At 53.0% G+C, this 57,671-nt stretch carries 60 protein-coding genes and 1 tRNA gene (1 of these 61 running past the window's edge); 58 read left to right on the top strand and 3 right to left on the bottom strand.

The window, feature by feature from the left end; all coding sequences use genetic code 11:
• A protein-coding gene (fabF, locus tag BN3795_RS18040; protein WP_110945236.1) for a beta-ketoacyl-ACP synthase II crosses the window boundary here: on the top strand, positions 1-891 show its 3' portion. It extends 348 nt beyond the left edge of the window; only the last 891 of its 1,239 coding nucleotides appear in the window; the start codon falls outside the window, past its left edge; its stop codon occupies positions 889-891.
• A gap of 13 nt (positions 892-904) precedes the next feature.
• Positions 905-1,603: a ribonuclease III gene (gene rnc, locus BN3795_RS18035; protein WP_068786090.1), complete on the top strand. Its 699-nt coding sequence runs from the start codon at positions 905-907 to the stop codon at positions 1,601-1,603.
• A 127-nt stretch (positions 1,604-1,730) separates the two neighbouring features.
• On the opposite strand, the gene BN3795_RS18030 is transcribed toward rnc, so the two are convergent.
• On the bottom strand, positions 1,731-3,143 hold the full coding sequence (locus tag BN3795_RS18030) for a serine hydrolase (RefSeq protein WP_068786089.1): 1,413 nt from the start codon (positions 3,141-3,143) through the stop codon (positions 1,731-1,733).
• A 177-nt stretch (positions 3,144-3,320) separates the two neighbouring features.
• Between BN3795_RS18030 and smc the strand changes: the two genes are divergently transcribed.
• The 9 genes from smc to trmD all read left to right on the top strand — a co-directional run bounded on the left by smc (position 3,321) and on the right by trmD (position 12,868).
• On the top strand, positions 3,321-6,893 hold the full coding sequence (gene smc, locus BN3795_RS18025) for a chromosome segregation protein SMC (protein ID WP_068786088.1): 3,573 nt from the start codon (positions 3,321-3,323) through the stop codon (positions 6,891-6,893).
• Between the two features lie 166 nt (positions 6,894-7,059).
• Positions 7,060-8,067, top strand: coding sequence for a signal recognition particle-docking protein FtsY (gene ftsY, locus BN3795_RS18020; protein WP_068786087.1), 1,008 nt, complete (start codon positions 7,060-7,062; stop codon positions 8,065-8,067).
• A gap of 102 nt (positions 8,068-8,169) precedes the next feature.
• Entirely contained in the window at positions 8,170-8,817 is a 648-nt protein-coding gene (gene trhA / locus BN3795_RS18015) for a PAQR family membrane homeostasis protein TrhA (RefSeq protein ID WP_068786086.1), read from the top strand.
• Between the two features lie 188 nt (positions 8,818-9,005).
• Positions 9,006-9,359: a putative DNA-binding protein gene (locus tag BN3795_RS18010; RefSeq protein WP_068786085.1), complete on the top strand. Its 354-nt coding sequence runs from the start codon at positions 9,006-9,008 to the stop codon at positions 9,357-9,359.
• Positions 9,360-9,440: 81 nt separating this feature from the next.
• Positions 9,441-10,817: a signal recognition particle protein gene (gene ffh, locus BN3795_RS18005; RefSeq protein WP_068786084.1), complete on the top strand. Its 1,377-nt coding sequence runs from the start codon at positions 9,441-9,443 to the stop codon at positions 10,815-10,817.
• Positions 10,818-10,856: 39 nt separating this feature from the next.
• The gene (gene rpsP, locus BN3795_RS18000; RefSeq protein WP_059045412.1) at positions 10,857-11,129 is read left to right on the top strand and encodes a 30S ribosomal protein S16; all 273 of its coding nucleotides are present in this window, start codon (positions 10,857-10,859) and stop codon (positions 11,127-11,129) included.
• Positions 11,130-11,151: 22 nt separating this feature from the next.
• Positions 11,152-11,382, top strand: coding sequence for a KH domain-containing protein (locus tag BN3795_RS17995; protein ID WP_059045410.1), 231 nt, complete (start codon positions 11,152-11,154; stop codon positions 11,380-11,382).
• 140 nt (positions 11,383-11,522) lie between these two features.
• On the top strand, positions 11,523-12,041 hold the full coding sequence (rimM, locus tag BN3795_RS17990; RefSeq protein ID WP_068786083.1) for a ribosome maturation factor RimM: 519 nt from the start codon (positions 11,523-11,525) through the stop codon (positions 12,039-12,041).
• Positions 12,042-12,043: 2 nt separating this feature from the next.
• Positions 12,044-12,868 carry a tRNA (guanosine(37)-N1)-methyltransferase TrmD gene (gene trmD / locus BN3795_RS17985; RefSeq protein ID WP_068786082.1) on the top strand — a complete coding sequence of 275 codons (825 nt, stop codon included), beginning with the start codon at positions 12,044-12,046 and terminating at the stop codon, positions 12,866-12,868.
• Positions 12,869-12,923: 55 nt separating this feature from the next.
• On the opposite strand, the gene BN3795_RS17980 is transcribed toward trmD, so the two are convergent.
• A complete protein-coding gene (locus tag BN3795_RS17980) occupies positions 12,924-13,439 on the bottom strand; it encodes a stalk domain-containing protein (protein WP_068786081.1) in 516 nt (171 codons plus the stop codon).
• Between the two features lie 325 nt (positions 13,440-13,764).
• Between BN3795_RS17980 and BN3795_RS17975 the strand changes: the two genes are divergently transcribed.
• The 13 genes from BN3795_RS17975 to BN3795_RS17910 all read left to right on the top strand — a co-directional run bounded on the left by BN3795_RS17975 (position 13,765) and on the right by BN3795_RS17910 (position 23,164).
• Positions 13,765-13,838, top strand: a tRNA-Pro gene (locus tag BN3795_RS17975).
• 227 nt (positions 13,839-14,065) lie between these two features.
• Positions 14,066-14,833, top strand: coding sequence for a GNAT family N-acetyltransferase (locus BN3795_RS17970; RefSeq protein WP_068786080.1), 768 nt, complete (start codon positions 14,066-14,068; stop codon positions 14,831-14,833).
• Between the two features lie 69 nt (positions 14,834-14,902).
• Entirely contained in the window at positions 14,903-15,157 is a 255-nt protein-coding gene (locus BN3795_RS17965; RefSeq protein ID WP_068786079.1) for a hypothetical protein, read from the top strand.
• Between the two features lie 242 nt (positions 15,158-15,399).
• A complete protein-coding gene (rplS, locus tag BN3795_RS17960; RefSeq protein WP_059045398.1) occupies positions 15,400-15,744 on the top strand; it encodes a 50S ribosomal protein L19 in 345 nt (114 codons plus the stop codon).
• Positions 15,745-15,834: 90 nt separating this feature from the next.
• Entirely contained in the window at positions 15,835-16,503 is a 669-nt protein-coding gene (gene lepB, locus BN3795_RS17955) for a signal peptidase I (RefSeq protein ID WP_068786078.1), read from the top strand.
• A gap of 67 nt (positions 16,504-16,570) precedes the next feature.
• Positions 16,571-17,434, top strand: a complete 864-nt coding sequence (ylqF, locus tag BN3795_RS17950) for a ribosome biogenesis GTPase YlqF (RefSeq protein WP_068786077.1) — start codon at positions 16,571-16,573, stop codon at positions 17,432-17,434.
• Positions 17,435-17,651: 217 nt separating this feature from the next.
• Complete coding sequence (locus tag BN3795_RS17945) at positions 17,652-18,272, top strand: ribonuclease HII (protein ID WP_068786076.1); 621 nt, start codon at positions 17,652-17,654, stop codon at positions 18,270-18,272.
• 989 nt (positions 18,273-19,261) lie between these two features.
• Complete coding sequence (locus BN3795_RS25925; protein WP_068786074.1) at positions 19,262-19,852, top strand: hypothetical protein; 591 nt, start codon at positions 19,262-19,264, stop codon at positions 19,850-19,852.
• Positions 19,849-20,154, top strand: coding sequence for an EscU/YscU/HrcU family type III secretion system export apparatus switch protein (locus tag BN3795_RS17930; protein ID WP_068786073.1), 306 nt, complete (start codon positions 19,849-19,851; stop codon positions 20,152-20,154). The genes BN3795_RS25925 and BN3795_RS17930 overlap by 4 nt, the downstream gene beginning before the upstream one ends.
• Positions 20,147-20,539, top strand: coding sequence for a YraN family protein (locus BN3795_RS17925; RefSeq protein ID WP_408635047.1), 393 nt, complete (start codon positions 20,147-20,149; stop codon positions 20,537-20,539). The genes BN3795_RS17930 and BN3795_RS17925 overlap by 8 nt, the downstream gene beginning before the upstream one ends.
• A gap of 1,376 nt (positions 20,540-21,915) precedes the next feature.
• Positions 21,916-22,134: a helix-turn-helix transcriptional regulator gene (locus BN3795_RS17920; RefSeq protein WP_068786071.1), complete on the top strand. Its 219-nt coding sequence runs from the start codon at positions 21,916-21,918 to the stop codon at positions 22,132-22,134.
• The gene (locus BN3795_RS17915; protein WP_068786070.1) at positions 22,116-22,535 is read left to right on the top strand and encodes a hypothetical protein; all 420 of its coding nucleotides are present in this window, start codon (positions 22,116-22,118) and stop codon (positions 22,533-22,535) included. The genes BN3795_RS17920 and BN3795_RS17915 overlap by 19 nt, the downstream gene beginning before the upstream one ends.
• A gap of 5 nt (positions 22,536-22,540) precedes the next feature.
• The gene (locus BN3795_RS17910) at positions 22,541-23,164 is read left to right on the top strand and encodes a hypothetical protein (protein ID WP_068786069.1); all 624 of its coding nucleotides are present in this window, start codon (positions 22,541-22,543) and stop codon (positions 23,162-23,164) included.
• 26 nt (positions 23,165-23,190) lie between these two features.
• On the opposite strand, the gene BN3795_RS17905 is transcribed toward BN3795_RS17910, so the two are convergent.
• Positions 23,191-24,810 carry a YifB family Mg chelatase-like AAA ATPase gene (locus tag BN3795_RS17905; RefSeq protein ID WP_068786068.1) on the bottom strand — a complete coding sequence of 540 codons (1,620 nt, stop codon included), beginning with the start codon at positions 24,808-24,810 and terminating at the stop codon, positions 23,191-23,193.
• Between the two features lie 576 nt (positions 24,811-25,386).
• Here BN3795_RS17905 and sucC point away from each other — a divergent pair.
• The 34 genes from sucC to BN3795_RS17735 all read left to right on the top strand — a co-directional run.
• Positions 25,387-26,547 (top strand): ADP-forming succinate--CoA ligase subunit beta, encoded by a 1,161-nt coding sequence (sucC, locus tag BN3795_RS17900; RefSeq protein WP_068786067.1) that lies wholly within the window; start codon positions 25,387-25,389, stop codon positions 26,545-26,547.
• 53 nt (positions 26,548-26,600) lie between these two features.
• Positions 26,601-27,530, top strand: coding sequence for a succinate--CoA ligase subunit alpha (gene sucD / locus BN3795_RS17895; RefSeq protein WP_068786066.1), 930 nt, complete (start codon positions 26,601-26,603; stop codon positions 27,528-27,530).
• A gap of 98 nt (positions 27,531-27,628) precedes the next feature.
• Complete coding sequence (dprA, locus tag BN3795_RS17890; protein WP_068786065.1) at positions 27,629-28,720, top strand: DNA-processing protein DprA; 1,092 nt, start codon at positions 27,629-27,631, stop codon at positions 28,718-28,720.
• 208 nt (positions 28,721-28,928) lie between these two features.
• Complete coding sequence (gene topA, locus BN3795_RS17885) at positions 28,929-31,031, top strand: type I DNA topoisomerase (protein WP_068786064.1); 2,103 nt, start codon at positions 28,929-28,931, stop codon at positions 31,029-31,031.
• Positions 31,032-31,099: 68 nt separating this feature from the next.
• Positions 31,100-32,416 carry a methylenetetrahydrofolate--tRNA-(uracil(54)-C(5))-methyltransferase (FADH(2)-oxidizing) TrmFO gene (gene trmFO, locus BN3795_RS17880; RefSeq protein ID WP_068786063.1) on the top strand — a complete coding sequence of 439 codons (1,317 nt, stop codon included), beginning with the start codon at positions 31,100-31,102 and terminating at the stop codon, positions 32,414-32,416.
• Between the two features lie 276 nt (positions 32,417-32,692).
• Complete coding sequence (hslV, locus tag BN3795_RS17875) at positions 32,693-33,235, top strand: ATP-dependent protease subunit HslV (protein ID WP_068786062.1); 543 nt, start codon at positions 32,693-32,695, stop codon at positions 33,233-33,235.
• A gap of 36 nt (positions 33,236-33,271) precedes the next feature.
• Entirely contained in the window at positions 33,272-34,675 is a 1,404-nt protein-coding gene (gene hslU, locus BN3795_RS17870) for an ATP-dependent protease ATPase subunit HslU (RefSeq protein ID WP_068786061.1), read from the top strand.
• A gap of 426 nt (positions 34,676-35,101) precedes the next feature.
• Positions 35,102-35,509, top strand: a complete 408-nt coding sequence (gene flgB, locus BN3795_RS17865) for a flagellar basal body rod protein FlgB (protein WP_068786060.1) — start codon at positions 35,102-35,104, stop codon at positions 35,507-35,509.
• Positions 35,510-35,515: 6 nt separating this feature from the next.
• On the top strand, positions 35,516-35,965 hold the full coding sequence (gene flgC, locus BN3795_RS17860) for a flagellar basal body rod protein FlgC (RefSeq protein ID WP_068786059.1): 450 nt from the start codon (positions 35,516-35,518) through the stop codon (positions 35,963-35,965).
• A 44-nt stretch (positions 35,966-36,009) separates the two neighbouring features.
• The gene (gene fliE, locus BN3795_RS17855; protein ID WP_068786058.1) at positions 36,010-36,318 is read left to right on the top strand and encodes a flagellar hook-basal body complex protein FliE; all 309 of its coding nucleotides are present in this window, start codon (positions 36,010-36,012) and stop codon (positions 36,316-36,318) included.
• A 32-nt stretch (positions 36,319-36,350) separates the two neighbouring features.
• Entirely contained in the window at positions 36,351-37,934 is a 1,584-nt protein-coding gene (gene fliF, locus BN3795_RS17850) for a flagellar basal-body MS-ring/collar protein FliF (protein WP_068786057.1), read from the top strand.
• A gap of 11 nt (positions 37,935-37,945) precedes the next feature.
• Positions 37,946-38,962, top strand: a complete 1,017-nt coding sequence (gene fliG / locus BN3795_RS17845; RefSeq protein ID WP_068786056.1) for a flagellar motor switch protein FliG — start codon at positions 37,946-37,948, stop codon at positions 38,960-38,962.
• Positions 38,955-39,809 (top strand): FliH/SctL family protein, encoded by an 855-nt coding sequence (locus BN3795_RS17840; protein ID WP_068786055.1) that lies wholly within the window; start codon positions 38,955-38,957, stop codon positions 39,807-39,809. Before fliG ends, BN3795_RS17840 begins: the two co-directional genes overlap by 8 nt.
• Positions 39,790-41,109: a flagellar protein export ATPase FliI gene (gene fliI, locus BN3795_RS17835; protein ID WP_068786054.1), complete on the top strand. Its 1,320-nt coding sequence runs from the start codon at positions 39,790-39,792 to the stop codon at positions 41,107-41,109. Before BN3795_RS17840 ends, fliI begins: the two co-directional genes overlap by 20 nt.
• Before the next feature lie 10 nt (positions 41,110-41,119).
• A complete protein-coding gene (gene fliJ / locus BN3795_RS17830; RefSeq protein ID WP_068786053.1) occupies positions 41,120-41,566 on the top strand; it encodes a flagellar export protein FliJ in 447 nt (148 codons plus the stop codon).
• Positions 41,567-41,605: 39 nt separating this feature from the next.
• Entirely contained in the window at positions 41,606-42,541 is a 936-nt protein-coding gene (locus tag BN3795_RS17825) for a MotE family protein (RefSeq protein ID WP_068786052.1), read from the top strand.
• Between the two features lie 40 nt (positions 42,542-42,581).
• Entirely contained in the window at positions 42,582-43,985 is a 1,404-nt protein-coding gene (locus tag BN3795_RS17820; RefSeq protein WP_068786051.1) for a flagellar hook-length control protein FliK, read from the top strand.
• 24 nt (positions 43,986-44,009) lie between these two features.
• Positions 44,010-44,513 (top strand): flagellar hook assembly protein FlgD, encoded by a 504-nt coding sequence (locus BN3795_RS17815; RefSeq protein ID WP_068786050.1) that lies wholly within the window; start codon positions 44,010-44,012, stop codon positions 44,511-44,513.
• A complete protein-coding gene (locus BN3795_RS17810; RefSeq protein ID WP_068786049.1) occupies positions 44,510-44,890 on the top strand; it encodes a TIGR02530 family flagellar biosynthesis protein in 381 nt (126 codons plus the stop codon). The genes BN3795_RS17815 and BN3795_RS17810 overlap by 4 nt, the downstream gene beginning before the upstream one ends.
• 90 nt (positions 44,891-44,980) lie before the next feature.
• The gene (gene flgG, locus BN3795_RS17805; protein WP_068786048.1) at positions 44,981-45,805 is read left to right on the top strand and encodes a flagellar basal body rod protein FlgG; all 825 of its coding nucleotides are present in this window, start codon (positions 44,981-44,983) and stop codon (positions 45,803-45,805) included.
• A gap of 76 nt (positions 45,806-45,881) precedes the next feature.
• On the top strand, positions 45,882-46,106 hold the full coding sequence (locus tag BN3795_RS17800) for a flagellar FlbD family protein (protein ID WP_068786047.1): 225 nt from the start codon (positions 45,882-45,884) through the stop codon (positions 46,104-46,106).
• Positions 46,103-46,576: a flagellar basal body-associated FliL family protein gene (locus BN3795_RS17795; protein WP_068786046.1), complete on the top strand. Its 474-nt coding sequence runs from the start codon at positions 46,103-46,105 to the stop codon at positions 46,574-46,576. The genes BN3795_RS17800 and BN3795_RS17795 overlap by 4 nt, the downstream gene beginning before the upstream one ends.
• A 43-nt stretch (positions 46,577-46,619) precedes the next feature.
• A complete protein-coding gene (gene fliM / locus BN3795_RS17790) occupies positions 46,620-47,618 on the top strand; it encodes a flagellar motor switch protein FliM (protein ID WP_068786045.1) in 999 nt (332 codons plus the stop codon).
• On the top strand, positions 47,608-48,849 hold the full coding sequence (gene fliY, locus BN3795_RS17785) for a flagellar motor switch phosphatase FliY (protein ID WP_068786044.1): 1,242 nt from the start codon (positions 47,608-47,610) through the stop codon (positions 48,847-48,849). Before fliM ends, fliY begins: the two co-directional genes overlap by 11 nt.
• A gap of 27 nt (positions 48,850-48,876) precedes the next feature.
• Positions 48,877-49,242 carry a response regulator gene (locus BN3795_RS17780; protein ID WP_068786043.1) on the top strand — a complete coding sequence of 122 codons (366 nt, stop codon included), beginning with the start codon at positions 48,877-48,879 and terminating at the stop codon, positions 49,240-49,242.
• An 8-nt stretch (positions 49,243-49,250) separates the two neighbouring features.
• The gene (locus BN3795_RS17775) at positions 49,251-49,790 is read left to right on the top strand and encodes a FliO/MopB family protein (RefSeq protein WP_068786042.1); all 540 of its coding nucleotides are present in this window, start codon (positions 49,251-49,253) and stop codon (positions 49,788-49,790) included.
• Positions 49,787-50,554, top strand: a complete 768-nt coding sequence (gene fliP / locus BN3795_RS17770) for a flagellar type III secretion system pore protein FliP (protein WP_068786041.1) — start codon at positions 49,787-49,789, stop codon at positions 50,552-50,554. The genes BN3795_RS17775 and fliP overlap by 4 nt, the downstream gene beginning before the upstream one ends.
• A 42-nt stretch (positions 50,555-50,596) precedes the next feature.
• Entirely contained in the window at positions 50,597-50,866 is a 270-nt protein-coding gene (gene fliQ / locus BN3795_RS17765; RefSeq protein ID WP_068786040.1) for a flagellar biosynthesis protein FliQ, read from the top strand.
• Positions 50,867-50,878: 12 nt separating this feature from the next.
• Positions 50,879-51,667, top strand: coding sequence for a flagellar biosynthetic protein FliR (gene fliR / locus BN3795_RS17760; RefSeq protein WP_068786039.1), 789 nt, complete (start codon positions 50,879-50,881; stop codon positions 51,665-51,667).
• A 14-nt stretch (positions 51,668-51,681) separates the two neighbouring features.
• Complete coding sequence (gene flhB / locus BN3795_RS17755; protein WP_068786038.1) at positions 51,682-52,773, top strand: flagellar biosynthesis protein FlhB; 1,092 nt, start codon at positions 51,682-51,684, stop codon at positions 52,771-52,773.
• Positions 52,774-52,794: 21 nt separating this feature from the next.
• Positions 52,795-54,831: a flagellar biosynthesis protein FlhA gene (flhA, locus tag BN3795_RS17750; protein ID WP_110945235.1), complete on the top strand. Its 2,037-nt coding sequence runs from the start codon at positions 52,795-52,797 to the stop codon at positions 54,829-54,831.
• A complete protein-coding gene (flhF, locus tag BN3795_RS17745; RefSeq protein WP_068786037.1) occupies positions 54,828-56,228 on the top strand; it encodes a flagellar biosynthesis protein FlhF in 1,401 nt (466 codons plus the stop codon). The genes flhA and flhF overlap by 4 nt, the downstream gene beginning before the upstream one ends.
• Positions 56,225-57,112, top strand: coding sequence for a MinD/ParA family protein (locus tag BN3795_RS17740; RefSeq protein WP_068786036.1), 888 nt, complete (start codon positions 56,225-56,227; stop codon positions 57,110-57,112). Before flhF ends, BN3795_RS17740 begins: the two co-directional genes overlap by 4 nt.
• A gap of 31 nt (positions 57,113-57,143) precedes the next feature.
• Positions 57,144-57,671 (top strand): response regulator (locus tag BN3795_RS17735; RefSeq protein WP_408635046.1); only part of this gene is annotated, 528 nt, incomplete at its 3' end.

Raw genomic sequence — 57,671 nt, 5'->3', positions numbered from 1 at the left:
GACCAGCATAACATTTTGCTGGAGAAAGGCCCGAAACGCGTCAGCCCATTTTTTATTCCTATGATGATTGCCAATATGGCCTCAGGCCATGTTTCGATCCTGTTCGGAGCGAAGGGTCCGAATACGACGGCGGTGACTGCGTGCGCGACCGGAACTCATTCCATCGGCGATTCGTACAAGCTCATTCAGCGGGGTGATGCCGATGTGATGATTTGCGGCGGCGCGGAAGCAACGATCCGTCCGACCGGGATGGCGGGATTCTGTTCGATGCGGGCGATGTCGACCCGCAACGACGAACCGGAGAAAGCCAGCCGGCCGTTTGATCTGGAACGCGATGGCTTCGTTATGGGCGAAGGCGCCGGCATTCTGATCTTGGAATCGCTGGAGCATGCGAAGAAGCGCGGCGCCAAAATCTACGGCGAAATTATCGGCTACGGCTTGAGCGGGGATGCGCACCATATGACCGAACCGGATCCGAACGGACCGGAGCGCTGCATGAAGATGGCGATCCGCGACGCCGGCATTGCGCCGGAGGAAGTGGATTACATCAATGCCCACGGCACCTCGACACCGGTCGGTGACCGCTCGGAGACGATTGCGATCAAGGGTGCGTTTGGCGACCATGCTTACAAACTGGCCGTCAGCTCGACCAAATCGATGACCGGTCATTTGCTCGGAGCTGCGGGCGGCGTCGAAGCTGTCATTTGCGGGCTTACGCTGGAGCATGGCGTCATTCCGCCAACGATCAACCTGGAGCATCCGGATCCGGAATGCGATCTGGACTACGTTCCGAACGAAGCCAGACGTGCGAACGTCCGCGTGACGATGTCCAATTCGTTCGGATTCGGCGGACATAACGCCACGATCATGATGAAGAAATACGAAGCATAAGGGGTTAAGTCTGGTGAATGGAGATCTGAAGCAGTTACAGCAAAAACTTGAACTGGCATTCCAAAATCGGCAGCTTCTGAAACAAGCCTTCACCCACGCGTCATATGTGAACGAGCATCGCTTCAGCCAATACGAGGATAACGAGCGCCTGGAGTTTTTGGGTGACGCCGTTCTCGAGTTGACCGTTTCAGAGCATTTATATCGGTTATTTCCGGATCGTCCCGAAGGGGAGTTGACGAAGCTGCGCGCCGCAATCGTCTGTGAGCCGTCGCTCGTCAAATTCGCCGAGAGCCTCGAGTTCGGGCATTATGTCCTTCTCGGCAAAGGCGAGGAGCTGACCGGAGGGCGAACCCGTCCGGCGTTGCTTGCGGACGTGTTCGAATCCTTTATCGGCGCTTTGTACCTGGACCAGGGCCTGGAAGCCGTCACTGCGTTCCTTCATCGCCACGTATTCCCGAAATTGACCCTGGACGGCAAGCTGGCGACCAGCGACTTCAAGACGGAGCTGCAGGAGCTGACGCAGCATCACGGGATGGGCGCTTTGGAGTACCGAATCATTGAGGAGCGGGGACCGGCGCATGAACGTGAATTCGTCGCAGAGGTCTGCATGGAAGGGCGATCGCTCGGCCAGGGCACCGGCAGATCCAAGAAGGAAGCCGAGCAGCAGGCGGCGGCCTTGGCGTTGGAGCTGCTTAGGAGCTCCGATCTTTGAACATTGCATGAGATGTGAATATGGAAGAGAAGAAGGCGTCCCAAGATTGATCAGGGAGGCCTTTTTCTCTTAGATCAGACCGATCATGTTGTTGGAAAGCGGATTGCTCTGGTTCTGTTCTTAAGATTTACGGAAGCCGCTTCCTGAGCTCGGTCATCAGCGTCAGCGTATCCATCCCGGCATGATTGCCAAGCAGAATGATCGTGTACCCGCCGCCAAGCTCCCGGGACATTCCGGTGGCGTAGCCGGTGCCGCTACCGTTGTGAAAGACGCGCGTCACTCCGTTTTCCTCGCGGATCATCCAGCCGTAGCCGTAGTTCTTCTCCGAATACGGGGTGAACATTTGGGTGATCGACGAATTGCGAAGCACACGTTCCGTCTCAAAGGAAGCGATCCACGCCAGCATGTCATCGACCGTGGAATACAACGTACCGGTGCCGGATTGCGAGATGTATGGCCCGGCCGGTATCCAGATCTGGTCTCCGGCGCTGACATAGCCTTGGAGGACCGAGATAGAGGGCTTCGCCTCTCCCGTATCATGCAACCCCAGCGGCTCCCAAAGACTCTGCTTCAGGTAATCCCCGTAACTCATTCCCGATGCCTTCTCGATGATTCCGGCCAACACCACATAACCGCTGTTGCTGTAGATAAATTTGCTGCCCGGTTCGACCAGCAGCGGTTTGGCGCGGATCGCTTCGATCGTCTCCTGCAAGGTTAAACCGGCTTCACGCGGAAAGTTGGGATTAATGCCGGACAGGTGGGACAACAGCAGGTGAACGGTGATCCGGTCCCCGCCAGGGAAGCCGGGAAAATACGATTCCAGCGTATCCTCCAGACGCAGCTTGCCTTCCTCGGCCAGCTTCATCACGGCCGCTGCCGTAAAGGACTTGTTCAGCGATCCAATGCGAGACTTCCAATCGGCCCGGACAAGTTGGTTCTCTCCGTCATATCCGTAGCCTTTGCGCAGCAGGACCTGATCCCCTTTGGCGATTAAGGCGATGCCGGAATACCGCTGGGCGATCAAGTAGCGGTCCGCTGCCTCCGTCTCGGTAGAGCTGATCGAGGCACGGTCCGGAGTCAAGTCGGCTCGCATCGTTCCGGCCACCGCCGCGGCACGGACCTCGGCCTTCATGATCTCAGCCATCGCGCGCAGCGGCACCAGCGTGACGCCGCCGCGATCGATGGAAACGTCGCCCGCCCGAAGCGGGTTCCCGTTGACGCGGTACAGATCCGTCCCCGCGCGGTGCAGGATCGTGTCCCCGAGAACCTGTAGCTCGGAGGCGCGCTTGACGGAATTCCACTTCACCTCCGCCCCCAAATATTCGGCGGTTTCACGCAGCGGCACATAGGTCACGCCGCGGTAGATTAACGGCGGGGTTGTCCAGGCAAGTTCCTGTCCGCCGATCGTCAGGATGGCGGATTTCTCCGCGATCTGCGGCGAAGCGGCAGCTGCAGGCAGAGCCGGGACTGCCAGTGACGCGGCGCCAAGGGTTAAGACGAATAACAAGCCGGCCAGGCGGGAAAGCTTCTTTTTGCTCATCAGGGATGCTCCTTTTACCGATATAAATGATTGGATTTTTCTATCACACTAGCAAAAAGCATTTTGAATTTCAAGCGAGCGGGAGAAGCGGGTTGCCGGACCTCCGCATGAGACGGATTGCCTGTCCTCCGGGGCTTCAGGTATGTTACAATAAACGGTAGAGGTGATAGTGAACGTATGTTTTTGAAACGGATAGAGTTAGCGGGCTTCAAATCGTTCGCCGATAAGACGGAGATGGAATTCGTCCGCGGCATTACCGCTGTGGTCGGACCGAACGGCAGCGGCAAGAGCAATATCTCCGACGGCATCCGTTGGGTGCTGGGAGAGCAAAGTGCCAAGTCCTTGCGCGGCGGGAAAATGGAAGATATCATCTTTGCCGGCAGCGACGCGCGCAAGGCGGTGAACTTCAGCGAGGTGTCGCTAACGCTCGACAACACCGACCAAGCGCTGCCGCTCGATTTCAGCGAGGTGACGGTGACCCGACGGGTCCATCGCAGCGGGGACAGCGAATATTTCATCAACAAGCAATCCTGCCGGCTCAAGGATATCACCGAGCTGTTCATGGATACGGGGATCGGGAAGGAAGCTTACTCTATCATCGGACAAGGCCGGATCGAAGAGATTTTGAGTACGCGATCGGAGGATCGCCGAGGGATCTTCGAAGAGGCTTCGGGGATTGTGAAATACAAGAGCCGCAAGCGCGATGCTCGCCGCAAGCTGGACGAGACGGAGCAGAACCTGCTGCGGATCAACGACCTGGTGGTCGAGCTGGAGGATCAAATCGAGCCGCTGAAGGAGCAGTCGGAGAAAGCCATTAGATACAAGGAATTGCGCGAGCAATTGAAAAATAAAGAGATTTCATTATATGTGCACCAGATTGAGCAAATCCACGAATCGTGGAGCGAGGCGAACGCCAAGCTGGCCAAGCTGCAGGAGGAGCAGCTGGCTTTGTCGACGGTCGTCTCCGCGCATGATGCCAAGCTGGAGAGCGATCGGCTGGCCCTTCGCCAGGTCGAGGATCAAATTGAGCTGCTGCAAGGACAACTGCTGGAATACAGCGAGAGCTACGAGAAAAGCGAAGGTTACGGCGAGGTATTGAAGGAACGCGCCAAGAACCTGACCCAAAATCGCGAGCAGCTTCGCCAATCGCTTGAGGTGAGCGAGGAGCGGTTCGCCCAGCGGCAGCAGGAACTTGAGCAGCTGGCTGCCAAGTTCGCCGCGGCGGAGCAGCAGCTCAGCGAGCTGCGCAATGAGCTGTCGGCGGAGGAAGCGAAGCTGATCGGCGTAACCGGCGGCATCAGTCAGGCGCAAGAGGAAGGCTTGAAAGGACAGCTGCTGGACATTATGAACCGGATGGCGCAATCCCGCAACGAGATCCATTATGCCGAGCAGCAGAAGGACAGCGTGAAGCGCCGGATGGAACGGGCCGAAGAGGAAGGCGTCAAATGGACCGACGAGCTGGAAAGGTTGAAGGGAAGCAAAGCCGAGCTGGAGGAAGTGCTGGACAAGCTGGGCAAAGAGATCGCCGAGCTGCGCGGACAGTACATCCAGGAAAGCGAGCGCGTCAATTCGCTGCAGAAGCTCGTTGAAGAGAGCCAGAGCAATATCCGCAAATGGGAGCAGAAGCGCGAGGCGCTCGTCTCTCGCCGCGACACGATGAAGGAGATGGAGGACGACTACGACGGGTTTGTCCTCGGCGTCAAGGAGGTCCTGAAAGCGTCGAAGAGGTCGACGCTGGCCGGGGTTCACGGCGCGGTCGCTGAGCTGATCCGGGTTCCGGAGAAGTTGGAGCTGGCCGTGGAAACGGCGCTGGGCGCCGCCATGCAGCATATCGTTATGGAGAACGAAGCTGTATCGCGCCAGGCGATCTCCTTTCTGAAGCAGCGCCAGTTGGGACGGGCCACGTTCCTGCCGCTCGATGTCATTCGTCCGAGACAGATTTCCGCGGCGGACAAGCGCTTGCTGGAGGAAGCGGACGGTTTCGTCGGGATCGGCGCAGAGCTGGTCGGCTATGAGCCGCGGTATGCCGATATCGTTGGCAGCCTGCTGGGCAACGTCGTATTTGCCAGCGATCTGGAGCGCGCCAACAAGATGGCCGCGCGGTTGCAATACCGCTTCCGGATCGTGACGCTGGAAGGCGATGTCGTTAATGCCGGCGGTTCGATGACCGGGGGCTCTCAGCACCGCAAGAACAGCAACCTCCTGGGACGCAAACGCCAGCTCGATCAGTTGGCCAGCGACATCCGCGAGAGCGAGGAGATGCTGGACAAGCTGCGCAAAGGCTTAACCGATGTGCGGAGCCAGCTGGCTAAGGCGGAAAGCGAGTTAACGCGCCTGCGTGAAGCCGGCGATGCCAAACGGGTCGAGGAGCAAGCCTGCGCAGGGGACCTGAAGCAGATGGATCACGAGTGGCGTCACGTCTCCGAGCAATTTGAGCTGTACGGCCAAGAGAAGGGCCACTACCAGAAAGAGCTGGAGGAGCTTGATGCGACGAAGAAGGCCGCGGAAGAGCGGCTCGTCGAGCTGGAGAAGGAAGAGCAAACCGTGCAGCAGTCGATCCGGGCTGCCGAGTTCGCGCGGAAAGCGAGCGAATCGGCCAAGGAGGAGCTGCAGGATCTGCTGACCGATTTGAAAGTTCGTGAAGGCAAGCTGGATCAGGAATGCCAGTCGCTTCGCGAACAGCTGCGCCGTGCGGAGAACGAGTTCAAGGTTCAGGAGCGCGAGCTGGGACAGAACCGCACGATTTTGCAGTCGATTGAGGCGGACCTCAAGCAAAACGAGGAGCAGTCCGTCAAGCAACGGGAAGAGCTCAACGACTTCAAGCTGAAAAAAGAACGCACCGGCGAGCAGTTGGAGCTGGAGCGAGCATCGCGGGCCGTGCTCGTGAAGAAGCTGGAGGAAGGCGAAAGCGAGACGAAAGAGCAACGGCTGGGACTCAAGGCTGTTGAGGAACAGCTGCGCCAGACGGAAATCCAGGCGAACCGCCTCGACGTAGAGCTGGACAACATCCTGCGCAAGCTGTCCGAGGATTATGAGATCAGCTACGAGCTGGCCAAGCAGCGTTATGCCGTGCCGGAGGACGTGCCGCAGACCCAGGCCGACGTCAAGGAGCTGAAGCGGCAGATCACGATGCTCGGGGAGGTGAACCTCGGCGCGATTGAGGAATACAACCGTGTGTCCGAACGCTACCAGTTCCTCAGCGAGCAGAAGGATGACCTGGTCGAAGCGAAAACAACGTTGTACCAAGTCATCCGCGAGATGGACGAGGAGATGTCCAAACGCTTCAAAACAACGTTTGACGCCATCCGCCGCGAATTCGTGATCGTCTTCTCGAAGCTGTTCGGCGGCGGCCGGGCCGATCTGATTCTGGTCGATCCGGACAATCTGCTGGATACGGGGATCGACGTAGTTGCCCAGCCGCCGGGCAAGAAGCTGCAAAACTTGCAGCTGCTCTCCGGCGGAGAGCGGGCGTTAACCGCCATGGCGCTGCTGTTTGCGATTCTGCAGGTGAAGCCCGTGCCGTTCTGCGTGCTCGATGAAGTCGAAGCGGCGCTGGACGAGGCCAACGTAGCCCGGTTTGCCCAGTACTTACGCGAATTTTCCGAGCAGACCCAGTTTATCGTCGTCACCCACCGCAAAGGTACGATGGAAGAAGCCGACGTGCTGTACGGCGTGACGATGGAGGAAGGCGGCGTATCCAAGCTGGTCTCCGTGAAGCTGGAGGACGAAGAAACGGTCGAAATCGCCTAGGAATCGCATCGGGTGTAATTTGTATCAAGGTGGCTTGGGAGCCAAGGCGCATCGCTTGGTCTCTCCTGCCACGTTTTTATTTGCACTCCGGCGGCGTCTGGAAATTGCTTGGTCCCTCGCGGTATGCGATAATGAGTTCGAAGTGATGAAGGAGGAAATATTCCCTATGAGTTTCTTTAAGAAACTGAGAGAAAGCATTGCATCCAAAACGGAAGCCGTCACCCAACAATTTCGGGACGGACTCGAGAAGAGCCGGAAGGGCTTTGTGGAGAAAGTTACGGAGCTCGTGACTCGGCGCAAAAAAATCGATGAAGAGTTTTTCGAAGAGCTGGAGGAAATCCTGATCGGCGCGGACGTCGGTGTGAACACCGTACTGAAGCTGATCGACGATCTGCGGACGGAAGTCAAGCAGCGCCGCATCGAGAATGCAGCCGAGCTGCAGCCGCTGTTGTCGGAGAAATTAACCGAGCTGCTGCGCGGAGATGAAGACAGCGAAATGCACTTGAATCCGGACGGGATCAGCGTCATTTTGTTCGTCGGCGTCAACGGCGTCGGCAAAACGACGACGATCGGCAAGCTGGCTCATTACTATAAACAGCAGGGCAAGAAAGTGATCCTGGCTGCCGGGGACACGTTCCGCGCCGGCGCAATCGAGCAGCTCGAGGTATGGGGCAAGCGGGCCCAGGTGGACGTGATCAAGCAGCAGGCCGGAGCCGACCCGGCGGCGGTGATGTACGACGCGGTTCAGGCCGCCAAGCAGCGCGGGGCGGACATTCTGTTGTGCGATACGGCAGGACGACTGCAGAATAAGTCCAACCTGATGGAGGAGCTGAACAAGATTTATCGCGTCATCCAGCGGGAAATCCCGGGCGCACCGCATGAGGTGCTGATGGTGCTCGACGCCACCACCGGACAAAATGCGCTCAGCCAAGCGAAGCTGTTCGGCGAGAAGAGCGGCGTAACCGGTCTGGTGCTCACGAAGCTGGACGGCACCGCCAAGGGCGGGATCGTTATCGCCATCCGTCAGGAACTGAGCCTGCCGGTGAAGTTCGTAGGGTTGGGCGAGAAGGTGGACGACCTGCAGAAATTCGATTCCGAGCAGTTCGTACACGGCTTGTTTGCCGGCTTGATCGCCGAGGAGGAAGAAGCTGAAGGAGCCGAGAAAGAAGTCTAATCCGGCCTTGCCTGTAACACATTGCGCAGCTCATTCGTATGATGATCATAGGCAAACGCCCGGCAAGACATACTAACTGGAACGAAAATAGGAGGTGACAGGATGGCCAATACGCATACTTACGACCGACGCGAGGAAATTGCCAACGCGATCACCCACGGCATCGGCGCCTTGCTCAGTGTAGCGGGATTAGTATTGTTGATCGTATTTTCCAGCATGAAAGGGACGGCTTGGCATGTCGTCAGCTTTACGATTTACGGGGCAAGCATGCTGCTCTTGTACCTGTGCTCGACCCTGGTGCATAGCTTCAAGGAAGGCAAGCTGAAGGATCTGTTCGAGTTCTTCGATCATTCCTCCATCTACATTTATATCGCAGGGACGTACACGCCGTTTCTGCTGGTAGCGGTTCGGGGGCCGCTCGGCTGGAGCCTGTTTGGCACCATTTGGGGGATTGCGCTGCTTGGCGTCGTCTTTAAGGCCTTCTTCGTCAAAAGATTCCTGTTCATGTCGACGTTTTTTTACTTGATCATGGGGTGGCTGATCGTGATCGCCTGGGGGCCGCTGACGGCGGCGATGCCGCATCAGGGCATTGTCCTGCTGGTTGCGGGCGGGCTGTCTTACACGCTTGGGACGATATTTTATGTATGGCGGGGGTTCCCTTACCACCATGCGATTTGGCATCTATTCGTGCTTGGCGGCAGTGTGACGCATTTCTTTGCGATACTGCTATATCTTCTGCCGCATCATTAAACAGCTGGACGAAGGACAGCAAGCCGCTTTCCGAGCGATCGGGAAGCGGCTTTTTTGCCGGAAAGGCAGTGGATTAGGCGTCTGATCGGATGTTAAGGAAAAATGCTTGACATCCACCCCGGCATTCGGTATCATAGGAAAAGTTGATGCGCTGTAAAGTGTTTTTCCTTGACGGAGGGAGTGCCCAGATGAGTCAGGAGAATAGGCTTGAGAAGACGAACCGGATCAACCTTTTGTTTGACTTCTATGAAGCGCTGCTTACGGAGAAACAGCAGACCTTCTTGAAATATTATTTTCTCGATGATTTCTCGTTGGGCGAAATCGCCGCCGAGTTCGAGATTAGCCGCCAGGCGGTATATGAGCATATCAAACGGGCTGAAGGCATGCTGGAAACGTACGAAGAGAAGCTGGGCCTGCTGAAGAAGCACGAGGCGCGGAGCGGTGTATTGTCCCGGTTGGTGCAGCTGGTCGAAGACAGCGCCATGTCCCCGTTACATAAAGAAACGGCAAGAAATTTGCTTCGCGAGGCGGAGCAATTGTAAGATGACGATAGACAGTAAAGTTAAACCAAGTTCAGAAAGTCAGCGATTGAACTACCTTTAAAGAATGGGGGTGTTGAGGATATGGCATTTGAAGGCTTAACCAGTCGCCTGCAGAGCGTGTTCAGCAAGCTTCGCGGCAAAGGCAAGGTATCGGAGGACGATGTAAACGAAGCGATGCGTGAAGTTCGCCTCGCTCTGCTGGAGGCGGACGTTAACTTTAAAGTCGTCAAGGAATTCATCGCCAAGGTGAAGGAGAAGGCCGTCGGCAAAGAGGTCATGGACAGCTTTACGCCGGGCATGGTCATTATCGATATCGTCAACAAAGAGCTGACCGAGCTGATGGGCGGAAGCCAAGCGAAGCTGGCTCGCAGCAACCGGCCGCCGACCGTCGTCATGATGGCGGGTCTGCAAGGGGCCGGTAAGACGACTACCTCAGCGAAGCTGGCCAAGCTCCTGCTGAAGGAGAATCATCGGCCGCTGCTGGTGGCGGGAGATATTTATCGTCCCGCAGCGATCAAGCAGCTGCAGGTGCTCGGCGAACAGATCAAGGTGCCGGTCTTTACGCTGCCGGAGGGCAACAGCCCGGTGGAAATCGCCCGTCAGGCGCTGCAGCATGCCAAGGATAACGGCAACGATTACCTGCTGATCGATACCGCCGGCCGGCTGCATGTGGACGAAGAGCTGATGGAGGAACTGCGGCAAATCCATGAGGTAACGAAGCCGGACGAGGTTCTGCTGGTCGTGGACGCTATGACCGGTCAGGATGCGGTGAACGTGGCGGAGAGCTTCAACCAGCAGCTGACGCTGACCGGCGTCGTGCTGACCAAGCTGGATGGCGATACCCGCGGCGGTGCGGCGTTATCGGTCAAAGCCGTTACCGGCTGCCCGATCAAATTCGCCGCGCTTGGCGAGAAGATCGACGCGCTGGAGCCGTTCCATCCGGAGCGGATGGCCTCGCGGATTCTCGGGATGGGCGATATGCTGTCCTTGATCGAGAAGGCGCAGTCGAATATCGATGCGGAAAAAGCCAAGGAAATGGAACGGAAAATGCGCAATGCGGAGTTTACGTTCGAGGATTTCCTGGAGCAGATGGAGCAGGTCAAGAAGCTCGGTCCGCTGGATCAGCTGATGGACATGATTCCCGGCATGGGTAAGATGAAGCAGATGCAGAACGTCAAGGTTGACGAGAAGCAAATGGGCCGGGTAGAGGCGATCGTGCATTCGATGACCAAAGAGGAGAAGCAAAATCCCGATATGATCAATCACAGCCGGCGCAAGCGAATTGCCGCAGGCAGCGGGACTACGCTCGCAGACGTCAATCGCTTGATCAAGCAGTTTGACGAAATGCGGCGCGTGATGAAGCAGTTCTCCGACATGATGGGGCCAAAAGGCAAAGGCAACAAGATGATGAAGCAACTTGGCAAGGCCGGCAAAGGGATGCGGTTCCCTTTCCGTTAATCCATAATAAACGTTCATTCTTTGAAGGAGGTGAATTTCGTGGCAGTTCGTATTCGTTTGAAACGTATTGGTGCTCATAAAGCTCCTTTCTACCGTATCGTGGTTTCGAATTCTCGTTCCCCGCGTGACGGCCGTTTTATCGAGGAGATTGGTTACTATAACCCGGTTGCACAACCGGCAGTAGTCAACATCGATGAAGAGAAAGCATTGAAATGGCTCCAAGACGGTGCGCAAGCATCCGATACCGTTCGCAATCTGCTGAGCAAAGCAGGCGTTATGAAGAAATTCCATGAGCTTAGACAGCAGAAATAATTGCTGATTCGGAGGGTCGTATATGGAACAATTAGTCGGCGTTATCGCGAAGGCTCTTGTTGATCATCCGGACGACGTGCGCGTGGAGGTCGTGGAGAAGGATCACCTGATCGTCTATGAACTATCCGTACATCCCGACGATGTAGGGAAGGTCATCGGCAAGCAGGGGAGAATCGCCAAGGCACTCCGCACGGTCGTGGCATCGGCAGCGGTCAAGATGGATAAGCGGGTCACCGTGGATATCATGTCTTGAACGGCAACTTCATAATGGTAGACGAAAGCGGGTTAGGATGTTTGTCCTAGCCCTTTTTCGTACATGCTGAAGCAGTAGGATCCCGGGACGGGGAAGCCAGCTGCGAGAACGACGAGCAGATTTTCAATCGGGAGGTATTTATGTCGGATTCATTGTTATCGGTCGGTAAAATCGTAAATACGCACGGAATACGCGGGGAGCTTCGAGTGCTGCTGCAGACGGATTTTCCGGAGGTGCGATTTGCTCCCAAAAGCCGGCTTCTGATCATACATCCAGATAGCGGGGAACGGCTGGAGGTGACCGTGCAAACCGCACGGCCCTACAAACAAATGTATATCGTAAAATTCGCCGAATTTTCCAATATCAACGAAGTGGAGCCTTTTAAAGGCCGGGACCTGAAGGTAAGCAAGGCGGAAACGGTGGAACTTCCGGAAAATGAATATTACTTCCACGAGATTATCGGCTGCAAAGTTGTCAGCGATGAAGGGGAGGACCTCGGGGAAATCGTGGAGATCTTGCGGCCCGGTGCCAATGACGTCTGGGTGGCCAAGCTGCCAAACGGCAAACAGCTGCTGCTTCCGGTGATCGATGATGTCGTGTTGGACGTCAACGTCAAGGAGAAACTCATTAAGGTGCACGTCATGGAAGGGCTGTTGTAAAGATGCGGGTAGATGTATTGACCCTGTTCCCGGAGATGTTCGCCGGGGTATTCGGCAGCAGCATCCTCGGCAAAGCACAGGAGAAAGGCATAGTCTCGTTCAATGCGATCAATTTCCGGGACTATGCGGGCAATAAGCACGGCAGCGTCGACGACACGCCTTATGGCGGCGGCGGCGGAATGGTGCTCAAGCCGGAACCGATCTTTCGGGCGGTCGAGGCTTTGCTTGGCCTGCAAACTGACGGGGAAGCCCGAGGGGGAACGGGAGAAGCGGAGCCATCCATTGAACCTATTGAACCTGGCCTGGCGTTCGGAACGACTGTCCGCCCCCCGCGGATTATCCTGATGTGCCCGCAGGGCGAGACATTTACGCAGAAGAAAGCGGAGGAGCTGGCCCAAGAAGACCATCTCGTCTTTATCTGCGGCCATTATGAAGGTTATGACGAGCGGATTCGCGAGCATTTGGTTACCGATGAGCTCTCGATCGGCGATTACGTGCTGACCGGCGGCGAGCTGCCGGCCATGGTCGTGATCGACAGTGTTACGCGTCTACTACCCGGTGTATTGGGAAATGAATCAAGCGCGGTCACCGACTCGTTCAGCACCGGATTGCTGGAGTACCCTCACTATACACGCCCGGTTGAGTTCCGCGGCTGGAAGGTGCCGGATATTCTGCTCAGCGGACATCATGCCAATGTCGACGAATGGCGACGCAAAGAGGCGCTCCGCCGGACTTGGCAGCGGCGTCCGGACCTGCTGGAAGGCTTGGAGCTGACCGAGAAGGATAAACGCTGGCTGAAGGAATTCCGGGAGGAAAGCGGAGCCTAATCCGAGGTCTAATTTCAACGAAACGCCCCCTGGCAGAATACCAGGGGGCGCTTCGTTATTGAACGAGATAACCTGCGGCGAGGGCGTCTTTCTTGTTTAGAACGACCGCTCCCAACTCCTTCTTCACTCGAATCTGATGAGACTGGTTGGTCACAACGGAAGAGGTCTCGCCGTCCTTCAGGTTGGAGACGTTCAGACTAAACGCGATTTCGCCCCCTGTTCGGACGACGTATACATCAGGCGTCTCCTCAGATTGCGTGGCGTTGAGGCGGGGGGTTGCGGCGATCAGCTCTGCTAAGGTGATCCAGTCTTGCTTTGAACTGAAGGAGATCGACCTTGTTGCTGAATCATAGGTGGTGTCATAATTGAACAAGCTTGCGGCTTCACGAATGGGGACATAGGTCATTCCGTTAAAGGCCAGGGCATCCGCCGTCAGTTTGGTCTGCCCGTTCACCACGAAATTAAAGTATTTAATGGTCGCTTTAACGGTCGTTGCCACGGGCGCAGCTGCGGCAATGGATGCGGTTCCTAAAAAGGCGCAAGCCGCTACCGCAAGAATTAATTTTTTCATAACAATGCCTCCAATCACTTATCGTCTTTTAAAGAATATTACCCGGAAGTTTATCCCATGACACGTTTGCGCCTCCCTCTCTCCGATCCCGGAGAAGGGAGCAGCAACGGATACACTCAGCGATTGCCCTTTTACCCACTGAACCCGTCGTGCAGACATAAAGACATTGGGCCTATCGTCATCATCGGGATGAAAATCCAGTATTGCACACCTGGGGCGCGCTTTCGCTCTTGCGAGGGTGTGCGCCTATGGCTTATAATGGAATCATCCCAATGAACGATGGGTTAACGAGGATCGGCATATCGTTGACCTCCGTGCTTTATATCGGGGTATGGCGCAGTCAGGTAGCGCGCACCCTTGGGGTGGGTGAGGCCGTGGGTTCGAATCCCGCTACTCCGATCTTTCCTTTAGAAGAAAGTGGTCAGAGCAGAAACGTTTTTTCTAAAAAACTACACCTTACAGATTTACATCTGCTAAAGGGAGTGGTTTTTTTGTTGCTTAAATTTGGGGTTAATTCCGCCAATCCGGGACACCGGTTGAATCCCACTTCAAATGAATTTTGTTGTCATTTTGTGCACCCGGCAAGTATAATCAATGAATTGAGAAATGAATCGAGGTTATTGTCTATGACGAATCACGAGATATGGGAGATTGCCATGCGGCAATCTGCCATCGATGCGAACTGCCGCATGGAAGATTTCCGCCAACAGGAGAATAAGGTAGTGTTGTCGACGGAGCACCCACATGCCAGAAAATATTTGACCTTACCTTTCTATTGCCATTTGATCTCTTATGGTAGCAATATCGTCGCCTCCGTTCATCCGGAGATCCGTGAGGTCGTTGAGTCATACATTAACAAGTTTCCTATTGAGCATTGTTTTGAGACTCCGAATTTACATGTCCTGAACGACGAACTTCAACGAAGAAACCAGCGGATTTGCTTCATGGCCGAATACTTCTTGCCGGATGTTCAGGTGCTGAAAGCGGGGGAGTGCGATTTCAGGATGCGGTTGCTGGAGCCTGACGCTTTTGCCGGGTTGTATACGAAGGAATGGAGTAATGCCTTATGCGAGAAGCGTAAACATTTGGATGTGCTAGCCGTCGGGGCCTATGACGGAGATAAGCTGATCGGATTGGCCGGATGCTCCGCGGATTGCGAATCAATGTGGCAAATCGGAATTGATGTGCTGCCGTCCTATCGTCGGCAAGGAATTGCCCAGGCCTTGACGAGCCGCTTGGCCGTGGAGATTCTTGAGCGCGGGAAGGTTCCTTTCTACTGTGCTGCCTGGTCCAACCTGAAATCGGTGCGGAATGCCTTGAAAAGCGGGTTTCGCCCGGCTTGGGTCGAGATGACCGCCAAAGAAAGCGAGTTTGTGGCTTCTCTTAACCGCTAGTCGCCCATACCGTTCGTCTACCGTTCTCATACTATGCAGTAGCTTGCATAAGGAAGGGGAGCAAGGGGAATGGTAGAAGCCTATTATAATTGCTTGCACTGCATGAATAAGAAAGTTCGCATTTTAACCCGGGATGGCGGCGTATATGAAGGTACGATCGTGAAGGTGGATCGGGACAACGTATATTTGAAAAGATCCACGAAAGGCCGGGTGCAAACCTCGGCGTTTATACCGCCATACGGTTATGGTTTCGGGCCTTATGCTGCCAACGAGGAGATTTTAACGCTCAGCTTGTTCACGCTGCTGGCGATTGCTTTAATTTAAGGATCGAACCTTAGCCTCCAAGGGATTGGAGGCATTTTTTTGTCATGATCGGGATAAGATAAAACCAAGTAGCAAATGCGAACGGCTAGCTTATTTGTTCTGCAACTTTTCCTTGCGGTGCCTATGGAATTATGATAAAATTCAATTTGTTGTGAATTCGGTGGTCCGCTGCGGATGATGAAGGAGAACAAGGGGTTCTCCGGAAGAGGCATGAACACCTGAGTGGAAGGAGGGAGTCCTAGATGAATATCGTACAAGCGATTACGCAAGAACAACTTCGCAAGGATATTCCGAGCTTTCGTCCTGGGGACACTTTGAAAGTGTTCGTTAAGGTTATCGAGGGATCTCGTGAACGTGTCCAATTGTTCGAAGGTGTTGTGATCAAGCGTCGTGGCGGCGGAATCAGCGAAACTTTTACGGTTCGTAAAATTTCCAACGGTGTAGGCGTGGAAAGAACATTCCCGCTTCATTCCCCGAAAATCGATAAAATCGAAGTGGCTCGCCGTGGTAAAGTGCGTCGTGCGAAGTTGTATTATCTTCGCGAGCTTCGCGGTAAAGCAGCGAGAATTAAAGAAGTACGTCGTTAATTTTTTCGTTAACGAACAGGGGGCTTGTATCCAATCAAGCCCCTTTACTTTTTATTACGGTCATTTTGAGATAAGGAGAGGTCACGATCCATGGAGAAACAAGAACATCAGGATCATTCGGAAGTTTCGCAGTTTTCCGGACGGGTGGAACAACAACCGGACGGGTTGGAAACGGTGCAGTCCCCGCCTGCGAACAAGAAGGAAAAAAGCGAGGCGCTGGAATGGCTGAAAGCCATTGCGATCGCCGTTGTGCTGGTTCTCCTGATTCGTTGGCTTTTCTTCGCTCCGTTCATTGTTGATGGCCCGTCGATGCAGCCCAATTTTCATACCGGGGAACGCATCATCGTGAACAAGATCATTTACGATATCCGCAAACCCAAGCATGGCGAGGTCATCGTCTTTCACGTTCCTTCCGAAGGCCGCGATTTCATCAAGCGCGTCATTGGCGTACCGGGGGATACGGTACAGGTCGAGGGCGATACGATTACCGTCAACGGGCAGGTCGTGGACGAAACTTACATTAAAGATGTTGTAATTGAGAAGCATAATAATAACGAGTTATACAATACAGAAGCTAACTTTCCAAACGAGCTGGTTCCGGACGGAACGGTACCGGAAGGATACGTATTTGTTCTTGGGGATAATCGCTCGAACAGTACGGACAGCCGGCGGATCGGTTACGTGCCTTTCGGAGATATCGTAGGGCGGGCGGATTTGGTGTTCTGGCCGCTGTCCGATCTGCAATTGATCCGACATTAGAGAGCCGGATGCGATCTAGCAACAGGAAGGGAAAGCCGCGTTCTTGGGATAAATGAGGTGAAGGTATATGACAATTCAATGGTTTCCCGGCCACATGACCAAGGCACGCCGGCAGATTCAAGAGAAGCTTAAGCTGATCGACGTCGTCATCGAGCTCCTTGACGCGAGGTTACCCTTGTCCAGCCGCAATCCGATGATCGATGAGATTTTGCAGGGGAAGCCGCGACTGATCGTATTAAACAAATCCGATTTGGCCGACCCTTCGGTTACAAGGCAATGGATTGCTTATTTTAAGGAAGAAGGGCATTTGGCGGTTGAGGCGGATGCTGCGAGCGGGCAAGGCTTGAAGGAAATTCCGCTGCTGGCCAAGGAGCTGCTGAAGGAGAAGATTCAGAAGCAAATTGACAAAGGGATCAATCCCCGGGCGGTTCGAGCCTTAATCGTGGGGATCCCGAATGTGGGGAAATCCACGCTGATCAACGGCTTGGCCGGACGCAAAATCGCGGCCACCGGCGACCGTCCCGGCGTGACCAAGGGTCAGCAATGGATCAAGGTCGGCACGGAGATGGAGCTGTTGGATACGCCGGGCATCTTGTGGCCGAAGTTCGAGGATCAGAACGTCGGTTATCGGTTGGCCGTGACGGGAGCTATCCGCGAGGAAATCCTGCATGTAGAAGATATCGCATTTTTTGCGGTCAAGTATCTGGTGCGGTATTATTGGGAACCGTTTCGGGAGCGGTTTGACCTCGAGCAGGCCCCGCGAGATTTCGAAAATCCGGATGAGATCGTCGCCGTCATGGAAGCGGTTGGACGAAAACGCGGTTGCCTCGTCAGCGGCGGCCGGGTGGATTTGGAGAAAGCTTCGGGCATTTTGCTTCGCGAGTTAAGGGCCGGCAAGCTGGGCCGATACTCTTTGGAAGCACCTTATTAGGATCGTAAAGCCGTCGGCGGTTTGCCGGCGGCTTGTTTTTTTGGCGAAAGGCTGTAGAATCGAGAGAGGAAAGCCGATAATATAAGGGTAGCGTTGTTATTCATAGAGTAGAAAGATAGTGTTGAATGCGCTCCAGACGTGGGACCCTCATTTCTAGGACAGATCAACATAGAACAGTTAGCATCGGGGGAAGGTTCGCGAAGAACAAGGAGGCATTATGGACGATTTATTGAAATATGAGCGCGAGTACTGGAAGTCGGGGGTTTCGCATATCGCCGGGATCGACGAGGTCGGAAGAGGCTGCTTATTTGGGGATGTGGTTGCCGCTGCGGTGATTTTGCCGGAGGACCTCGTGCTCGAGGATGTCGATGATTCGAAGAAGCTCAGCGCCAAGAAACGGGAGAAGCTGTTTGATCTCATTATGGAACGGGCGATCGCGGTAGGCATTGGACTCGTGGATGCAGCCATGATCGACCAAATTAATATCAAGCAGGCGACGAGACTTGCGATGAAGCAGGCGGTTGAGAGGTTGACGGTTCGGCCGGATTTCCTGTTGATCGATGCCGAGAAGGTGGATATTCCGATTCCGCAACTCTCCGTGATCAAAGGAGACGCAAACAGCCAGTCGATCGCTGCCGCGTCTATTATCGCCAAGGTAACTCGGGACCGGTTGTGTCAAGGCGAGTGGGACGCGCGTTATCCCGAATACGGGATCGCTGTACATAAAGGTTATGCGACCAAATTGCATCGCGAGCAGATTCAGGCGCTGGGACCTACGCCAATGCACCGAAAGAGCTTTATGCGCAATTTGTTCGTGGAGGAACAAACGTTGTTTTAACCGGCAGTTCTTACCCGCTCTCGTAAGAGGCGGGTTTTCCATATCGTAAAGGGCAAAGGGGGGGAGCTTATGAATATCGGACCGCTGCTTCGCAGCATGATGGGGGACGTTCGTTCCGGAGAACCTAAATCGCTGGAGCTGAAGACGGGGCAGGTGGTCCGCGGAACGGTCCTATCTGTCTCGGAAGATGGACAAGAAGCCGTTATCCAGGTGCAAGGAGTCAAGCTCCACGCGGCTCTGGAAACGCCGCTGCGTCCGGGGGAGACGACGCTGTTGCAAGTGCAGCCGGAATCCAAGGAGGGGCTGGCGGTTCTGAAGCCGGTTCAGTCCGCTCCGGATGCGGTCTTGTCCGCAGCTTCCCTGGCCAAGGCGCTCGAAGCCTTGGGACTTGAGGATACAGTTGCCAATCGGGATTTGCTGCAACTGATGCAGAAGAGCGGGATACCGCTAACGAAGGACAATTTAGCCCTCCTGCAACAGGTTAATGGACAGAAACCGGCTGGAGTTCCGCTGTCGGAATGGATTCAGGCGGTTGGAATTGCTGTGGGCCGAGGTTTACCGATCACGGGCGAGTCGGTCGCCGGGCTGCATCAAGCTGTCTTCGGGCCGCCGCTGCACGTCCTGCTCTCCTCCTTGGAGGAGCAGATCGCCGGGTTCTTGCGCCAGGCGGGGCAGGAAACGGCCGAAAACGGAGGACGTGCTGCAGGCGGTGCCCCCACCGGCCTGTCTGGGCAGCCGGGGCAGTCGACGCCGATGCCGCCCACTGGCAGCGCAGTTCCGCAAGCCTCGGGGGCAAGCGACGGGACGGCAGCAGGGGCCGCGGCTCAGGCGGGAACAGCTCCCGCTGGCGGAGGGGTTCAGCCGAACCAGGCGGCAGGGTTGGTGCAATTGGCCCGGCAGGGAGCTTTTGCGGACGCCGCAGGCGGGAAGCAGACGTTGCAGCCGGGCTTGCAAGGGNCCCGCCGGGCGCCGGGGATGCCGCCGCTGCCGTGCGCGGCAGCATGCCGGCCGTCGCAACGCCGGAAACGGCCGCGCATGAGACGCTGAAGGGCCTTCTCCTGCAGGCGATGGCCTCAGACGATCTGCCCGCGCCGCTCCAGGAGGCGGCGCGCCAGCTCGTACAACAGCTGACGGGACAACAGCTGCTGCTGAACACCGACCGGACCGCGCCGTTCGCGCAGGTCACGATGTTCTTGCCTCTACTCGGCCCGGACGGCCGACAAACTGCGGCTGTGCACATCGAATCGCGGCGTGGACGCAAAGGGGAGCTGGATCCGGCGAACTGCCGACTGTGGTTCGATTTGCAGATGAAGGCGTTGGGGCAAATCATGGTGGACGTGCAGATTGCGGACAAGAAGGTGCTGCTCAAGATCTACAGCGAAAAAGAAGCCACCGGGGCATTTCTGGAATCTCGCCAGGAGGAAGTAAGCGAGGCGTTGGAGACAGCGGGGTACCGGTTGTTGTCGCTGAAAACCGAGCCTTTGATTCCGCCGGATGGCGCGGATGGTGCCGAGGCCGATTTCAGCCTGCCCATGTCCTATGCGCCTAGTGTGTACAAAGGGGTGGATTACCGCGTATGAAGGAGAAACGGCAAACCTCTGACTTGGCTTTCAAAAAAGCGGTCGCCCTCAAATACGATCCGGGCCAGGGCGACGCTCCGGTCGTCGTGGCAAAAGGCAAGGGCCTCATTGCGGACCGGATTCTGGATGCAGCCTTAGAGCACGGGATCCCGGTTCAGGAGGATGCCGCTTTAGTTGAGGTGTTGTCCAAGCTGGATCTGGACCAGCAGATTCCCACCGAATTGTATGACTTGGTTGCCGAAATTCTGACCTTTATTTATAGATCCGATAAAATGGCGGAAAGAGGGTTGTTCCTTGAGTAACCACGAGGCGAATGGGCGAAGAATGGACATGCGAAAAGACCGCGGCCGCAAAGCGGAACAGGTGGCTTGCGAGCACCTGTTGTCGCAAGGGTTTATCCTCTTGGAGCAGAACTGGCGCTGCCGCACTGGAGAAATCGACATCATCGCCCGCCAAGGAAACACGCTTGTCATCGTAGAAGTGCGAAGCCGCAGCCAACAGGCTGCGGCTTTCGGCACGCCGGCCGAATCAATCACGGCCCGCAAAATCAAGCAAGTTCGCGATACGGCCGCCGTGTATCTTCATCGTACGGGACAATCCGACGCAAACATTCGATTTGACGTAATTGCCGTAACCTTCGGCAGGGACATGGAAACGACGCTGGAACATATCGAAGCCGCTTTTTAAAGTGGTAACGGGACCTTGGGGTCTCTGCTATTGCCTTTACAGGATTATCCCTTTCGTCAAAATCGCCAAATCCGCCCGAATGTATTCGATTTATCAGATACATTGTGTCGCGAAGGACTAGAGTACGGTAATCTATTCGGTTTTTCATACATAATTGCGCCTGTTGCCCGTCCAACTCCCTAATCTGTATGAAATTTCGAATACATTCCGCCAAAGTTACCGAATCCGCCCGAATGTATTCGATTTTTCAGATACATTGTGTTGCGAAGGACCCAAAGTACGGTAATCTATTCGGTTTTTCATACATAATTGCGCCTGTTACCCGTTCACGCCCCTAATCTATATGAAATTTCGAACACATTCCACCAAAGTTACCAGATCCGCCCGAATGTATTCGATTTTTCAGATACATTGTGTTGCGAAGGACCCAAAGTACGGTAATCTATTCGGTTTTTCATACATAATCCCGCTCGTTGCCCGTCCAACTCCCTAATCTGTATGAAATTTCGAACACATTCCACCAAAGTTACCGAATCCGCCCGAATGTATTCGATTTTTCAGATACATTGTGTCGCGTAGGACCCAAAGTACGGTAATCTATTCGGTTTTTCATACATAATTGCGCCTGTTGCCCGTCCAACTCCCTACTCTGTATGAAATTTCGAACACATTCCACCAAAGTTACCGAATCCGCCCGAATGTATTCGATTTTTCAGATACATTGTGTTGCGAAGGACCCAAAGTACGGTAATCTATTCGGTTTTTCATACATAATTGCGCCTGTTGCCTGTCCAACTCCCTACTCTGTATGAAATTTCGAATACATTCCGCCAAAGTTACCAAATCCGCCCGAATGTATTCGATTTTTCAGATACATTGTGTTGCGAAGGACCCAAAGTACGGTAATCTATTCGGTTTTTCATACATAATTGCGCTCGTTGCCCGTTCACGCCCCTAATCTATATGAAATTTCGAACACATTCCATTCATGCAGGAGCGGGAATGGACTAGGAGAAGGATAAAGAAAACAGACGTGCGGGGGGAAGATGATTGGTTCAGGCGGGATTTCGACGCGACAAGGGCCTTTCTCTGCTATCTGATCAAAAGGGATAATCATGCAAAGCGTCCGAAAGACAAGTATGCACCTGCCGCCGCCGCCCAACCCGATGGCCGTCCCGTCCTCAAGCTTTCAATTTCAATTAAGCATCGGAGTTCTCCTCGACGTGGGTTTACACGATAAAATAACTTCGCCAGCGCGAGGTTTTTTTGTTTACCCGCCAGGGTGATGGAAAGTCTACTTGACATAAAAGCGACTTTCACTTATGTTGTAAATGTAAAGTTTGCTTTCCATTCGGGCATTTCAAAGGAGGGAGCATGTGAAGAACAGGCTGGAGGAAATCCGCAAGCAACGAGGGATAAAGCAAGAAGAACTGGCGGCGGCTTTGGAGGTGTCGAGGCAAACGATCGGTTCTTTGGAAAACGGAAGGTACAACCCTTCGATCCTCCTCGCGTTTAAGATCGCCCGCTATTTCCAGATGTCCATTGAAGATATTTTTATTTATGAGGAGGAGGAGACATGCAAAAGCACCGATTGATGCTCCACGTTTTGCTGCTGCTGTTGGGAGTCCTGCTGTTGGCTGCCGGGATATTCGGGTTTGGCGAAAGCGCCAAAACGGTTTCGGGACTGTGCATAGGCATAGGCGCCGGGCTGGTTGGTATGAACGCTGCCCAGCTGTTCATCGGTTATTACTACAAAAAACATCCTGATGCCGAAAAGCAAAGCGACATCGAAGCTCAAGACGAACGCAACGTGGCGATTACCGATAAAGCAAAGGCAAAGGCGTTCGACCTAACCAGAAAAGTATTGATCATCGTGCCTTTCCTGCTGATTCTCGCCGATTCTCCGTTATGGATAACGCTTGCCGCTGTAGGTGTGTATACGTTTAGTTTCGGGCTACAAATTTATTACACGATGCGGCTCAGCAGAGAGATGTAGACACTATGAAATATTTTCGAAAAAAGCTAAGCAGCGACCGTTTGCACGAACGCATCTTTTTTTCGGTTATTCTATGGGCGGCGTTATTTTTCGGCGTCATGATCCTGAGTTATTTCCTGCTTCCGGAGGGGTTACTGAAAAATCGGAACCCGCTGCAAAACTGGGAAACCTCCAACAATACCTTCATCCTGGTGCTGCAAATTTTCTTTTACAACCAGATGTCGGTTTTGGTCATTATTGCAGCAAGTTTATTTGCCAAGAAAAAAGCAAAGGAGGCGAACTACCTCTCGCTGGGCTATCTCACATTTTTTACACTGATGGCAATCAATGGCGTGGTTGTGGGGACATGGTCCTTTTCCGTGGAGAGCGAGCCCCTTCCTTTGTTTCGTAGAGTTATACGCACTTTCGATCTCCTGCATCGAGCTGGGCTTTGGGAGATGATGGGACAATTGTTGATTACCTGTGCCGTTGCCCGCATCGCGATCATCCTTACCTCCGGCAAAGATACCGTTACTCGAAAATTCGGCGCCATTCGCCTGGAAAAGCCGGAAAAAATGGCTTTCGCGTCCGGCTTCGTATTGATGTTGATCGGCGCTATTGTAGAGAGTGTGGCTATTCATAGCCTCTAACCGGGAAGGATTCCCGCTATTGCCGATCATCCCGCCGCCTCTTGCCTCCGGTCCAACTGCCGGTATTGAATCGCTTCCGCCACATGCTCGGCGCGGATGTTCTGCTCCCCGTCCAGATCGGCGATCGTTCGCGACAGCTTGATGATCCGGTCGTAGGCCCGCATACTCAGCCCCAACGTCGTGAAGGAAGCCTGCAGCAGCTTGGCGGCATTGGGGGCCAGCGGGGCGAATTGGCGCAGCAAACTGCCGTATAATTCGCTGTTGCGGGTAATCCGGCAGCCCCGGTATCGCTCCTGCTGGATCCGCTCGGCCGCCATCACCTGCGCCCGCATCGCCGCGGAGCCGAGAGGCTGCGCATCCTCCTGCCAGCGCTGCGGACGGGGAACCTCCACTTGCATATCGATCCGGTCCAATAGCGGGCCGGATATTTTTTCGCGGTATTGGGCGATCCGCCAAGGCGTGCAAGTGCACGGCGGCAGCGGGGGCTCCGCACCCAAGTACCCGCATGGACACGGATTTAACGAACCAGCGAGCAAAAAATGTGCGGGGAACGTGAACGATGCGCGGGAGCGGCTGATGGTGACGACGCGATCCTCCAGCGGCTGACGCAGCACTTCCAATACGCCTCTGGAAAACTCCGGCAGTTCGTCGAGGAACAACACGCCGTGATGGGCGAGGCTAACTTCGCCCGGCTTCGGAATCCCCCCTCCTCCGATCAGGCCTCCGGCGGAGATCGTATGGTGCGGCGAGCGGAAGGGCCGGCGCTGAATCAATCCTTGACCGGAGTCGCTGAACTTGCCGGCGGAGCTGTATATTTTCGTGACTTCCAGCGACTCTTCCGGCGTCAAGGGCGGCAGAATGGAGGGGAGTCTTTGCACCAGCATCGTCTTGCCTGTGCCCGGCGGACCGATCAGCACGATATTATGAAAACCGGCAGCGGCGATGGTCAGCGCCCGCTTGATCTGCCGCTGGCCCATCACGTCGCTGTAGTCGAGCAGCGGGGGAAGATCCTCCGTCGAAACGGGGGCGTCGGCTTGTTGTTCGAGGTGATTTAAAGTTTCGAGAACAAGTGGAGCTGTCTCCTCTTGTTCCCTCGGAGAACGTATAGGGGGCGGCATGACGGCCGCCTGGTTCGGATCTTCGGGGGTGGGAGGGGCCAACTCGGTAAGATGGCCGATCCCGTAGACGCGTATGCCGCCAAGCAGCATCGCTTCTTCGGCGTTATCCCGCGGCAGCAACACCGAGGTAAAGCCGTCGCGCCGCGCCCGGTCGACCATGGACAAGACGCCGGGAACCGGCCGCAGCGCCCCGTCCAGCGACAACTCACCGATGATGAGCAGACGCTCCTCCGCCGGCAGCTTCACTTGATCGCTGGCTGCCAGCAAGGCAAGAGCGATGGCCAAATCGAAGGCGGCGCCCTCCTTGCGCAGGTCGGCCGGCGCCAAATTGATCGTTACGCGCTGAAGCGGAAAGCGGTAGCCGCAATTTTTGATCGCGGCCCGAACCCGGTCGACCGCTTCGCGAACAGCCGAGTCCGGCAAACCAACGATGCTGGTGTGCGGAATTCCACTGGACAAGTCCACCTCGACCTCGATCATGACGCCGTCAATGCCATACAAGCAGGCGCTGTATAATTTTCCGTACATAATAAAAAACACCTCTCTCTCCAAGTCATATCAGACCGTTTGCCGGAGCAAAGGCCGAATTCGGAAAAAGGTGCTTCCTTATTTTCCATGTTAATTTACACGTATTCTAGGACGAACCCTCAGGATTGTCAAGCCTTTAAACCAACGCGGCAATTATAGAACGAGAGCGAGTGCAATTCAAATAAAATGCAAGCGCATAATTCATAGTGCAGTGTATTTCCGAAATTGACAAAATTGACGAAATTGCTCAAAATTCATCTCATGGCGAGATACGTACAAGTGCAGCGATATTCATTTGCCGCCATGGTTTGTCCTTTACATTCAACTCTTTGAAACTTTGAAAACGGTTCATTTCAGAACGGCGATTCTTCCTTCACGCGTCAATTATTCATCTCAACTTGAGATGAAAACGATATAAAAAAGTTGTGTATAAATCATGAACTTTTTAAGGAAAGCGTTTCAAAATAGTGGTACAATATTCTGGGTTTCAGCTGAATGTAATTTGAGAAGGGGGACCACAAGCCGCTGGTTTTTGGACCCTCTAAATACCGCCTGTTGATAGGAGGATTTTTACGCATGAATATCCATGAATATCAAGGAAAAGAAGTCCTGAAGCAGTACGGTGTGGCCGTTCCTGAAGGACGCGTGGCGTTTACGGTCGAAGAAGCCGTTGAAGCGGCGGTAGCGCTCGGGACCCCGGTTGTTGTGGTCAAGGCGCAAATCCATGCCGGAGGCCGCGGCAAAGCCGGCGGCGTCAAAGTGGCGAAGAATTTGGATGAGGTCAGAGCTTATGCCCAGGAAATCCTTGGCAAGGTACTGGTCACCCATCAGACAGGGCCGGAAGGCAAAGAGGTCAAACGCCTCTTGATCGAGCAAGGCTGCGATATCAAGAAGGAATATTACGTTGGCGTCGTCGTGGACCGGGGCACGGGCCGAGTAACGATGATGGCGTCCGAGGAAGGCGGCACGGAAATCGAAGAGGTGGCAGCCGCAACTCCGGAGAAAATTTTCAAAGAAGCGATCGATCCGGCAATCGGCTTGACGCCGTTCCAGGCGCGCCGTTTGGCCTACGCGATTAACATTCCTAATGAATTGGTTGGCAAAGCTGCCCAATTTATGCTGGCTTTATATGAAGCTTTTGTGGACAAAGATTGCTCCATCGCGGAGATCAATCCGCTCGTCGTTACGGGTGACGGTAACGTGATGGCGCTTGACGCCAAGCTTAACTTCGATTCCAACGCGTTGTTCCGCCATAAGGATATCTTGGCGCTGCGCGACCTAGAGGAAGAAGACGAGAAGGAGATCGAAGCCTCGAAATTTGATCTCAGCTATATTGCGCTTGACGGCAACATCGGCTGTATGGTGAACGGGGCCGGCCTGGCGATGGCTACGATGGACATCATTAAATATTACGGCGGGGACCCGGCGAATTTCCTGGACGTTGGGGGCGGCGCTACGGCCGAGAAGGTAACCGAAGCGTTCAAGATCATCTTGTCGGACGCCAAGGTGAAGGGGATTTTTGTCAATATTTTCGGCGGCATTATGAAGTGCGACGTCATCGCTTCGGGGATTGTGGAAGCGGCGAAGCAGGTGGGTTTGGATCGTCCGCTCGTCGTGCGTCTTGAGGGGACGAACGTTGACTTGGGCAAGCAAATTTTGGCTGAATCGGGGCTGGCGATCGTTTCGGCCGACTCGATGGCGGACGGGGCGCAGAAAATTGTGGCGCTCGTATCGTAATCCGCGTTGTACATCACATTGCAATCACCTATCCATAAGGGGAGGCTCGAAATATGAGTATTTTGGTCGATAAGAATACGAAGGTCATCACCCAGGGGATCACCGGGAAAACCGCGTTGTTCCATGCCAAAGGGGCGCTCGACTACGGCACGCAAATGGTCGGGGGGACATCTCCGGGCAAAGGCGGCTCGAAGGTGGAGATCGCTTTGGAGAGCGGCGAAACCGTCAGCCTGCCGGTGTTCAACACGGTTCGCGAAGCCAAGGAAGCGACAGGAGCTACCGCCAGCGTCATTTATGTACCGCCGGCATTTGCCGCCGATTCGATCCTGGAAGCCGTGGAAGCAGAACTGGATCTGGTTATCTGCATCACGGAAGGCATTCCGGTCCTCGATATGGTGAAGGTCAAGCGTTATATGGAAGGGAAGAAAACCGTCCTGATCGGGCCGAACTGTCCGGGCGTGATTACGCCGGGCGAATGCAAAATCGGCATCATGCCGGGGTATATCCATTTGCCGGGTCATGTAGGCGTCGTATCTCGCAGCGGCACGTTGACGTATGAAGCGGTGCATCAGTTGACGACGCGCGGCATCGGGCAATCGTCGGCGGTTGGCATCGGCGGGGATCCGGTGAAGGGTTCGGAGTTCATCGATATTTTGCGCCGTTTTAACGATGACGACAACACGCATGCCGTGATTATGATTGGCGAAATCGGCGGAACCGCGGAAGAAGAAGCGGCCGAGTGGATCCAGAAGAATATGACGAAACCTGTCGTCGGATTTATCGGCGGCGTAACGGCGCCTCCGGGTAAACGGATGGGTCATGCCGGCGCCATTATCTCCGGAGGTAAAGGAACGGCGAAGGAGAAAATCGCCAAGCTGGAGTCCTGCGGCATTAAAGTGGCGCCAACCCCATCCGAAATGGGCGCAACGCTGGTCAGCGTTCTGGAAGAGCGCGGCATTCTGAATTTGTGCACGACACACTGAGCTTTTTTTGATATAATCATTCACAAAGGTAAGCAACCTTCTTAGCCGAATGCGGCTTGGAGGGTTGCTTTTTTTATTTTCGGAGGAGGGATTCAGAAGTGGAGAGGAAATGGGTGTTGGCGGGATTGCATGAATATCCCGGGATAGGCTGGAAAACGCTGCAGCAGATCGTTGCTTACAATCAGGACTGGGAGGCTGCCCTGGAGTTTTCTGCGGCCGATTGGAGGGAACGGGGGCTGGATTCGGAGCTCGCACTGCAGCTGTCGGAACGGTTCACTGCCGGGTGGATTGAAGAACGCAGGGAACAACTTTGCGACAAAGGCATACAAGTGATTACAAGACTGGATTCGGAGTATCCTACTCTAATGAAGGAGACCGCTCGGCCGCCATGGGTATTGTATGCTTTGGGGGACGTACAGCTGCTTAGTAGCCTGTCCGTAGCGATGGTAGGTACACGTCTGCCGACCGCCTATGGACGCAAGGTAGCGGCAGATTTAGCAGGGGAGCTTGGCTCTCGCGGAATCACCGTCGTTAGCGGAATGGCCCGGGGGATCGACGGGGTTAGTCATGAGGCGGCGTTGCAGGCGGGAGGGCCAACCTTGGCCGTGCTGGGCACCGCCATCGACATCGCTTATCCACCCGAGCATCTTTCGCTGTATCGCCGGATCGCCGAGCAAGGGCTTGTCATTTCGGAATATCCAATCGGTACGCCGGGCCACCCCGGGATGTTTCCGCAGCGCAACCGGATCATCGCGGGGATCAGCCACGGCACCGTGATTGTGGAAGCGGACGCCCGCAGCGGTTCCCTGATCACGGCGGATTGGGCGCTGGAGGCGAATCGCGACCTGTTTGTTGTCCCCGGCCCGATCACCTCGCCGAAGAGCCGGGGGACGTTGTCGCTCCTGAAGCAGGGCGCAGCCAAAATCGTGACCGAAGCCAAGGATATTTGGGAGGAATATGAGCTCTTGTTACCTGCCATCAAGGAGTCCCCAAAGGAAGCGTTAACAGGAAACAAGTTGACAGATGAGGAGCGCCGCATATACCATATGTTGGAGCAGGGCATCACGAGTTTCGATGATTTGCTCGTGCAGACCGGGTGGGATTTTGGACTTTTACATTCAGTTCTGTTATCTTTAATCATGAAAAAAACGGCGGTTCAACTCCCCGGCTCCGTGTACCAGTTAATATAGTCCATTCCTAACCAAGAGTGGCCCGAATATATGACTATATGAGAGGGAGTTCAATAAAGTCATCCTTTGATCACGAAGTATAATCAAGAAGATGATTCGACAACGAATCTTGAATTCATCCGAGCCTTCTTGGTGCTGAAAAGCTGACTTTTTGAACTCGATTTAAATGGAATGAAAGTTTCGTATTGTTTGAGAGGAGGACGAACCTGTGGCGGATTCACTCGTCATCGTGGAATCGCCTGCCAAGGCGAAAACGATTGGCAAATACTTAGGCAGCAAATACATCGTGAAAGCCTCAATGGGCCATGTTCGCGATTTGCCCAAGAGCCAAATTGGGGTTGAAGTAGAGAACGACTTCAGTCCGAAGTATATTACGATCCGTGGGAAGGGTTCCGTATTAAAAGAATTAAAGGATGCCAGCAAAAAAGTGAAAAAAATCTATCTGGCAGCCGACCCCGATCGCGAAGGAGAAGCGATTGCCTGGCATCTGGCCCATGTTCTCGACGTGAACGAAACGGAAACCTGCCGCGTCGTGTTCAATGAAATTACGAAGCAAGCGGTCAAGGACGCCTTTAAGAACCCGCGCCCCATCAACATGGATCTGGTGAACGCACAGCAGGCCAGACGGATTTTGGATCGATTGGTCGGTTACAAGGTCAGCCCGCTGTTGTGGAAGAAGATCAAAAAAGGCTTGTCGTTCGGCCGCGTACAATCGGTTGCAGTCAAGATTATTCTGGACCGGGAGAATGAAATCTCCGAATTTGTACCGGAAGAATATTGGAGCATTACGGCGAAGCTGAAAACCGGTGATGCCGCGTTTGAAGCCAAGTTTCACCAGTTCCAAGGTCAGAAGCTGGAGCTGCAAAGCGAACAGCAGGTTCAGGAAATCCTGAAATCGATCGAGAAAGCTAAATTCAGCGTTGCCGACGTGAAGGAAAAAGAACGCCTCCGCCATCCGGCGGCGCCGTTTACAACCAGCTCTCTGCAACAGGAGGCGGCCCGCAAGCTGAATTTCCGCGCCGCCAAGACGATGTCAGTCGCCCAACAGCTGTATGAAGGGGTTGACCTCGGCAAAGAGGGAACCGTTGGTTTGATTACCTATATGCGTACAGACTCGACGCGAATTGCCGCCTCGGCGCAAGAGGAGGCGAAGGAATACATCCTTGGGAAATTCGGCGAGGCATACGCACCCGAAACGCCGCGGCAGTATTCCAAGAAGGCTGCCAGCGCTCAGGACGCCCACGAAGCGATCCGTCCGACGTCGGCGATGCGCGATCCGGAATCGGTCAAGGAATTCACCAGCCGTGACCAATACCGCCTGTATAAATTGATTTGGGACCGTTTTATGGCCAGTCAAATGACATCCGCCGTGCTGGATACGATGTCGGTGGATATCGCTGTCGGCGAAACAACGTTCCGTGCTGTTGGTTCGAAAATCCGATTCCCCGGCTTCATGAAGGTCTATGTGGAAGGCAACGATGACGGGAACGCCAATGAGGACGACAAGTTCTTGCCGCCTTTGCAAATCGGGGAAGTGCTGACGAAGGAATCGATCGAGCCGAAGCAGCATTTTACCCAACCGCCGCCTCGGTATACGGAAGCGCGGCTGGTCAAAACGCTGGAGGAGCTCGGAATCGGACGCCCTAGTACGTATGCGCCTACGCTGGAGACGATCCAGAAACGCGGCTACGTGGCTATTGAGGAGAAGAAGTTCGTCCCCACTGAGCTGGGCGAGCTCCTCATTGAGCAGACGGAGCAGTTCTTTCCGGAGATCCTCGACGTCGAGTTTACGGCGCATATGGAGGAAGACCTCGACCATGTCGAGGAAGGCTCCGAGGATTGGGTCAGAGTGCTTGGCGAATTTTATGAATCGTTCGAGAAGCGGCTGCGTGTCGCCGAGGAAGAAATGAAGGAAGTCGAAATCGAAGACGAAGTCTCCGATGAAGTTTGTGAAAAATGCGGGAAACCGATGGTTTATAAACTGGGGCGTTTCGGGAAGTTCCTGGCTTGCTCGGGATTTCCGGATTGCCGCAATACCAAGCCGATCATCAAGGACATCGGCGTTACCTGCCCGAAATGTAAAGAAGGGCATGTCGTCGAACGCCGCAGCAAAAAAGGACGGGTCTTCTATGGCTGCGACCGTTATCCGGAGTGTGACTTTGTATCCTGGGATAAGCCGTCGCCGAAGCCATGTCCGAAATGCGGCTCTCTGCTTGTAGAGAAACGGAATAAGCAAGGCGGGAAGCTGCAATGTACCGCTTGCGATTACGTGGAAGCGATCGAGGAGAATGACGACGGGATGGATGATTGAGGTGCGATGCCGGGATTGACAGATCCTACAACTTAGAAATTCAGCAAGGGATTTTGGGGGGATAAGTAATGACGAATAAAGTAACGGTCATTGGCGCGGGACTGGCCGGCAGTGAAGCGGCTTGGCAGATCGCGAGCCGAGGCATCCCCGTAGTCTTGTACGAGATGCGTCCGGTGGTGAAAACCCCGGCGCATCATACCGATAAATTCGCCGAGCTGGTCTGCAGCAACTCGCTGCGGGCCAACGGGTTAACGAATGCGGTTGGCGTTCTAAAGGAAGAGATGCGGATGCTGAACTCGCTGGTGCTGGGCGCGGCGGACCGTAACGCGGTACCGGCCGGCGGGGCGCTGGCGGTTGACCGGGACGGATTCTCCGGAGAGATCACCCGCACGCTGCGGGAACATCCGCTGATCGAGGTCGTGAATGAGGAAATCACGGAGATTCCAGCAGAAGGGATCGTTGTGATTGCGACGGGCCCACTGACGTCTCCAGCTCTGTCGGAGCAAATTCGGCAATTGACCGGGGAAGACTATTTTTACTTCTACGATGCGGCCGCTCCGATTGTGGAGAAGGAATCGATCGATATGAATAAAGTGTACTTGGCTTCACGGTATGACAAGGGCGAAGCCGCTTACCTTAACTGTCCGATGACGGAAGAGGAATTTGACGCTTTTTACGATGCATTAATTCACGCGGAAGTGGCCCAACTGAAGGACTTCGAGAAGGAAGTGTATTTCGAAGGCTGCATGCCGATTGAAATCATGATGCGCCGCGGCAAGCAAACCGCGTTGTTCGGACCGATGAAGCCGGTTGGTCTTGTGAATCCGCATACCGGCAAGCTCCCTTACGCGGTCGTGCAGTTGCGTCAGGATAACGCAGCCGGCACGTTGTACAACCTTGTGGGCTTCCAGACTCATTTGAAATGGGGCGAGCAGAAACGCGTGTTCTCCATGATCCCGGGTCTCGAGAACGCCGAATTTGTCCGTTACGGTGTGATGCATCGCAACACGTTCATCAACTCGCCGAAACTGATGATGCCGACGTACCAATTGAAAGCCCGGCCTACGCTGTACTTCGCCGGCCAGATGACGGGCGTTGAGGGCTACGTTGAGTCAGCGGCTTCCGGACTCATCGCCGGCATTAACGCTGCCCGCGCCGCCGCCGCCCAGGAGGGGATCGTCTTCCCTGAGGATACGACGCTCGGCAGTATGGCGCGGTACATCACCACGGCGGACTTTGAACACTTCCAGCCGATGAACGCCAACTTCGGCCTGTTCCCGAAGCTGGACACCCGCTACCGCAAGAAAGCGGAGAAGAATGAAGCGCTCGCCCAGCGCGCGCTCAATAGCTTGCGATCCTTTATGGCAGAAGAACGGTTGGGTTAAACCACCGTTTTTTTGCAATCTGGGGGGCAAACGAGTTATGCTGAAAGCAAGGATGCTCATACACATAGAAATAGTAAGCGAATCCCGAAGGGAGAGCGTTCCACGCACGAAGTAGAGCGCATCCCCGCAGGGGACAGCGATGAGGAGCGTCTCAGTCGATCCCACGTTCTTCCCTTTGCGGGAGTCCAGAGGGCAGCAGGCCCTCGGGCGCCCTCCCTTACGGTAAGGGAGGGATGGGGAGGGTTGAGATTCAAGAAAGGAAGTGCTAATCCACACATGGATCTATCTTTTCACGCCACAACGATTTGTGCCGTACGTCATAACGGCAAGGGGGCCATTGCCGGTGACGGACAGGTCACATTTGGTCAGAACGTCGTGATGAAGCAGACGGCCAAGAAAGTACGCCGGTTATACCGCGGTCAAGTAGTTGCCGGTTTTGCCGGATCGGTTGCCGATGCCATCACGTTATTCGAGAAATTCGAGGGAAAGCTGGAGGAACATCAAGGCAACCTGCAGCGAGCCGCCGTTGAGTTGGCCAAGGATTGGCGGCAGGATCGCGTGCTGCGCAAGCTGGAAGCGCTGATGATCGTCATGGACAAATCCGGGATGCTGCTGATTTCCGGCGGCGGCGAAATTATTGAACCGGATGACGATGTACTGGCGATCGGGTCAGGCGGGAATTTTGCCTTGTCGGCGGCACGGGCACTCAAACGCCATGCCGGAGGGCTGGAGGCGAAGGATATCGCTCGCGAGTCTCTCCAGGTCGCTTCGGAAATTTGCGTATACACGAACAACAATATTATTGTCGAGGAGCTTTAAGCAACCGTTGAACTATCGTGTACAGGGGGAAGAAGGATGACCGATAATAATTTGACGCCAAGACAAATTGTGGCCGAACTGGATAAATACATCGTTGGGCAGAAGCAAGCGAAAAAATCCGTTGCCGTCGCTTTACGGAACCGGTACCGGCGCAGTCTGCTCCGGGAAGAGGTACAGGATGAGATCGTACCGAAGAACATCCTGATGATCGGGCCCACCGGGGTAGGGAAAACGGAAATTGCCCGCCGGCTTGCGAAGCTCGTCGGCGCTCCATTCATTAAAGTGGAGGCGACGAAGTTCACTGAGGTCGGATATGTAGGACGGGACGTTGAGTCGATGGTGCGTGATCTGATCGAAACGGCAATCCGAACGGTGAAGCTCGAGCGCACCGAGAAAGTCAAAGATAAAGCGGAAGAGCTTGCCAATGAGCGGCTCGTTCAAATTCTGGTTCCTTCCGAAAACAAAACCAAAGGGGGACGGAACCCCTTCGAAATGTTATTCGGGGGCAACAACGGTAACGGCGCCCCTGCCCAGGAGCAACCGGAGGAAGACGCCACGCTAACCGAACGCCGCCGCCAGGTGCGTTTCAAATTGCTGTCAGGTCAATTGGAGAACGATATCGTGGAAGTTGAAGTAGAGGACAATGCCCCCACGATGATGGATATGTTCGCCGGCCAGGGGAATGACCAGCTCGGGATGAATATGCAGGAGATGTTCGGCAGCTTCCTGCCGAAACGGACGAAGAAGCGGAAGTTGACCGTTAAGGAAGCGCGCAAGGTACTGACGCAGGAGGAAGCGGCTAAGCTGATCGATCAGGACGATTTGATCCAGGAAGCCGTCGCACGGGCGGAGCAAACCGGGATTATCTTTATCGATGAAATCGATAAAGTCGCCAGCCGGGGTCAAGGCTCGGGGCCGGACGTTTCTCGTGAAGGCGTACAGCGCGATATTTTGCCGATCGTGGAAGGTTCGACGGTGATGACCAAATACGGTCCGATCAAGACGGATTACATTTTGTTTATCGCCGCAGGGGCTTTCCATATTGCCAAACCGTCCGATTTGATTCCTGAACTTCAGGGGCGGTTCCCGATCCGGGTTGAGCTAAGCAGCTTATCGCTGGAGGATTTTGTGTCGATCCTAACCGAACCGGAGAACGCTTTGACCAAACAGTATATTGAGTTGCTGCGTACAGAAGATTTGGAAATCGAGTTCTCGGATGCCGCGATCCATGAGATCGCTCGTATTGCGGCTACAGTCAACACAAATACCGAAAATATCGGTGCCCGGCGGCTGCACACGATTCTGGAAAAACTGCTGGAGGATCTCTCTTTTGAAGCGCCGGAGCTGACGCTCGACAAAATGGTGATCACACCGGAATATGTGAAGGAAAAACTAGGAAATATTGCCCAGGATCGTGACCTGAGTCAATTTATTTTGTAAATCAGACTTCTATATTGCGAGTTGCGGTCGAAATGTACTAGGACCTGATCCGATTTTCACAATATTGACAAATAAGGGCCACTTCGCCATCACAGGCGGGTGGTCTTTGTTAATTCCAAGAAAAGTAATTGATATTCATGCAATTGGATTTTGTTGGATTTTGACGATTAATATGTAAAAATTTCATTTTTGACCAAATCCAGTGTTAAAATATTGAAAGATAGGGCTTTTTTCTTATTGTAATAATGTCGAATCTCCCTGAAACTTAGGATATATGACATTATAGAACAGGATTCATGTCTAGGACGTAAGAAAGACAAGAAGAAAGACAATAATTAGCAAAAAAATGTCGAAAAAAGAGGATTTGTCTATTGTTTGTAGAATCATTAATGATTAAGATCGGATGAGCCAAAGGGGGGAACTAAAGTGCAGTTGTTAAACGGACTGGGCTATGACAGGCTTGAAACCGCAATCCAGGCCGCGAATTTAAGGCAAGGGGTTATGATCAATAATATTGCGAATGTAGACACCCCTTACTTTAAGCGTTCCAGCGTGTCTTTTGAGAGCATGCTGCAAGCTGAAATGAACGATGGTATTCCTGCGCTACGAGGAAAACGGACAGATGTGAGGCATTTCGTAATAGGACCAACGAACGAGGTTCCTGAACCGGTAGTTAAGATGGACCAAAGTACAGCGATGAACAACAATCAGAATAATGTTGACATCGACAGTGAAATGACCAAGCTCGCAGAAAATCAGCTGAGATATAACGCTTATGTCGAACAAATGAACTATCTGATTAAAATGAAACGCACCGCTGTGGAAGGGAGATAATCGGCGTTGAACATTAACAATAGTTTTGGGATTAGTTCTTCCGCATTAACCGCACAACGGCTTCGCATGGATGTGATTTCCTCCAATATCGCCAATGCCGATGTGACTCGAGCCAAGATTGAGGACGGAAAGGCCGTTCCTTATCGACGTAAAACGGTGGTCATGGCACCGAAGGAAATGGGTTTCGACAATGCCTTGAATGCGGCTATCGGGAAGGATGCAAGCAGTCAAGGGGTGAAAATCACGAAGATCCAAGAGGATCCCTCGCCATTTAAACCGGTTTATAACCCGACACACCCAGATGCGGACAGCGAAGGGTACGTCTATATGCCGAATGTTGATGTTTTGAAAGAGATGGTCGATATGATTTCGGCAACCCGTTCTTATGAAGCTAACATTACGGCGCTTAACGCCAGTAAGGCGATGTTTACCAAGGCCTTGCAGATCGGTAAATAGACTAGAAATTGACCTACATAATTCGTAGTTAGGAGTGTTGTACGTTGATCGAGAGAATGAGCTTTGACTCCTTAAAACCGCTGACAGGGGTGCAGACCTCCAGCAATTCGCAGAATCTCACGCCAGCGGAATCCATGAAGCAATTCAGTTCCTTTTTGAGCGATGCGCTGGAAGGTGTCGCCGCCCAAGAAACCAATGCACAACAGGTAAACAATCAATTTCTATTAGGTAAAGTAAATGCAGACGAGATGATGATCGCCTCGGAGCAAGCCTTGTTAAGTTTGCAACTGACTACGCAAGTCCGGAATAAAGTGATCGAAGCTTACCAAGAGATCATGCGTACGCAAATTTAAGGATTGAAACATGCTTCGGATGAGGTGACATTGTGAATGAGAGAATTACACAGTACCGTGATCGATTGGTAGGGTACTGGAGCCAATTTAGCAAAAAACAAAAAACTTTATTGATCTCAACGGTGGCTTTTGTCCTGCTCGCCATCATCCTGCTGACGATTCAATTCTCTAAAACGGAATACGACGTGGCCTTTACGGGCTTGGATTCGACCGATGCAGCAGGGATTATCAAATATCTGGAATCCAGCGGAATTCCGTATAAGCTCGGACCGGACGGCACAACGATCTCGGTGCCCAGCAAGAATGCGGCAAAGGTTAAGGTCGATGTTGGCTCGCAAGGAATCGTGCAGAACGGGTCGATCGGGTTAGAAGCTTTTAACGAGAGCTCTTCCTTGATCGGGATGACGGATAATGAATTTAATGTCAAGTACAAAAGCGCCCTGAATGGTGAAGTGGAACAACTGTTAAAGAAAATGCAGGGAATCCAGGATGCCAAGGTCCTTATTAACCTCCCGACGGAGAACGTGTTCGCCAGTCCGGAAGAGCAGGAGAAAGCAACGGCTTCGATCGTCCTCTCGTTCAAGCCGGGGTACCGGCCGAATCAGGAAGCTGTCGACGGATATTTCAACTTGGTGAAAACCTCGGTTCCCAACTTGCCGGTAGAGAATATCTCGCTCTCCTCGAGTGACGATACCGTATTGCTCCCAAGCGGGCAAGGCGGAGCAACGGGTTCACTGACTACGGCAGTTCAGGAGAACATGGCGCTGCAGAAGAAATTTGAAAGCGATGTGCGCCAAAGCGTGAAGCAATTCCTCTCCCGGCTGACCGGTCCGGAGAAGATTGAAGTGCTGGTTGCTTCGAAGCTCAATTTCGACCAAGTGAGTCAGAAGGACAACCTGGTTACTCCGGTAGATACCGAAAATATGAAGGGAATCGAAATCAGTGCACAAAAAGTGCAAAAGAGCTATACCGGGGCGGCTGGTCCGACTAGCGGTGTTCCCGGTACTGGCGAAGAAGATGTCGTCAATTACCCTTCAACGGAAACAAACGGAGGATCGTCTTCGGAAGAAAGTTCGTCGACGATTAACTATGAAGTCAATCGAATTACCAAGGACATTGTTGCTAGTCCCTACGTCATAAAAGATTTAACCATCAATGTGGCCGTTGAACCACCCGAAGGTCAGGAAACATTAGATGAAAATACCCGGACCGCGATCGAAAACATTTTGAAAAATATCGTGGGATCCTACTTGGCTGACTCCGGTACTACATATACAGACGAAGAATTGCAGAGAAAAGTTGCGGTATTGTCTCAGCCATTCCATTCGGACGCTGCCCAAAAGGCCGGCTTGAGTTTATCCAGCCCGTTGGTATGGGGAGTTGGGGGCGCGGCTCTGCTTGCACTGGCAGGTCTCGGGATTGTGTTGTTCCGCCGCCGCAAGCAAACGACAGAAGAGGAAGAAGATATCGCCTTGCCTCTTACGCCGGAGTTCCCATCCATTAATTTGGATTCAGTCACGAATGAAAACCAAGTGCGCAAACAACTGGAGACGTTGGCCAAGAAGAAGCCTGACGAATTCGTTAACTTGCTTCGCACTTGGTTGGCGGATGAATAGAGGTGAACGCATTGTCAAAAACAGCGAGCCCGGGGTTAAGCGGGAGACAGAAGGCAGCTATCTTATTAATTACGTTAGGACCCGAGGTGTCTGCGCAGATTTTCAAGCACTTGCGGGATGATGAAATCGAACAACTCACATTGGAGATTGCCAATGTCCGTAAAGTCGACGGTGCCGAGAAAGAAATGATCATGGCGGAATTTCACCAGATCTGCCTGGCCCAGGAATATATTACGCAAGGCGGCATCAATTACGCCAAGGAGATTCTGGAGAAGGCGCTGGGCCAATCGAAGGCGGTGGATATTATCAACCGTCTGACCGCTACCTTGCAGGTACGGCCTTTCGATTTCGCCCGTAAAGCAGATCCGAATCAAATTCTCAACTTTATCCAAAACGAAAATGCTCAAACGATCGCTTTGGTGTTGTCTTATTTGCAATTCGAGCAGGCTGCTGCGATCTTGTCCTCGCTGCCGCAGGAGAAACAGGCGGAGGTCGCCAGAAGAATTGCGGTTATGGACAGCACGTCGCCGGAAGTCATCGCGCAGGTTGAGCGCGTTCTTGAGCAGAAACTCTCTGCTACGGTGACGCAGGATTACACCAGTGCAGGCGGGATCGAATCCATCGTACAGATTCTCAATGGCGTTGACCGAGGAACGGAAAGAACGATTCTCGACTCGCTGGAGATTCAAGATCCAGAGCTGGCCGAAGAAATCAAGAAGCGGATGTTCGTGTTCGAAGATATCGTCAACATCGACAACCGTTCCATCCAACGGATTATCCGCGATATCGAGAACGCCGACCTGCAGTTGGCCCTCAAAGTGGCCAGCGAAGAAGTTCGCGAGGCGGTCTTCCGCAACATGTCGAAGCGGATGTCCGAGACGTTCAAGGAAGAAATGGAATACATGGGACCGGTGCGGCTGCGTGATGTGGAAGAAGCGCAAACCCGCATCGTAGCTACAATCCGCAGATTGGAAGAAGCTGGTGAGATTATTATCGCCCGCGGCGGAGGAGATGACATCATTGTCTAATTTGATCAAGGTGTCTCAATACGTACCGGTTGAAATTTTAAAACAGCTGAATTTGGCCAAGGTCCATCCGGCGGCAGAGGAATCTCCGCCGGCATCGTCCGAATCCATCGCCGTCCATGGACCCAGCGCTGAAGATCTTGCCGCAGAAGAAACCAGACGTCAGATGCTGGCCGATGCCAAGGAGTTCGCCGAGCGTCAGGTCAGGGAAGCTTCAGAGGAAGCGGAGCGCTTATTGGCCGAAGCCCGCCAGCAGATTGAAGCCTGGTGGCAAGAGCGCCGGGAACAGGATGAACAGATGATTGAAGCGTTGAAGGCGGAAGGTTTCAGTCAGGGCTATGAGGAAGGGAAGACCCAAGCCGAGCAGGCAATGCGGACCCAAATTGACGAGATGATGAATGAAGCCGGTTCGGTGCTGCAGCAGGCTTATGTCGAGAAGGAACGGATTATTCAGGAGGCCGAACCTTTCGTGGTCGAACTAAGCTGTGCGATTGCTGAGAAAATTATCGACAAGCAGCTTGAACTTGAACCGCAATACGCTTTGGATCTGATCAAGAAGAGCCTGGCGCGCAAACGGGAGCAAGGAGTCCTGACATTGTGCGTTTCGCCAAGCGATTTTGCTTTCGTGCAGGCAGCGAGGGAAGAGCTCAGCCTGGCGATTGACTCGCAGGCTGAACTTCAGATTTTACCGGATCCGACGGTGAAGGATCGCGGCTGCGTCATTCGCTCCTCCTTCGGCAGCGTTGACGCCAGAATCGATACCCAATTATCGGAGATCAAAAAAGAATTGTTGCGGGTTTCTCTACATACGGAGGAGCGGGGGCAAGCGAATGACGAGTTTGAAAGCTGAACGTTATATCGATCATCTCAGGCAGCTTGACCCGATCCGAATCAACGGGAAGGTGACCCAGGTCATCGGGCTGATGGTCGAATCCGAAGGCCCGGACGCCAGCATTGGCGATCTGTGCTATATCTATCCGAGCAAAGCGGCTCAACCTCTGCAGGCCGAAGTTGTGGGGTTTCGGGACAATAAGGTGCTGCTCATGCCGCTGGGGGATCTGCAAGCGATCGGTCCCGGCTGTGATGTTGTCGGGACCGGCAAACCGCTGACCGTTCAGGTGGGCTCCGAGCTGCTTGGCAAAGTGCTGGACGGCTTGGGACAACCGCTGGACGGCTCGCTGCTTCCATCGCGAATGAGCCATTACTCAACCCACAGCAAACCGATCAATCCGCTGAATCGACCCAGGGTCGTCGAACCTATCGGGATCGGGGTGCGGGCCATCGATGGTTTGCTGACGATCGGCAAGGGACAACGCGTGGGGATTTTCGCCGGTTCCGGGGTCGGGAAGAGTACCTTGATGGGCATGATTGCCCGGAATACATCGGCAGACGTTAACGTGATTGCGCTCGTTGGGGAACGCGGCCGCGAGGTGCTTGATTTTATTGAGCGGGACCTGGGTCCTGAAGGATTGGAGCGCTCCGTCGTGATCGTAGCAACCTCTGATCAGCCGGCTTTGATTCGGATGAAGGGAGCTTTGATTGCAACGACGATCGCCGAGTACTTCCGCGATCGCGGGCTTAACGTCATGTTGATGATGGATTCCGTGACCCGTTATGCAATGGCTTTGCGTGAAGTGGGGCTGGCCGTTGGGGAACCGCCGGCTATGCGCGGCTATACCCCTTCCGTGTTTGCTGCCTTGCCAAAGCTGATGGAACGGGCAGGGACGGGGCCGGCAGGTTCGATCACCGCCTTCTACACCGTGCTTGTTGACGGTGACGATATGAATGAACCGATTGCCGACGCCGTTCGCGGCATTTTGGATGGACACATCGTTCTGAACCGCGGAATTGCCAATAAGGGGCATTTTCCTGCGATCGATATTCTGGCCAGCATCAGCCGGGTGATGAAAGATATCGTGACGGATGAGCAGAATGATGCGGCCGAGAATCTGAAACGCTTGATGGCGGTTTATAAGGATTCCGAGGATTTAATCAATATCGGGGCCTATCAACCAGGTTCCAACGCTGACATTGATGAAGCGATCGACGCAATCCAGGATATATGGAGCTTTACGAAACAGAAGGTTAACGAGAAGGTAACGCTTGCCGAGGTCCAGGAACGGTTAATTTCGGAATTCGCAAGGAGATGAAACGTAAAGTATGAGGTTCCGGTACGTCTATCAAAAAGTAGTAGATTTGAAATCCAACGAAAAAACGCAGGCGGAGTGGATGTTGTCCGCCGCCGTAGGCGAGCTTCAATCGGAGCAGCGCTCGTTGGAGCAGTTGCTGGAGGAGAAGGCCGCCACCGCAGCGGTGATCGCAGCGGAAGCGGAGAACACCGCCTCCATGATCAAATTGCAGGAACTTCAACGATACATGGATTATATGGACCAGGCGATCGAACGGAAGCTAGCTGATATTCACTTGGCTGAACAGAATGTAGACCGCAAGAAGGCTATTTTAAAGGGTAAAATGCTGGACGAAAAGGTTTGGCTTAAAGCGAAAGAGAAAGCCATGGACAAATTTCAGCACGAAATGCTTCTTCGGGAACAAAACGAGCTGGATGAAATGGCTACAGTCCGGTTCGCCATGAGAGCCCGATCATGACGGCGGGCGCCCATACGGTTGTTCGAAGGAGGGATAGAGATGGCAAAGACAGTGCTGGACGATGAGTTGGAAGAGGAATCAGGGGGCGGGTTTTCGCGTTTTCTGTTCTTTATGACTCCGATTCTATTTACGGTCGTTCTCCTAGGCGTGTTATTAACATTATTCAATATAGACTTCCGCAACACACTGATTGATTGGGGAAATCGAATTCCTGTGATAAAGAATCTGGTTCCGGATCCTGTGACTTCTGAAGGGGAGCCGGTCCAAGCGGAGAAGAAAGAGCAGAAGCAGCAGGAGAGCACCGATGCCACCGTGAAGGAGCTCAAGGACCAGTTGGCCAAACAGCAGGCAGAGCTGCAAACTGCAAATCAGCAAGCAGCCGAGCAGCAGGAGAAGGTCAAAGAGTTGCAAGATCAGTTGACCGCGGTACAGCAGGAAAAGAGCTCTCGGGAGCAATCGGCGGAAGCGGAAGCCTATCAGAAGGAAGTTAAGAAACTTGCCAATCTGTATGCGGAAATGAGCCCAAGCAAAGCAGCGGCGATTTTCGATAAACTGACGACCGAAGAAACGCTGCAAATGCTGAGTGTGATGGGTAATGAGAACAAAGTGGCTATTTTGGAAAAGATGGATCCGCAAAAGGCGGCTGATATTTCAATTAAGCTGAAGGATGTCAATACGTCCGAGGACTTGGCAATCGCCGCGCTGCAATCCAGACTGAAAATGGAAGCTGCCGCAGACACCGCTGCTGCAACCAGTACGGGGCTGAATGATACTGAGCTGAGCCAGACCTTCTCCTCAATGGCTGCGGCGGATGCCGCCAAGCTGGTGTTGCAAACGTATAAGCTGAGTCCTGAGAAGGCGCTTAAGATCATGAAATCGGTCAACGGAACGACCCGCTCGAAAATCTTGGCGGAGATGGCGAAATCCGACGAGAAGACATCGGTAAAGATCCTGAATCAACTGGTAAGTAAATAAACAGTACGTTCATTTAATCTTGAAAGGAGGTGAGAACAAGATGAGTCAATCCGTAACCCAAGTAAATGTAAGCAAATCCGGGGGCGCGAACTCGTTATGGTATGGGGCGACAGGCAAGGCAGATGCAGGGCAGAATGCAGCTTTGTCTTTCGATCAGAAGCTGCTTTCCATGTTGCTTGGCAACGCCCAGCCGCAGGAAGGACAAACCTCTTCCCAGCTGTTGACGTTAGCCGGATTACAGATGAGCGCGGACTCCGCGTCTTCCGATGCAACGGAAAGCTCGCTCGCGGCTATGATCGAAGGCTTGCTGAAGCAATTGCCTAAATTGGACGATGCTCTTCAAGCGGATCCTTCGCTGATGGCGGCGCTGCAAGGCTGGCTGCAACAGGTCCAAACCTTATTGCTGCAGACGAACACGCCTCAAGGAGCGGGAACGTTGTCGGAAGGGGCGAATGAACTGCCCGTACTGGCGCAACAGCCGGAGACGATGCGATTTGCGATCCAGGATGTGTTGGTTCAACTGCAGACTGCCGGGGGATCGAATGCCGATGCTGTTAAGTTGTCTGCAAGCGCGCAGGGACAAGCCGGTACGATGCTGGATGCGCTGCAAGGCCTGTTGGATGCCATTCCCGAAACGGTGGACACGAAGCCGAACGGGGATAAAGGAGCCAATTTGACCGGGATCCAAGCACGAGTCCTGACAGCGGATCAAGGAGCCGGAGCAAATTCGCAGGGCGGCTCGGGCAACCAAGGAGACGCTCGAAACACTCAGCACAACATTAAATGGGTCAACCCTGCAGCTTACATTCACAAGCAGGCAAATGAAACTGAAGCAGCCGTTGACAATTTGACGGCCGAAGCCAAAGACCCAGCGGATCCTGTTCCAACGGGACAAATCGTGACTGCAGGACAACTCGCAATCCGCGACAGCGGCATCATGCCGGTAAAACATGTAGCCAAGCCTGTACCGGTTGAGCATTTCGCCAAAGAAATGAGCGGTTTCCTGGTTAACAAGCTGGATATCGTGAATCTGAAAGGTGTATCCGAGGCGAGAATCTCGCTTTATCCGGAGCATTTGGGACAAGTTGACGTGCGGATTACTATGCAAAACGGACAACTGACCGCCCAATTCATGACGGAGCATGCATTTGCCAAGGAATCGCTGGAACAGCAGATGGCGCAGCTTAGATCGGCACTACAGTCTCAAGGTCTTCAAGTAAGCAAACTGGAAGTCACGCAAAATACGTCAATGTCTTCCCATATGTACCATGACGGCAGACAATCTGGCGGAGGAGCAGGGCAGCAGCAAAGCGAGAAACGCCGCCCGCTGACAGAGGACGAGACCCTTGCCATTCGTGACCTGAATGAGGATTGGAACGAATGGGTCGCCGAGGTGAGAGCCAAAGAGCAAAACTACGGCAGTTCCTTTGTGGCGCGTGCCTGAGATTAGTTGAAAGGAGGTTTCTCCGTGGCTGGTACGTATACTCCCACAGTAAGTTGGCCCAATTATGCGCAGAGCAATGTTGAAAAAAACAGCAAGATCGACAACAAGTTGGGCAAAGACGCTTTTCTTAAATTGATGATGACCCAAATGCAATATCAAGATCCAATGTCTCCGATGGACAATTCGCAGATGGTCGCTCAGATGGCCCAGTTTACATCGGTAGAGCAATTGACCAATATCTCTGAGCAACTATCTAAACTAGGCCAATCTTTAGGTAATGACTCCGGATTGATCGGGAAAGAGGTTGCCTGGGTCATTGAAACCAAAACGGGCAATTACGATGTAGCTACCGGGAAAGGGGAAGTGATCGTCGAGAAGGCAAGCGGAATAGTGGATTCCATCCTTGTTCGGGACGGCGTTCATTACGTCAAGGTTGGGGATAAGGAAATTAAGATCTCCGATATCGAACAAGTGCGCGAGCCTGCCGAAGAATCAGACGAAGCCGGTCAAGGAGCGGATCCGTCATGAACGAACCGATCCGAGTAGGGCAGCTTTACACGGGCAGAATCGGGCCTAGTGCGCTGACGCCAAGCAAGAGTACACCGGCGAATCCAGCAGGTACCCGTTTCAAGGAAATGCTGGAGGACCGGCTGGTCCACTTCAGCAATCATGCCGTGAAGCGGTTGGAACAACGCGGGATCGAGCTCAAGCCGGAGCAGCTTCATCAAATCGAATCAGCCATTGACAGCGCAGCGGCAAAGGGAGCGAAGGATTCGCTGATTTTATTGAAAGACATGGCTCTCATCGTCAACGTGAATAATCGAACCGTCGTGACCGCGATGGACGGCAGCAGCATGAAGGATAACGTGTTCACTCAAATCGACAGCGCCGTCATCATTTCTTAGTATGGCTGGACCGGATACGGGAGCCAAGCGGCAGCGGATCGACTGAAGCTGCCGAAGCAAGCTATTTGATAATGGAAGGAATGAGCACACATGTTAAGATCAATGTATTCTGGCGTTTCCGGGATGCGCGGTTTTCAAACAAAGCTGGACGTCATCGGCAACAATATTGCGAACGTAAATACGGTAGGCTTCAAAACGGGTCGCGTCATGTTTAAGGATATTATGAGCCAAACCATCAGCGGCGTTACCACTCCGGAGGAAGGAACCGTCGGAGGGGTGAATGCCAGACAAATCGGTCTGGGAACTTCCATCGGTTCCATTGACACCATCCATACCGGGGGCAGCGCAATGACGACGAATAACCCCCTTGATCTGCGGATTGACGGGGACGGCTTTTTCCTGGTTAAGCTGAGCGATGATCAAGAGGTGCCCTTCTTGACAAGGGCTGGGAATTTCCAAGTTGATGCGCTGGGCCAACTGGTCACTGCCGATGGATTATTAGTTTGCAATAACGCCGGAGATGTGCTTGAACCGATTGTTGATGGTGATGTAACCGCCTTTTCCATCTCGGCGGATGGCACAATCACAACCAAACTAACTGACGGAACGACTGCTACCGTCGGCCCGATTGGCCTGGCCAAGGTTACGAATCCTGCGGGATTGGAAAAAATCGGAGGAAATCTTTATCGCGTGACAACCAATGCGATTGCGGATGGAGAGATTGATGCGGGATACACGACCCCGAACACTAACGGAGCCGGCGCTCTCGTTGTTGGCGAATTGGAAATGTCCAACGTTGAGCTGACCTCGGAATTCACTGAGATGATCGTGGCCCAGCGGGGATTCCAAGCTAATTCGCGGATTATCACAACCTCCGACGAAGTGCTTCAGGAAGTCGTTAATCTGAAACGTTAAGCGAAGGGGTAGCCGGGGAGGGGTGAACCTTTCCCCGGCTGTTATCCCCGCTCCTTGATCGCTTAGGAGGGAAATCATGATTTCAGTAACACGCTTAAACGGTTCACAAATGTGGCTGAACGCCATCATGATTGAGACCGTGGAAGAAACACCGGATACTTACGTCACCCTGATCACAGGGAAGCGTATTATCGTGCTGGAGAAGGCGGCCGAGGTTATCGCGATGATCCAAGCGTATTATCGGGAAATCGGCATCCACGCAGCAACTATTAAAGTGCAACAAACGGAGGAATGGTCATGAAGAAAATGTTGCCTTGGCTGATTACGATTTTGCTTGCAATCACTCTGATCGTATTGGCCGCCTTCCTGCTGGTGAATCAAATGAACAAGCCCGCGCCGGGTACCGAAGTGAACGCCGCTGTGAACAGTGTAGCGGAACCAGCGAAATTGTCAGTGGATGAAATCGTCAAGGTTACTTCAACGATCGACGACATCAAGACGAATTTGTCCGAACCGGATTACGTGGTGGTTATCGACTTTGCTTTCCAGTTGGATAGTGAAGCTTCCAAAGAAGCCTTCGACAAAATCAAGGATTACAAAATCAAACCGATTATCATCAAAACGTTGGCGGATACCAAGCCGGAAGATTTGACGGGTGCATTGGGGAAAGACAATCTGAGCTCCAAATTGCTCAACCTGATCAACAAGTCGCTGCCGGAAGGGAAATTGATTCAAATCGATATTACCGACTTCATTATGACGACGATTTAAATAATATCGAACGAATACGGATTTTTCTAAGGGGGTGAGATGTTTGGTTGATGTGTTGTCGCAGAACGAGATCGATGCGCTGCTTGCTGCGTTATCGTCGGGCGAAATGGATGCCGAGGAACTGAAAAAGGAAGAGACGCAGAAGAAGATCCGCTCCTACGATTTTAAGCGAGCTGTGAGATTCTCCAAAGATCATATCCGGAGCTTGACCCGGATTCATGAGAACTTTGCCCGTTATCTCACCACCTATTTTTCAGCTCAGTTGCGTACGTTCGTACAAATCAACGTCGTGCAGGTCGAGCAGCTTCCATATGACGAGTTTATTCGCTCCATTCCCAAAATGACGATCCTGAACATTTTTGAAGCAGAGCCGCTGGAAGGAAGAATGGTGTTGGAGGTGCATCCCAACGTCGCATTTGCTATGCTGGACCGACTGCTCGGCGGAATAGGAGTCGCACCTTCAAAGATTGGGTCGTTAACCGAAATTGAAACGATCATCATGGAGCGCATATTTAGTAGAGCTTTCGAGAGTTTGCAGGAGGCTTGGCGAACCATAGTAGATATCAGCCCGCGCATGGAAGCATTGGAGACGAATCCACAATTCATGCAGATCGTTTCCCCTAACGAAACGATAGCGCTCATATCACTGAGTACGAAAATAGGCGATACAACTGGAATGATCAATCTCTGTATTCCTCATGTTGTAATTGAACCGGTCATGCCTAAACTGTCGGTACATCATTGGTTCGTGTCTCAGAAAAAATCGCGCATTCCAGAAGAGGTCGATGCGTTACGAAACCGTGTGAATAGAGCCAATCTGCCGATTATTGCGGAGTTGGGTGAATCGCAGATCACGGTGCGCGAATTTCTAGGTTTGTCCGTTGGCGATGTAATCTCACTAAATAAACCTGTCCAAGAAGGTCTGCAAATTAGGATTGGCGACAGGCTAAAATATATCGGAAGCCCAGGAACCGTGAAGGAACGGGTTGCCGTACAAATTGATGAAATTGTCAACGAAGGAGTTGAGGAGATTGACGAGTAAAGATTATTTGTCCCAAGAAGAAATCGATGCTTTACTCAAACAGGCGAATCAAGAAGCTTCATCTGAGCCAACGGTTGATGATGTGTTGACTCCATTGGAACAAGATGCACTAGGGGAAATCGGAAATATCACTTTTGGTAGCGCAGCGACGGCATTATCGACTTTGTTGAATAAAAAAGTGGATATCACGACTCCAAAGGTTTCCGTAATCACCCGTTCCCAGTTCGAAGCCGAATTCCCAAAACCGCATGTAGCCATCCATGTCGAATATGTTGACGGTTTTGAAGGAATGAATTCACTGGTTATCAAGACACGGGATGCACAAGTTATTGCCGATTTAATGCTTGGTGGGGAAGGAAACCCTGCGGATGAGGAACTGAACGAGATTCATATCAGCGCTGTGCAGGAAGCCATGAACCAGATGATGGGATCATCTGCCACTTCGATGTCTACTATATTTAATCGGTTTGTGAATATTTCACCACCAGGAATAGATATTCTTAACATGTCTAATGGGCATGGGCTGGGCAGTTTGCCAGCAGCGGATCCGTTAATCAAAATCTCTTTCCGTTTAACGATCGGAGATTTGATCGACTCGACGATCATGCAACTGCTCACTGTGAAGTTCGCCAAAGAAATGGTGGAGAGCCTGATCAGCGGTTCTACAACCGAGGCGAATACAGGTGCGAAGGAAAGCGCTGCGGCAGCCGCTCCCCCTGCGCCTCAACCTGAAGCCCCTGCGGCTTATCAACAGCCTCCTGTGCCGTCACAACCGATGCAGCAGCCGCCGATGCAACAACCGCCAATGCAAGAGGGATATGGTTACGGGCAGCCGGCGCCTTACGGGTATCCACCCCAAGGTCAACCTTACGGCGAACCGCATCACTACGGAACCGCACCGGGGCGTAATTTGAATGTACAACCTGTACAATTCGCAAATTTGGGGAATCCATCCTTTCAACATGTAGACGAAAATAATTTGAACTTATTGATGGACATACCCCTTAAAGTCACCGTAGAATTAGGAAGGACCCAACGGCAAATTAAAGATATCCTGGAACTGTCCCAAGGCTCCATTATCGAACTGGACAAGCTCGCCGGTGAGCCCGTGGATATTCTGGTCAACAACAAATTGATCGCCAAAGGCGAAGTTGTCGTCATCGATGAGAACTTCGGCGTACGCGTCACGGATATCGTAAGCCAGTGGGACCGCATTCAAAAATTACAATAGTAGAAGTTTAGGGAGGATTTTATATCAATGGCTAACCGAATTCTTATCGTAGACGATGCAGCATTTATGAGAATGATGATCCGGGACATTTTAACAAAAAATGGGTTTGAAGTGGTTGGCGAAGCCCAGGATGGTGCGCAAGCGGTTGAAAAGTTCAAAGAATTGCATCCTGATCTTGTGACTATGGACATTACGATGCCAGAGATGGACGGTATTGCTGCACTCAAGGAAATCAGAAAATTGGATTCCAATGCCAGAGTGATTATGTGCTCTGCGATGGGTCAACAAGCGATGGTGATCGATGCGATTCAAGCCGGGGCGAAAGACTTTATCGTGAAGCCATTCCAATCCGACCGGGTGATCGAAGCGATTAACAAAACGCTTGGGGTGTAAGCTAAGCGATGAATAATCCGCAGGAGTCTCCCCTGAACAGTGCTGGGGATGTCAACCTTTGGGGGAACTTGTTTACCGTCATCGTAGTTCTTGGCCTGATCATTGCTCTAATCGTCTTACTGGTCCGTTTTCTTGGCAAAAGGAACCGGTATTTGTCCCAGAGTCGCGCGATTCGTACTTTGGGAGCCATTGGCCTCGGACCGAACAAATCCCTGCAAGTGATTGAACTCGGGGGGAGCATCTATCTTGTGGGTGTCGGCGAGGATATTTCCTTGGTGGACAAAATATCCGGCCCGGACGAGGTAGCTCTATTGGTACAAGCCTTCGAAGAAGAAGGCTCTGAATTTGCCGGATTGTCGTCGACCTTGTCCGGCTTGATCTCCCGCTTTCGCAAAGAACCGCCTCGAGAGGAAGAAGAGCTGGACGAAGTCGCTTTCCATGAGGTGTTTCAATCGCAGCTGCGGAAGATGCCGGACCGGAAACGGCAAATGGAAGAGCTATTGCAGGAACCGGAAGAACATTCTACAGATCGGTCGAGGGAGTCATGAAGAGAAAATTGTTGATTGTCAGCTTGCTGCTGACGATATGGAGCATACTCGCGGTCTCCGTAGCATCGGCCGAACCGGTTGACCCGATTCCGAATATCGGGATCCAAATCGGAAATTCGGATTCGGGCGGGGCGCCAGGTACCAGCTCGTTGTCGATTATTTTGTTGATCACGGTGCTTAGCATTGCGCCGGCGATCCTCGTATTGATGACCAGCTTTACCCGAATCGTCGTAGTGCTGGGGTTTGTCCGCAATTCCTTGGGGACGCAGCAGATGCCGCCAAACCAGGTGTTGATCGGACTCGCCTTGTTCTTAACCTTATTCGTCATGAGCCCAACGCTCACCACGATCAACGAGGTGGCGGTTCAACCTTATATCAAAGGGGAAATCACCCAGACGGAAGCGTTGGACAAAGCGGCGGTTCCCATGAAGAAGTTCATGTACACCCATACGAGAACCAAGGATCTTCAGCTGTTTATGGGTTATACCAAAATGGAGAAACCCAAGAGTTATGAAGATATCCCGCTCACGGTAATGGTGCCGGCTTTTGCTATTAGTGAACTGAAAACGGCGTTTCAAATGGGCTTTATGATCTTTATCCCTTTTCTGATTATCGATATCGTCGTATCCAGCGTGCTTATGGCGATGGGGATGATGATGCTGCCGCCGGTCATGATCTCGCTGCCGTTCAAGATTTTGCTGTTCGTGCTGGTGGATGGTTGGTATTTGATCGTGAAGTCACTGTTGGTTAGCTTCAATACCTAGGATTACAGGAAAAGGCTTGATTCAGGGAAGGAGAAGCGGTTGATGAGTTCGGAATTTATTATCGGTTTGGCCGGACAAGCCGTTTATACCGTGTTGAAAGTCAGCGCGCCGATGCTGTTGATCGGTCTCGTGGTGGGGCTCCTGGTAAGTATTTTTCAAGCAACGACCCAAATTCAGGAGCAGACGCTTGCCTTCGTTCCCAAAATTATTGCTATTTTAATCGCTTTGTTGTTATTTGGTCCTTGGATTCTGACGACGCTGGTAGACTTTACTTATGGAATTCTAAACAATCTATCAAGTTATATCGGTTAGGTTGCAGAAATGATGGATACTTTATTGCACGGAATTTCTACTTTTATGCTTATTTTCTGTCGAATGACAGCCTTTTTTGTAGTTTCACCGATTTTTTCATCTCGATCGGTGCCGACTACGTTCAAGGTAGGTTTCTCTGGAATCATCGCGGTCGTTATTCTATTGACTCTTGGGCCGAATCAAGCATTACCTAATGATTTGGGATACGTGTTGTTTATTATTCGCGAGGTGTTAGTGGGTCTGCTGATGGGGTATGTCGCGAATTTGATTTTTTCCGTTGTTCAGATGGCCGGTTCTTTTATCGATGTTCAAATCGGCTTCGGGATCGCGAATGTAATCGACCCCATGACCGGAGCATCGGCGCCAGTTCTAGGCAACCTGAAGTATATCTTCGCGACGTTGATGTTCCTTAGCATGAACGGACATCATTATTTGCTGGATGCGGTCATTCGAAGCTATAACTGGATTCCGTTATCCAACCATCTGTTCCAACAAATTTACAATGGGGATCTGGCGGAATTTCTCGTTCGAACCTTCGGCCAGGCGTTTATGCTGGCTTTCCAAATGTCGGCCCCGCTTGTCGTCGCCTTGTTCGTTACCGATGTGGCGCTGGGGTTCTTGGCTCGTACGGCTCCGCAATTCAATATCTTCGTTATCGGGATTCCGGTAAAAATCATCGTGGGGTTACTGGTACTGCTGCTGCTTGTGCCCGGCTTTATCGTTGCGTTTCAATCTTTGTTCGAGGTGCTGTTCCGTGCATTGCATGATCTGCTCGGTACGATTGGACAAAGGCCGAAGTAGGATGGGGGATCGCTATGTCATATCGGTATTCGCTTGATCTGCAGCTGTTCGCCGGTGAAAAGACGGAAAAAGCGACTCCGAAGAAACGTCAGGACGCCCGCAAGAAGGGTCAGGTGGCCAAAAGCCAGGAGTTGACCGGGGCCTTGCTGTTGATGGCTGGTTTCTTATGTCTGATGGCATTTTCCGATTTCATCAAGGAGAGATTGATCGGCCTGTTCGTAGACGTATTCTATCATCGGTTGTCGATGGACGTGACGCAGACGAACGTAATGACCATGATGGGGGATTACGCGGTTCAAGTGCTACTGCTGTTGGCTCCAATTTTCTTGGTCGTTGTAGTAGTGGCGGTTGTTGCCAATTACGCGCAGATCGGTTTCCTGTTTATCGGGGAACCGCTCAAAATGAAGTTCAGCAAGCTAAGTCCGATCAAAGGGTTTAAAAACATTTTTTCGATGCGGTCGCTGGTGGAATTTCTCAAGACGCTTTTTAAGCTGCTGATTATTGGATATCTTGTCTATTCAACGATCTGGGGATACCGCGGAAGCTTATCCGCACTGGGGCATTTGCCAGTCGATGATACGTTTCATTTCACCGCCCAGCTGACGATGAATTTAGGGATCAAAATCGCAGCGGCATTAATCGTGCTCGCCGCTCTGGATTATATGTATCAGCGGTATGAACACGAGAAGAACCTGAAGATGTCGAAGCAGGACATTAAAGATGAGTACAAGAAAATGGAAGGCGACCCGATGATTAAGGGGAAAATTCGGGAGCGTCAGCGCCGGATGGCCCTGCAGCGAATGATGCAGGAAGTGCCAAAGGCCGACGTAATCATCACCAACCCGACCCATTTTGCGGTCGCTCTGAAGTATGACGGATCCACCATGGATGCCCCGCAAGTCATTGCCAAAGGGCAGGACTATGTGGCGCTCCGCATTAAAGAAATCGCCAAGGAGCATGGCGTGATGACTATGGAAAACAAGCCGCTGGCACGGGCGCTGTTTCAACGAACTGAAATCGGGGATACGATCCCCGCGGACTTGTTTCAAGCCGTCGCCGAAGTGCTGGCTTACGTATATCGCATTAAAGGCAGGGCCAAATCATAATGGGATCGGAGGGGAACACGCGTGAAGAAATTTAAGGATATATTTATTCTTATTGGCATAATCGGCATCGTCTTGCTGATGATCGTTCCGATCCCGACTTGGCTGCTGGATATTTTGCTGATCATCAATATTTCGCTCGCGCTGATCATATTACTCGTTGCAATGAATACCCGGGAGGCGCTGCAGTTCTCCATCTTTCCGGCGATGCTGCTCATCACAACGTTATTCCGATTGGCGTTAAACGTTTCAACCACCAAGCTGATTCTGGGACAGGCCAAAGCCGGCCACGTGGTGGCAACCTTCGGTTCATGGGTTTCTCACGGAGAGCCCGTAGTCGGTTTTGTCGTCTTCCTGATTCTTGTGGTCGTTCAGTTTATCGTCATTACCAAAGGCTCGGAACGCGTTGCCGAGGTTGCTGCGCGGTTTACGCTCGATGCGATGCCGGGGAAACAGATGAGTATCGACGCCGACCTGAACGCCGGGCTCATTAATGAGCAGCAAGCGCGCGAGCGCCGCGGCAAGATTGAACGGGAAGCGGATTTCTACGGCGCGATGGACGGTGCGAGCAAGTTCGTCAAAGGGGATGCCATCGCGAGTATCATCATCCTCCTGATCAACTTGATCGGCGGTTTTATCATCGGGATGACGATCCACGGCATGGGCTTCTCCGATGCGCTCTCAACGTATTCCCTCCTGACGATCGGGGACGGCTTGGTCAGTCAGATCCCGGCGCTGCTGATTTCCACAGCGGCCGGTCTGATCGTGACACGCGCATCCTCGGAAGGCAATCTGGCGGATGATATCACGGGGCAACTGTTCACTTACCCGAAGCTTCTCTATGTAGTTGCAGGGACCATTGCCCTGCTGGGCACGTTCACACCGATCGGGATCTGGACGACGTATCCGTTCGCCGGATTAATGATCTTCGCAGCCATCAAAATGCAGAGAAATATGGATCGCCGACAAGTGGAGCAGGAACAACAAGAGGAAGAGCAGCAAATCGAAGAGGTACGCAGCCCCGAGAGCGTCATCAATTTGCTGCAGGTAGATCCGATTGAATTCGAATTTGGATACGGGCTGATCCCGCTGGCCGATACCGGGCAGGGCGGGGATTTGCTGGACCGGATCATTATGATCCGGCGCCAATGTGCGCTTGAGTTAGGTCTGGTCGTTCCGGTTATCCGAATTCGCGACAATATTCAACTAAAACCGAATGAATATGTCATCAAAATAAAAGGAAATGTCGTAGGCGGCGGTGAATTATTACTTAATCACTATTTAGCGATGAGTCCTGGGATGGACGACGACACCATCACAGGTATCGAGACCCAAGAACCTGCGTTTGGCCTTCCAGCTCTTTGGATCGATGAAGCGACCAAGGATCGGGCGGAATTGTCCGGCTATACCGTGGTCGATCCGCCGTCCGTGGTGGCGACCCATCTGACGGAATTGATCAAGAAGCATGCGCATGAACTGCTGGGCCGTCAAGAGACCAAAGCCCTGGTTGACAATCTCAAGGAGAACTACGCCGTGCTTGTCGATGAGTTGATTCCGTCGGTATTGTCGATTGGTGACGTGCAGAAGGTTCTGGCCAAGCTCCTGAGAGAGAAAATCTCGATTCGCGACATGGTGACGATTTTCGAGACGCTGGCGGATTACGGAACCTATACCAAGGATCCGGACGTGTTGACCGAATACGTCAGACAGGCGCTTTCCCGGCAAATCACGCAGCAATTCACCCAGCCCGGTGAAACGATGCGCGTAATCACGGTAGGGCCTAACCTCGAGAAGAAAATCGCGGAGAGCGTGCAGCAGACAGATCAAGGCAGCTACCTGGCATTGGATCCGGCTTCCACGCAAACCGTATTCCAGAAGCTGTCGGAGCAGATCAACCGCTTGATTCAAACGGGCCATCAGCCGATCCTGCTTACGTCGCCGACGATCCGAATGTATCTGCGCCAAGTTATCGAGCGCAGCATGCAGGATATTCCGGTGTTATCCTACAGCGAGCTGGAACCTAATGTTGAAATCCAAAGCGTCGGGGTGGTGAACTTATGAGAGTCAAACGGTATATCGTCGACACAATGCCTGACGCCATGCTGAAGATCCGCAGTGAGTTAGGCGCCGATGCGGTTATCTTGAGTACGAAGGAGATGAAGGTTGGCGGTTTTCTCGGCATGTTCCAGAAGAAGAAGATCGAGGTCATCGCTGCGACGGAGGGGAATGCGGGGGCAACGCCAAAAGGAAAACCCGCCCTGCTGCCCAAACCGCCGGCTGCGGCTCCCATTGCACGCCAAGCCGTGCCAGAGGCTTACCGCAAGACGTCGCAGTTGGCTCAACCGGCCGCCTCGGCGCAGACGGCAGCTTCCTCTGTTCTAACTGCGATCGGGGTGCAGGAACGAGAGGAGCCGATCATCACCCCGATTCCTCCGGCGGCGGCGAAGGTGGAGAGTGCAGAAGCATCGACTGAGTCGGTATCCGGTTTGGCTTCACCCCGCTTAGAAGCAGCCATTCAAAGTGCTGCCGCCCAGGAGCGCGTCTCGACTCTACCCGTGCAAGAGCGCGCCAGCTCCGCTAAGGAAGAGCATCTGCTGGAGGAAATCCGGCAGATGAAGATGTGGATCAGTCAACTTGCCAAGAAGCAAGGCGACCATCGCGAAATGCCGCCGAGCTTGCATTCCTTCCAGCAACAGCTGATGAACCAGGAAGTGAATCCGGAGCTTGCCGAGAGCTGGGTAGAAGAGATCTACGAAGCCTGGTTGAGCTCGGGCAAATCCTTAAGCGAAGATGAGCTTGCGGTTCAATTTCGCACCGTTGTCAGCGGCTTTCTAAATCATCGTATCGATACAGGGATCGGCGAGAAGACCAGAATCGTGTATATCGCCGGGCCGACGGGCGTCGGGAAGACGACCACCATCGCCAAGCTCGCCGCGGATCAGATTTTCCGATTACAGAAGAAGGTCGGGTTCATCACGGCGGACACTTATCGGATTTCAGCCATTGAGCAGTTGCGAACCTACGCTACCATTTTGAATGTCCCACTCGAGGTTGTACAATCCCCCGGTGATGTTCAGCGCGCCATGCAGCGGCTGGAACTTTGCGACCTGATCCTGATGGATACGGCGGGGAGGAACTATCTGAATGAGCTGTTCGTCGCGGAGCTCCATAGCCTGCTGGCGCCATCGGAAGCCAGCGAGACGTATCTGGTCCTCAGCTTGACCTCCAAATTGCAAGACATGAAGCGAATCACCGAGCATTTTAGCAAATACAACTTGGACAAGGTGATCTTTACGAAACTCGACGAAACGGAAACGGTAGGATCGATTTATAACTTGTTGAACGAATATCCTCTGAAGGTGTCCTTCCTGACTAACGGTCAAAATGTTCCGGATGATTTGCTCCAGGCCGACAGGGAATTGTTGATTGACATTCTGCTGGGAGAACGGAAGCCATGAGCGATCAGGCCCAAGCACTCAGACAACTGGTATCGTCACTGGGAGACTCAGCAGAGTCCAAGGCCCGCAAGGGCTCTGCCAAAATCCTGACCATCAGCAGCGGCAAAGGCGGCGTGGGGAAATCCAACTTCACTTTGAATTTTGCCTTAGCCTTAAAGTCCTTGGGACGGAAAGTATTGATTTTTGATGCCGATATCGGCATGGCGAATATCGACGTGTTGATGGGAGTCAGGCCGAGATATAACCTGTACCACTTGTTAAAGGGTGAAAAGAACATCACCGAGATCGTAGAGCTGGGCTCGAATGCTTTGCCGTTTATTGCGGGGGGCTCGGGACTTGCCGATCTGTTCTCCTTATCCGAAGGGGATCTCAATTACTTCACTTCCCAGATCGAGATGATTTCCGAGGAGATGGATTTCATTCTTTTTGATACCGGTGCCGGATTATCGAAGGAAACCTTGAAGTTCATTACTGCCGCCGATGAGTGCCTGGTCGTCACGACGCCGGAGCCAACCTCGATCACGGATGCCTATGCATTAATCAAGGTGGTGCACGGGATGGAGGTAGACATCCCGTTTCGGCTGGTCATCAACCGGGTTTCCGGGGAGCTCGAGGCCAAGCAGGTTGCGGATAAAATTTCGCTGGTTGCCCGCCGCTTCCTTAACATGGAGATTCCCACATTAGGCTATCTCAGCGACGATTCGCATGTAATGCAGGCGGTCAAGAAGCAGGTTCCTTTCTCCATCGCTTTCCCCGGTTGCTCGGCAGCGCGCGATATTCAGCGCTTGGCTCAGGCTTATCTGAATGTTCCGCAAACCAAGCCGACGGATACTTTATCGGGAATCAAAGGGTTTATGCATAAATGGTTAAAGCTAGCAAAATGATTCTTCGTGAAGGAACAGGAGTGGAACGTTGATGACTTATCGAGTGATGGTGGTAGACGATTCGGCGTTTATGCGTAAGATCATCTCGGATCTCATCGAACAGGACGAGGCTTTTCAAGTCCAGGCCACGGCCAAGAACGGACGCGAAGCGATTGAGCAGATCGCGCGAATTCAACCGGATCTGGTAACGATGGATGTGGAAATGCCGGAAATGAACGGTTTGGATGCGCTAAAGGTCATCATGAAGGAGTATCCGCTGCCGGTCATTATGTTGTCGGGCATCAACGAGCAAGGGATGCGGGAGACCATTATGGCGCTGGAATTGGGCGCCTTCGACTTCATCCGCAAGCCGTCGGCCACCACCAGCTCGCATGACATCGAGCAGGTGGGGCGCGAGCTGCGCGAGCAGATTCACGCCGCGATGCAAGCGAAGGCGCGGCGTGATGCTTGGACGGCCGCGCAGCAAAGCGCGCCGGCGCAGCCCGCGGCGGGCAAGCCGCCGAAGGCCAGCGGGCCCGCCGCGCCGAAGCCGCCGCTGCCCGGCACGGCGGCTTCCGGC

Origin of the sequence: Paenibacillus phocaeensis (assembly GCF_900021165.1) — a bacterium.
Lineage (GTDB): Bacteria > Bacillota > Bacilli > Paenibacillales > Paenibacillaceae > Fontibacillus > Fontibacillus phocaensis.
Note: the sequence above shows the minus strand (reverse complement) of the source record. Positions and strands in the feature narration are given on the sequence as shown.

Bases quoted from the DNA above. Each gene is read 5' to 3' on its own strand.
- BN3795_RS17970 (WP_068786080.1), top strand. From the start codon at position 14,066: ATGACGAATCACGAGATATGGGAGATTGCCATGCGGCAATCTGCCATC.
- BN3795_RS17825 (WP_068786052.1), top strand. From the start codon at position 41,606: ATGGCAAAGACAGTGCTGGACGATGAGTTGGAAGAGGAATCAGGGGGC.
- BN3795_RS17780 (WP_068786043.1), top strand. From the start codon at position 48,877: ATGGCTAACCGAATTCTTATCGTAGACGATGCAGCATTTATGAGAATG.
- BN3795_RS18010 (WP_068786085.1), top strand. From the start codon at position 9,006: ATGAGTCAGGAGAATAGGCTTGAGAAGACGAACCGGATCAACCTTTTG.
- lepB (WP_068786078.1), top strand. From the start codon at position 15,835: ATGGAGAAACAAGAACATCAGGATCATTCGGAAGTTTCGCAGTTTTCC.
- trhA (WP_068786086.1), top strand. From the start codon at position 8,170: ATGGCCAATACGCATACTTACGACCGACGCGAGGAAATTGCCAACGCG.
- fliJ (WP_068786053.1), top strand. From the start codon at position 41,120: ATGAGGTTCCGGTACGTCTATCAAAAAGTAGTAGATTTGAAATCCAAC.
- BN3795_RS17995 (WP_059045410.1), top strand. From the start codon at position 11,152: ATGGAACAATTAGTCGGCGTTATCGCGAAGGCTCTTGTTGATCATCCG.
- BN3795_RS17930 (WP_068786073.1), top strand. From the start codon at position 19,849: ATGAAGGAGAAACGGCAAACCTCTGACTTGGCTTTCAAAAAAGCGGTC.
- BN3795_RS17795 (WP_068786046.1), top strand. From the start codon at position 46,103: ATGAAGAAAATGTTGCCTTGGCTGATTACGATTTTGCTTGCAATCACT.
- flhF (WP_068786037.1), top strand. From the start codon at position 54,828: ATGAGAGTCAAACGGTATATCGTCGACACAATGCCTGACGCCATGCTG.
- fliI (WP_068786054.1), top strand. From the start codon at position 39,790: ATGACGAGTTTGAAAGCTGAACGTTATATCGATCATCTCAGGCAGCTT.
- smc (WP_068786088.1), top strand. From the start codon at position 3,321: ATGTTTTTGAAACGGATAGAGTTAGCGGGCTTCAAATCGTTCGCCGAT.
- trmFO (WP_068786063.1), top strand. From the start codon at position 31,100: ATGACGAATAAAGTAACGGTCATTGGCGCGGGACTGGCCGGCAGTGAA.
- ffh (WP_068786084.1), top strand. From the start codon at position 9,441: ATGGCATTTGAAGGCTTAACCAGTCGCCTGCAGAGCGTGTTCAGCAAG.
- BN3795_RS17775 (WP_068786042.1), top strand. From the start codon at position 49,251: ATGAATAATCCGCAGGAGTCTCCCCTGAACAGTGCTGGGGATGTCAAC.
- rimM (WP_068786083.1), top strand. From the start codon at position 11,523: ATGTCGGATTCATTGTTATCGGTCGGTAAAATCGTAAATACGCACGGA.
- fliQ (WP_068786040.1), top strand. From the start codon at position 50,597: ATGAGTTCGGAATTTATTATCGGTTTGGCCGGACAAGCCGTTTATACC.
- sucC (WP_068786067.1), top strand. From the start codon at position 25,387: ATGAATATCCATGAATATCAAGGAAAAGAAGTCCTGAAGCAGTACGGT.
- ftsY (WP_068786087.1), top strand. From the start codon at position 7,060: ATGAGTTTCTTTAAGAAACTGAGAGAAAGCATTGCATCCAAAACGGAA.
- BN3795_RS17740 (WP_068786036.1), top strand. From the start codon at position 56,225: ATGAGCGATCAGGCCCAAGCACTCAGACAACTGGTATCGTCACTGGGA.
- BN3795_RS18030 (WP_068786089.1), bottom strand. From the start codon at position 3,143: ATGAGCAAAAAGAAGCTTTCCCGCCTGGCCGGCTTGTTATTCGTCTTA.
- fliR (WP_068786039.1), top strand. From the start codon at position 50,879: ATGGATACTTTATTGCACGGAATTTCTACTTTTATGCTTATTTTCTGT.
- BN3795_RS17980 (WP_068786081.1), bottom strand. From the start codon at position 13,439: ATGAAAAAATTAATTCTTGCGGTAGCGGCTTGCGCCTTTTTAGGAACC.
- rplS (WP_059045398.1), top strand. From the start codon at position 15,400: ATGAATATCGTACAAGCGATTACGCAAGAACAACTTCGCAAGGATATT.
- trmD (WP_068786082.1), top strand. From the start codon at position 12,044: ATGCGGGTAGATGTATTGACCCTGTTCCCGGAGATGTTCGCCGGGGTA.
- hslU (WP_068786061.1), top strand. From the start codon at position 33,272: ATGACCGATAATAATTTGACGCCAAGACAAATTGTGGCCGAACTGGAT.
- BN3795_RS17945 (WP_068786076.1), top strand. From the start codon at position 17,652: ATGGACGATTTATTGAAATATGAGCGCGAGTACTGGAAGTCGGGGGTT.
- BN3795_RS17820 (WP_068786051.1), top strand. From the start codon at position 42,582: ATGAGTCAATCCGTAACCCAAGTAAATGTAAGCAAATCCGGGGGCGCG.
- BN3795_RS17905 (WP_068786068.1), bottom strand. From the start codon at position 24,810: ATGTACGGAAAATTATACAGCGCCTGCTTGTATGGCATTGACGGCGTC.
- BN3795_RS17915 (WP_068786070.1), top strand. From the start codon at position 22,116: ATGCAAAAGCACCGATTGATGCTCCACGTTTTGCTGCTGCTGTTGGGA.
- BN3795_RS17965 (WP_068786079.1), top strand. From the start codon at position 14,903: ATGGTAGAAGCCTATTATAATTGCTTGCACTGCATGAATAAGAAAGTT.
- ylqF (WP_068786077.1), top strand. From the start codon at position 16,571: ATGACAATTCAATGGTTTCCCGGCCACATGACCAAGGCACGCCGGCAG.
- BN3795_RS17800 (WP_068786047.1), top strand. From the start codon at position 45,882: ATGATTTCAGTAACACGCTTAAACGGTTCACAAATGTGGCTGAACGCC.
- flgG (WP_068786048.1), top strand. From the start codon at position 44,981: ATGTTAAGATCAATGTATTCTGGCGTTTCCGGGATGCGCGGTTTTCAA.
- fliP (WP_068786041.1), top strand. From the start codon at position 49,787: ATGAAGAGAAAATTGTTGATTGTCAGCTTGCTGCTGACGATATGGAGC.
- hslV (WP_068786062.1), top strand. From the start codon at position 32,693: ATGGATCTATCTTTTCACGCCACAACGATTTGTGCCGTACGTCATAAC.
- flhB (WP_068786038.1), top strand. From the start codon at position 51,682: ATGTCATATCGGTATTCGCTTGATCTGCAGCTGTTCGCCGGTGAAAAG.
- BN3795_RS17910 (WP_068786069.1), top strand. From the start codon at position 22,541: ATGAAATATTTTCGAAAAAAGCTAAGCAGCGACCGTTTGCACGAACGC.
- sucD (WP_068786066.1), top strand. From the start codon at position 26,601: ATGAGTATTTTGGTCGATAAGAATACGAAGGTCATCACCCAGGGGATC.
- BN3795_RS17810 (WP_068786049.1), top strand. From the start codon at position 44,510: ATGAACGAACCGATCCGAGTAGGGCAGCTTTACACGGGCAGAATCGGG.